The sequence below is a fragment of the Mycobacterium hippophais genome (assembly GCF_027529605.1).
GTDB lineage: Bacteria > Actinomycetota > Actinomycetes > Mycobacteriales > Mycobacteriaceae > Mycobacterium > Mycobacterium arseniciresistens.
In genome coordinates, this window is record NZ_JAPZPY010000003.1 from 1 (window position 1) to 57,671 (window position 57,671).

At 68.8% G+C, this 57,671-nt stretch carries 57 protein-coding genes (1 of these 57 running past the window's edge); 46 read left to right on the forward strand and 11 right to left on the reverse strand.

Going from position 1 to position 57,671, the window contains the following annotated elements; genetic code table 11:
- Positions 1–691 precede the first annotated feature (691 nt).
- From rpoB to O6P37_RS08585, 11 genes are all read left to right on the forward strand, one after another.
- Positions 692–4,201, forward strand: a complete 3,510-nt coding sequence (gene rpoB / locus O6P37_RS08535; protein WP_408633135.1) for a DNA-directed RNA polymerase subunit beta — start codon at positions 692–694, stop codon at positions 4,199–4,201.
- A gap of 43 nt (positions 4,202–4,244) precedes the next feature.
- Positions 4,245–8,195, forward strand: a complete 3,951-nt coding sequence (locus tag O6P37_RS08540; RefSeq protein ID WP_264011662.1) for a DNA-directed RNA polymerase subunit beta' — start codon at positions 4,245–4,247, stop codon at positions 8,193–8,195.
- 105 nt (positions 8,196–8,300) lie between these two features.
- Positions 8,301–9,059 (forward strand): alpha/beta fold hydrolase, encoded by a 759-nt coding sequence (locus O6P37_RS08545; protein WP_269893671.1) that lies wholly within the window; start codon positions 8,301–8,303, stop codon positions 9,057–9,059.
- Between the two features lie 80 nt (positions 9,060–9,139).
- The gene (locus O6P37_RS08550; protein WP_269893672.1) at positions 9,140–10,819 is read left to right on the forward strand and encodes an outer membrane protein assembly factor BamB family protein; all 1,680 of its coding nucleotides are present in this window, start codon (positions 9,140–9,142) and stop codon (positions 10,817–10,819) included.
- Between the two features lie 58 nt (positions 10,820–10,877).
- On the forward strand, positions 10,878–11,630 hold the full coding sequence (locus tag O6P37_RS08555) for a deoxyribonuclease IV (protein WP_269893673.1): 753 nt from the start codon (positions 10,878–10,880) through the stop codon (positions 11,628–11,630).
- Between the two features lie 331 nt (positions 11,631–11,961).
- The gene (locus O6P37_RS08560; protein ID WP_269893674.1) at positions 11,962–12,258 is read left to right on the forward strand and encodes a hypothetical protein; all 297 of its coding nucleotides are present in this window, start codon (positions 11,962–11,964) and stop codon (positions 12,256–12,258) included.
- A gap of 102 nt (positions 12,259–12,360) precedes the next feature.
- Positions 12,361–13,551 (forward strand): phosphatase PAP2 family protein, encoded by a 1,191-nt coding sequence (locus O6P37_RS08565; protein WP_269893675.1) that lies wholly within the window; start codon positions 12,361–12,363, stop codon positions 13,549–13,551.
- A gap of 64 nt (positions 13,552–13,615) precedes the next feature.
- Positions 13,616–15,244, forward strand: coding sequence for an acyl-CoA dehydrogenase family protein (locus tag O6P37_RS08570; RefSeq protein ID WP_269893676.1), 1,629 nt, complete (start codon positions 13,616–13,618; stop codon positions 15,242–15,244).
- On the forward strand, positions 15,241–16,179 hold the full coding sequence (locus tag O6P37_RS08575) for a crotonase/enoyl-CoA hydratase family protein (protein ID WP_269893677.1): 939 nt from the start codon (positions 15,241–15,243) through the stop codon (positions 16,177–16,179). Before O6P37_RS08570 ends, O6P37_RS08575 begins: the two co-directional genes overlap by 4 nt.
- A gap of 23 nt (positions 16,180–16,202) precedes the next feature.
- On the forward strand, positions 16,203–16,913 hold the full coding sequence (locus tag O6P37_RS08580; RefSeq protein ID WP_269893678.1) for a PaaX family transcriptional regulator C-terminal domain-containing protein: 711 nt from the start codon (positions 16,203–16,205) through the stop codon (positions 16,911–16,913).
- Positions 16,914–16,942: 29 nt separating this feature from the next.
- The gene (locus O6P37_RS08585; protein WP_269893679.1) at positions 16,943–17,707 is read left to right on the forward strand and encodes a crotonase/enoyl-CoA hydratase family protein; all 765 of its coding nucleotides are present in this window, start codon (positions 16,943–16,945) and stop codon (positions 17,705–17,707) included.
- Between the two features lie 15 nt (positions 17,708–17,722).
- Here O6P37_RS08585 and O6P37_RS08590 read toward each other — a convergent pair whose 3' ends face one another.
- Both O6P37_RS08590 and O6P37_RS08595 read right to left on the reverse strand, forming a co-directional pair.
- Positions 17,723–18,133 (reverse strand): DUF3060 domain-containing protein, encoded by a 411-nt coding sequence (locus O6P37_RS08590; RefSeq protein WP_264011651.1) that lies wholly within the window; start codon positions 18,131–18,133, stop codon positions 17,723–17,725.
- Between the two features lie 38 nt (positions 18,134–18,171).
- Positions 18,172–18,549 (reverse strand): DUF3060 domain-containing protein, encoded by a 378-nt coding sequence (locus O6P37_RS08595; RefSeq protein ID WP_269893680.1) that lies wholly within the window; start codon positions 18,547–18,549, stop codon positions 18,172–18,174.
- A 168-nt stretch (positions 18,550–18,717) separates the two neighbouring features.
- Here O6P37_RS08595 and O6P37_RS08600 point away from each other — a divergent pair, with 168 nt between their 5' ends.
- The 11 genes from O6P37_RS08600 to O6P37_RS08650 all read left to right on the forward strand — a co-directional run bounded on the left by O6P37_RS08600 (position 18,718) and on the right by O6P37_RS08650 (position 29,082).
- Complete coding sequence (locus tag O6P37_RS08600) at positions 18,718–19,260, forward strand: DUF3558 domain-containing protein (RefSeq protein ID WP_269893681.1); 543 nt, start codon at positions 18,718–18,720, stop codon at positions 19,258–19,260.
- A 10-nt stretch (positions 19,261–19,270) separates the two neighbouring features.
- Positions 19,271–19,810 carry a DUF3558 domain-containing protein gene (locus O6P37_RS08605; protein WP_269893682.1) on the forward strand — a complete coding sequence of 180 codons (540 nt, stop codon included), beginning with the start codon at positions 19,271–19,273 and terminating at the stop codon, positions 19,808–19,810.
- 77 nt (positions 19,811–19,887) lie between these two features.
- Positions 19,888–20,523, forward strand: a complete 636-nt coding sequence (locus O6P37_RS08610; protein WP_264011647.1) for a TetR/AcrR family transcriptional regulator — start codon at positions 19,888–19,890, stop codon at positions 20,521–20,523.
- A 293-nt stretch (positions 20,524–20,816) separates the two neighbouring features.
- Entirely contained in the window at positions 20,817–21,191 is a 375-nt protein-coding gene (rpsL, locus tag O6P37_RS08615) for a 30S ribosomal protein S12 (protein ID WP_135126427.1), read from the forward strand.
- Positions 21,191–21,661, forward strand: coding sequence for a 30S ribosomal protein S7 (gene rpsG / locus O6P37_RS08620; RefSeq protein ID WP_077077601.1), 471 nt, complete (start codon positions 21,191–21,193; stop codon positions 21,659–21,661). The genes rpsL and rpsG overlap by 1 nt, the downstream gene beginning before the upstream one ends.
- A gap of 101 nt (positions 21,662–21,762) precedes the next feature.
- Positions 21,763–23,868, forward strand: a complete 2,106-nt coding sequence (fusA, locus tag O6P37_RS08625; RefSeq protein ID WP_269893683.1) for an elongation factor G — start codon at positions 21,763–21,765, stop codon at positions 23,866–23,868.
- 85 nt (positions 23,869–23,953) lie between these two features.
- A complete protein-coding gene (gene tuf, locus O6P37_RS08630) occupies positions 23,954–25,144 on the forward strand; it encodes an elongation factor Tu (protein WP_264011645.1) in 1,191 nt (396 codons plus the stop codon).
- 202 nt (positions 25,145–25,346) lie between these two features.
- Positions 25,347–26,285, forward strand: coding sequence for a hypothetical protein (locus O6P37_RS08635; protein ID WP_269893684.1), 939 nt, complete (start codon positions 25,347–25,349; stop codon positions 26,283–26,285).
- Positions 26,286–26,443: 158 nt separating this feature from the next.
- Entirely contained in the window at positions 26,444–27,214 is a 771-nt protein-coding gene (locus tag O6P37_RS08640; RefSeq protein WP_269893685.1) for a cutinase family protein, read from the forward strand.
- A gap of 80 nt (positions 27,215–27,294) precedes the next feature.
- Complete coding sequence (locus tag O6P37_RS08645; RefSeq protein WP_269893686.1) at positions 27,295–28,158, forward strand: SHOCT domain-containing protein; 864 nt, start codon at positions 27,295–27,297, stop codon at positions 28,156–28,158.
- Positions 28,159–28,227: 69 nt separating this feature from the next.
- Positions 28,228–29,082 carry a mycofactocin-coupled SDR family oxidoreductase gene (locus O6P37_RS08650; RefSeq protein ID WP_269893687.1) on the forward strand — a complete coding sequence of 285 codons (855 nt, stop codon included), beginning with the start codon at positions 28,228–28,230 and terminating at the stop codon, positions 29,080–29,082.
- A gap of 8 nt (positions 29,083–29,090) precedes the next feature.
- Here O6P37_RS08650 and rocD read toward each other — a convergent pair whose 3' ends face one another.
- Together rocD and ddaH are read right to left on the reverse strand one after the other, a co-directional pair.
- Positions 29,091–30,335 (reverse strand): ornithine--oxo-acid transaminase, encoded by a 1,245-nt coding sequence (gene rocD / locus O6P37_RS08655; protein ID WP_269893688.1) that lies wholly within the window; start codon positions 30,333–30,335, stop codon positions 29,091–29,093.
- Entirely contained in the window at positions 30,308–31,156 is an 849-nt protein-coding gene (gene ddaH, locus O6P37_RS08660) for a dimethylargininase (protein ID WP_269893689.1), read from the reverse strand. Before ddaH ends, rocD begins: the two co-directional genes overlap by 28 nt.
- 113 nt (positions 31,157–31,269) lie before the next feature.
- On the opposite strand from ddaH, the gene O6P37_RS08665 reads away from it, so the two are divergent.
- Entirely contained in the window at positions 31,270–31,737 is a 468-nt protein-coding gene (locus O6P37_RS08665; RefSeq protein ID WP_269893690.1) for an Lrp/AsnC family transcriptional regulator, read from the forward strand.
- Positions 31,738–31,774: 37 nt separating this feature from the next.
- Entirely contained in the window at positions 31,775–32,956 is a 1,182-nt protein-coding gene (locus O6P37_RS08670) for an NAD(P)/FAD-dependent oxidoreductase (protein ID WP_269893691.1), read from the forward strand.
- Positions 32,957–33,008: 52 nt separating this feature from the next.
- On the opposite strand, the gene O6P37_RS08675 is transcribed toward O6P37_RS08670, so the two are convergent.
- The 3 genes from O6P37_RS08675 to mftR are packed head-to-tail and all read right to left on the reverse strand — an operon-like array spanning position 33,009 to position 35,539.
- Complete coding sequence (locus O6P37_RS08675) at positions 33,009–34,301, reverse strand: VOC family protein (protein ID WP_269894144.1); 1,293 nt, start codon at positions 34,299–34,301, stop codon at positions 33,009–33,011.
- 5 nt (positions 34,302–34,306) lie between these two features.
- Entirely contained in the window at positions 34,307–34,837 is a 531-nt protein-coding gene (locus tag O6P37_RS08680; protein ID WP_269893692.1) for an RNA polymerase sigma factor, read from the reverse strand.
- Between the two features lie 42 nt (positions 34,838–34,879).
- Positions 34,880–35,539, reverse strand: coding sequence for a mycofactocin system transcriptional regulator (gene mftR / locus O6P37_RS08685; protein ID WP_269893693.1), 660 nt, complete (start codon positions 35,537–35,539; stop codon positions 34,880–34,882).
- 92 nt (positions 35,540–35,631) lie between these two features.
- Here mftR and mftA point away from each other — a divergent pair, with 92 nt between their 5' ends.
- The 7 genes from mftA to mftG all read left to right on the forward strand — a co-directional run bounded on the left by mftA (position 35,632) and on the right by mftG (position 42,188).
- Positions 35,632–35,727 (forward strand): mycofactocin precursor MftA, encoded by a 96-nt coding sequence (gene mftA, locus O6P37_RS08690; RefSeq protein WP_264011047.1) that lies wholly within the window; start codon positions 35,632–35,634, stop codon positions 35,725–35,727.
- A gap of 2 nt (positions 35,728–35,729) precedes the next feature.
- Positions 35,730–36,065, forward strand: coding sequence for a mycofactocin biosynthesis chaperone MftB (gene mftB, locus O6P37_RS08695; protein ID WP_269893694.1), 336 nt, complete (start codon positions 35,730–35,732; stop codon positions 36,063–36,065).
- On the forward strand, positions 36,062–37,264 hold the full coding sequence (gene mftC, locus O6P37_RS08700) for a mycofactocin radical SAM maturase (protein ID WP_269893695.1): 1,203 nt from the start codon (positions 36,062–36,064) through the stop codon (positions 37,262–37,264). The genes mftB and mftC overlap by 4 nt, the downstream gene beginning before the upstream one ends.
- 3 nt (positions 37,265–37,267) lie before the next feature.
- On the forward strand, positions 37,268–38,461 hold the full coding sequence (gene mftD, locus O6P37_RS08705) for a pre-mycofactocin synthase MftD (RefSeq protein ID WP_269893696.1): 1,194 nt from the start codon (positions 37,268–37,270) through the stop codon (positions 38,459–38,461).
- A gap of 120 nt (positions 38,462–38,581) precedes the next feature.
- Positions 38,582–39,340, forward strand: coding sequence for a mycofactocin biosynthesis peptidyl-dipeptidase MftE (gene mftE, locus O6P37_RS08710; protein WP_269894145.1), 759 nt, complete (start codon positions 38,582–38,584; stop codon positions 39,338–39,340).
- Entirely contained in the window at positions 39,337–40,749 is a 1,413-nt protein-coding gene (gene mftF, locus O6P37_RS08715; RefSeq protein ID WP_269893697.1) for a mycofactocin biosynthesis glycosyltransferase MftF, read from the forward strand. Before mftE ends, mftF begins: the two co-directional genes overlap by 4 nt.
- Before the next feature lie 8 nt (positions 40,750–40,757).
- Complete coding sequence (gene mftG, locus O6P37_RS08720) at positions 40,758–42,188, forward strand: mycofactocin dehydrogenase MftG (protein ID WP_269893698.1); 1,431 nt, start codon at positions 40,758–40,760, stop codon at positions 42,186–42,188.
- Here the strand turns inward: mftG and O6P37_RS08725 are convergent.
- Positions 42,178–42,843: an aspartate/glutamate racemase family protein gene (locus tag O6P37_RS08725; protein WP_269893699.1), complete on the reverse strand. Its 666-nt coding sequence runs from the start codon at positions 42,841–42,843 to the stop codon at positions 42,178–42,180. The genes mftG and O6P37_RS08725 overlap by 11 nt on opposite strands.
- Positions 42,844–42,852: 9 nt before the next feature.
- Complete coding sequence (locus O6P37_RS08730; RefSeq protein WP_269893700.1) at positions 42,853–44,481, reverse strand: MFS transporter; 1,629 nt, start codon at positions 44,479–44,481, stop codon at positions 42,853–42,855.
- 91 nt (positions 44,482–44,572) lie between these two features.
- Here O6P37_RS08730 and O6P37_RS08735 point away from each other — a divergent pair, with 91 nt between their 5' ends.
- Positions 44,573–45,244 carry a TetR/AcrR family transcriptional regulator gene (locus O6P37_RS08735; RefSeq protein WP_264011056.1) on the forward strand — a complete coding sequence of 224 codons (672 nt, stop codon included), beginning with the start codon at positions 44,573–44,575 and terminating at the stop codon, positions 45,242–45,244.
- Here the strand turns inward: O6P37_RS08735 and O6P37_RS08740 are convergent.
- A complete protein-coding gene (locus tag O6P37_RS08740; RefSeq protein ID WP_269893701.1) occupies positions 45,210–46,460 on the reverse strand; it encodes a cytochrome P450 in 1,251 nt (416 codons plus the stop codon). The genes O6P37_RS08735 and O6P37_RS08740 overlap by 35 nt on opposite strands.
- A 127-nt stretch (positions 46,461–46,587) precedes the next feature.
- On the opposite strand from O6P37_RS08740, the gene O6P37_RS08745 reads away from it, so the two are divergent.
- Complete coding sequence (locus O6P37_RS08745; protein WP_269893702.1) at positions 46,588–48,213, forward strand: carboxylesterase/lipase family protein; 1,626 nt, start codon at positions 46,588–46,590, stop codon at positions 48,211–48,213.
- Between the two features lie 12 nt (positions 48,214–48,225).
- Here O6P37_RS08745 and O6P37_RS08750 read toward each other — a convergent pair whose 3' ends face one another.
- Positions 48,226–48,699, reverse strand: a complete 474-nt coding sequence (locus O6P37_RS08750; protein WP_269893703.1) for a hotdog fold domain-containing protein — start codon at positions 48,697–48,699, stop codon at positions 48,226–48,228.
- A 423-nt stretch (positions 48,700–49,122) separates the two neighbouring features.
- Between O6P37_RS08750 and rpsJ the strand changes: the two genes are divergently transcribed.
- The 13 genes from rpsJ to O6P37_RS08815 all read left to right on the forward strand — a co-directional run.
- Entirely contained in the window at positions 49,123–49,428 is a 306-nt protein-coding gene (gene rpsJ, locus O6P37_RS08755) for a 30S ribosomal protein S10 (protein ID WP_003883485.1), read from the forward strand.
- A gap of 14 nt (positions 49,429–49,442) precedes the next feature.
- Positions 49,443–50,096 carry a 50S ribosomal protein L3 gene (gene rplC, locus O6P37_RS08760; protein ID WP_264011060.1) on the forward strand — a complete coding sequence of 218 codons (654 nt, stop codon included), beginning with the start codon at positions 49,443–49,445 and terminating at the stop codon, positions 50,094–50,096.
- Entirely contained in the window at positions 50,096–50,776 is a 681-nt protein-coding gene (gene rplD / locus O6P37_RS08765) for a 50S ribosomal protein L4 (RefSeq protein WP_269893704.1), read from the forward strand. Before rplC ends, rplD begins: the two co-directional genes overlap by 1 nt.
- Positions 50,776–51,078, forward strand: coding sequence for a 50S ribosomal protein L23 (gene rplW / locus O6P37_RS08770; protein WP_264011062.1), 303 nt, complete (start codon positions 50,776–50,778; stop codon positions 51,076–51,078). Before rplD ends, rplW begins: the two co-directional genes overlap by 1 nt.
- Before the next feature lie 40 nt (positions 51,079–51,118).
- Positions 51,119–51,955: a 50S ribosomal protein L2 gene (rplB, locus tag O6P37_RS08775; protein WP_264011063.1), complete on the forward strand. Its 837-nt coding sequence runs from the start codon at positions 51,119–51,121 to the stop codon at positions 51,953–51,955.
- An 18-nt stretch (positions 51,956–51,973) separates the two neighbouring features.
- Positions 51,974–52,255 carry a 30S ribosomal protein S19 gene (gene rpsS, locus O6P37_RS08780; RefSeq protein WP_260992268.1) on the forward strand — a complete coding sequence of 94 codons (282 nt, stop codon included), beginning with the start codon at positions 51,974–51,976 and terminating at the stop codon, positions 52,253–52,255.
- Positions 52,255–52,800 (forward strand): 50S ribosomal protein L22, encoded by a 546-nt coding sequence (gene rplV / locus O6P37_RS08785; protein WP_269893705.1) that lies wholly within the window; start codon positions 52,255–52,257, stop codon positions 52,798–52,800. The genes rpsS and rplV overlap by 1 nt, the downstream gene beginning before the upstream one ends.
- Positions 52,800–53,657, forward strand: a complete 858-nt coding sequence (gene rpsC / locus O6P37_RS08790; RefSeq protein ID WP_269893706.1) for a 30S ribosomal protein S3 — start codon at positions 52,800–52,802, stop codon at positions 53,655–53,657. The genes rplV and rpsC overlap by 1 nt, the downstream gene beginning before the upstream one ends.
- Before the next feature lies 1 nt (position 53,658).
- Positions 53,659–54,075: a 50S ribosomal protein L16 gene (gene rplP, locus O6P37_RS08795; RefSeq protein ID WP_269893707.1), complete on the forward strand. Its 417-nt coding sequence runs from the start codon at positions 53,659–53,661 to the stop codon at positions 54,073–54,075.
- Complete coding sequence (rpmC, locus tag O6P37_RS08800) at positions 54,075–54,308, forward strand: 50S ribosomal protein L29 (protein WP_264011067.1); 234 nt, start codon at positions 54,075–54,077, stop codon at positions 54,306–54,308. The genes rplP and rpmC overlap by 1 nt, the downstream gene beginning before the upstream one ends.
- A complete protein-coding gene (gene rpsQ / locus O6P37_RS08805; protein ID WP_264011068.1) occupies positions 54,308–54,622 on the forward strand; it encodes a 30S ribosomal protein S17 in 315 nt (104 codons plus the stop codon). The genes rpmC and rpsQ overlap by 1 nt, the downstream gene beginning before the upstream one ends.
- A gap of 223 nt (positions 54,623–54,845) precedes the next feature.
- Positions 54,846–56,744 carry a hypothetical protein gene (locus O6P37_RS08810; RefSeq protein ID WP_269893708.1) on the forward strand — a complete coding sequence of 633 codons (1,899 nt, stop codon included), beginning with the start codon at positions 54,846–54,848 and terminating at the stop codon, positions 56,742–56,744.
- On the forward strand, positions 56,741–57,671 hold the 5' portion of the coding sequence (locus tag O6P37_RS08815; protein ID WP_269893709.1) for a hypothetical protein. 608 nt of this gene lie beyond the right edge of the window; 931 of the gene's 1,539 nt are visible here — the first part of the coding sequence; the start codon lies at positions 56,741–56,743; its stop codon lies off the right edge, out of view. The genes O6P37_RS08810 and O6P37_RS08815 overlap by 4 nt, the downstream gene beginning before the upstream one ends.

A 57,671-nucleotide genomic window follows, 5' to 3' on the forward strand; every position in this document is an offset into this window, starting at 1 on the left:
GGTGCGCGAGATCATGGGGTCGCTGCCCGAGGCCGCCCAGGAGGCCATCCGCGAGGACCTCGAGGGCACGAACCAGGGCCGCAGCGAATTCGGCGACGAACCGACGTCGCGTCATCACCGGAGCCACGAGGACGACGCCCCGACCGCCTCCATCCCGGTCGCCCGGGAGCGCTAGACCTGTTTCACGCAGTCGCCGCGCGGTCCGTCGGACCGCGCGGCGATTGCATGTGTGGACCCCTCGCCACCCCGCTGCGCCACCGCCGCCCGCCGGTAGGTGCTCACCACCGGATTCGACGCGAGAAACGGCGTGTGAACCCTTGACGGAACGGCCCCGACGGGCCAATGTGTTGGGCAGCATGTTGTACGGGTCGAGGACGCCAGCCAGCGCCCAGCCAGCCCCAGCGTGCGACGGATACGGGCTTGTTGAGGAATGCTGATTGCCGGAATAGGCGGACGTGCGCTATTGTTGGACGTTGCGCTGGCTGCATCCTGCCCACCTCACCTGCACCTGACACCCGCCTGGCCTGAGCCCCGTTTCGCTCAGTGATCTAGTCGCGTGCCGTGCGTCGGAGAGTCCCCTTCAGGGGCACGGACAGGCTGAAGTCAGCCGAACCGACGCAGATATCGCGGCCAAACGGAACCGGCACACCGGCTCTCGGGCAGTCGCATGAGGTGCTGGAAGGAATGCATCTTGGCAGTCTCTAGCCAGAGCAAGTCAGCAGAAGCTATCACCAATAACTCCGTTCCCGGAGCCCCAAACCGCATTTCCTTCGCCAAGCTCCGCGAGCCTCTCGAGGTTCCGGGGCTGCTCGACGTGCAGACGGACTCCTTCGAATGGCTCATCGGGTCCGACCGGTGGCGCGAGACCGCGAAAGCACGCGGCGACGTCAACCCCAGCGGCGGCCTCGAAGAGGTGCTGACCGAACTCTCACCGATCGAGGACTTCTCCGGCTCCATGTCGCTGTCGTTCTCCGACCCGCGTTTCGACGAGGTCAAGGCGCCGGTCGACGAGTGCAAAGACAAGGACATGACGTACGCGGCCCCGCTGTTCGTCACGGCCGAGTTCATCAACAACAACACCGGCGAGATCAAGAGCCAGACGGTGTTCATGGGTGACTTCCCGATGATGACGGAGAAGGGCACCTTCATCATCAACGGCACCGAGCGTGTCGTGGTCAGCCAGCTGGTCCGCTCGCCGGGCGTGTACTTCGACTCGACGATCGACAAGTCCACCGAGAAGACGCTGCACAGCGTCAAGGTGATCCCCGGCCGCGGCGCGTGGCTGGAGTTCGACGTCGACAAGCGCGACACCGTCGGCGTCCGCATCGACCGCAAGCGCCGTCAGCCCGTCACCGTGCTGCTCAAGGCGCTGGGCTGGACCAACGAGCAGATCACCGAGCGGTTCGGCTTCAGCGAGATCATGATGAGCACGCTGGAGAAGGACAACACCGCAGGCACCGACGAGGCGCTGCTCGACATCTACCGGAAGCTGCGCCCGGGCGAGCCGCCCACCAAGGAGTCCGCGCAGACCCTGCTGGAGAACCTGTTCTTCAAGGAGAAGCGCTACGACCTGGCCCGCGTCGGCCGCTACAAGGTCAACAAGAAGCTCGGCATCACGGCCAATCCGAGTGCGCCGTCCTCGACGACGCTGACCGAGGAAGACGTCGTCGCCACCATCGAGTACCTGGTCCGGCTGCACGAAGGCCAGACCACGATGACGGTGCCCGGTGGCGTCGAGGTGCCCGTCGAGGTCGACGACATCGACCACTTCGGCAACCGCCGGCTGCGCACCGTGGGTGAGCTGATCCAGAACCAGATCCGGGTCGGCCTGTCCCGCATGGAGCGTGTCGTCCGCGAGCGGATGACCACGCAGGACGTCGAGGCGATCACGCCGCAGACCCTGATCAACATCCGCCCGGTCGTGGCGGCGATCAAGGAGTTCTTCGGCACGTCGCAGCTGTCGCAGTTCATGGACCAGAACAACCCGCTGTCGGGTCTGACCCACAAGCGTCGCCTGTCGGCGCTGGGCCCGGGTGGTCTGTCCCGTGAGCGCGCCGGCCTCGAGGTCCGCGACGTGCACTCCAGCCACTACGGCCGGATGTGCCCGATCGAGACGCCTGAAGGTCCGAACATCGGCCTGATCGGTTCGCTGTCGGTGTACGCGCGCGTCAACCCGTTCGGCTTCATCGAGACGCCGTACCGCAAGGTCTCCGACGGTGTGGTCACCGACCAGATCGACTACCTCACCGCTGACGAGGAGGATCGCCACGTCGTGGCGCAGGCCAACTCGCCGACCGACGACAGCGGCCGCTTCTCCGAGGAGCGCGTCCTGGTCCGCCGGAAGGGCGGCGAGGTCGAGTTCGTCTCGGCGACCGAGGTCGACTACATGGACGTCTCGCCGCGCCAGATGGTGTCGGTGGCCACGGCCATGATCCCGTTCCTCGAGCACGACGACGCCAACCGTGCCCTGATGGGTGCCAACATGCAGCGCCAGGCGGTTCCGCTGGTGCGCAGCGAGGCACCGCTGGTGGGTACCGGTATGGAGTTGCGTGCCGCCATCGATGCCGGCGACGTCGTCGTCAGCGAGAAGGCGGGCGTGGTCGAGGAGGTATCGGCCGACTACATCACCGTGATGGCCGACGACGGCAGCCGCAAGACCTACCGGATGCGCAAGTTCGCGCGGTCCAACCACGGCACGTGCGCCAACCAGCGCCCGATCGTGGACGCCGGGCAACGGGTCGAGTCCGGCCAGGTGGTCGCCGACGGTCCGTGCACCCAGAACGGTGAGATGGCGCTGGGCAAGAACCTGCTCGTCGCGATCATGCCGTGGGAGGGTCACAACTACGAGGACGCGATCATCCTCAGCAACCGTCTGGTCGAAGAGGACGTGCTCACCTCGATTCACATCGAAGAGCACGAGATCGATGCCCGCGACACCAAGCTGGGCGCCGAGGAGATCACCCGGGACATCCCGAACGTCTCCGACGAGGTGCTGGCCGATCTCGACGAGCGCGGCATCGTCCGCATCGGCGCCGAGGTCCGCGACGGCGACATCCTGGTCGGCAAGGTCACGCCCAAGGGTGAGACCGAGCTGACCCCGGAGGAGCGGCTGCTCCGCGCGATCTTCGGTGAGAAGGCGCGCGAGGTCCGCGACACGTCGCTCAAGGTGCCGCACGGCGAGTCCGGCAAGGTCATCGGTATCCGCGTGTTCTCGCGCGAGGACGATGACGAGCTGCCCGCCGGCGTCAACGAGCTGGTCCGCGTCTACGTGGCCCAGAAGCGCAAGATCTCCGACGGCGACAAGCTCGCCGGACGCCACGGCAACAAGGGCGTCATCGGCAAGATCCTGCCGATCGAGGACATGCCGTTCCTCCCGGACGGCACGCCGGTCGACATCATCCTGAACACGCACGGTGTGCCGCGACGGATGAACATCGGCCAGATCCTCGAGACGCACCTGGGCTGGGTCGCCAAGGCGGGCTGGAACATCCAGGTCGCCGACGGCTCCGGCGCCGCCGTGCCGGACTGGGCGGACAAGCTGCCCGAGGAGCTGCACTCGGCTCCCGCGGACAGCATCGTCGCCACTCCGGTGTTCGACGGTGCCCGCGAGAACGAGCTCGAGGGTCTGCTGGCCTCGACGCTGCCCAACCGGGACGGCGACGTGATGGTCGACGGACAGGGCAAGGCCGTGCTGTACGACGGCCGCAGCGGCGAGCCGTTCCCGTATCCGGTCACGGTCGGCTACATGTACATCCTGAAGCTGCACCACCTCGTGGACGACAAGATCCACGCCCGTTCCACCGGTCCGTACTCGATGATCACCCAGCAGCCGCTGGGCGGTAAGGCGCAGTTCGGTGGGCAGCGGTTCGGCGAGATGGAGTGCTGGGCCATGCAGGCCTACGGCGCGGCGTACACGCTGCAGGAGCTCTTGACCATCAAGTCCGACGACACCGTCGGCCGGGTCAAGGTCTACGAGGCGATCGTCAAGGGCGAGAACATCCCCGAGCCGGGCATTCCGGAGTCGTTCAAGGTGCTTCTCAAGGAACTGCAGTCGCTGTGCCTCAACGTCGAGGTGCTCTCCAGTGAGGGCACTGCGATCGAGATGCGCGACAGCGACGACGAGGATCTGGAGCGCGCTGCGGCGAATCTGGGAATCAACCTGTCGCGCAACGAATCCGCATCCGTCGAGGATCTCGCTTAACAGCTGGTCATTTTTCTAGTCCCGAAAGGGGAAAGGGAGTTACGTGCTAGACGTCAACTTCTTCGATGAGCTCCGCATCGGCCTTGCCACCGCCGACGACATCCGTCAGTGGTCCTACGGCGAGGTCAAGAAGCCGGAGACCATCAACTACCGCACGCTGAAGCCTGAGAAGGACGGCCTGTTCTGCGAGAAGATCTTCGGACCTACTCGCGACTGGGAGTGCTACTGCGGTAAGTACAAGCGCGTCCGCTTCAAGGGCATCATCTGTGAGCGGTGCGGTGTCGAGGTGACCCGTGCCAAGGTGCGCCGCGAGCGGATGGGCCACATCGAGCTGGCCGCACCGGTCACGCACATCTGGTACTTCAAGGGCGTTCCGTCGCGCTTGGGTTACCTGCTGGACCTGGCGCCGAAGGATCTCGAAAAGATCATCTACTTCGCCGCCTACGTCATCACCGCGGTGGACACCGAGATGCGCCACAACGAGCTCTCGACGCTCGAGGCCGAGATGGTCGTCGAGAAGAAGTCCGTCGAGGATCAGCGTGACGCGGACCTGGAGGCCCGGGCCCAGAAGCTCGAGGCCGACCTGGCCGAGCTGGAGAAGGAAGGTGCCAAGTCCGACGTGCGCCGCAAGGTGCGCGACGGCGGCGAGCGCGAGATGCGCCAGCTGCGTGACCGGGCCCAGCGTGAGCTGGACCGGCTCGACGAGATCTGGACCACCTTCACCAAGCTGGCGCCCAAGCAGCTGATCGTCGACGAGAACCTCTACCGCGAGATCGTCGACCGCTACGGCGAGTACTTCCAGGGCGCCATGGGTGCGGAGTCGATCAAGAAGCTCATCGAGAACTTCGACATCGACGCCGAGGCCGACTCGCTGCGCGACACCATCAAGAACGGCAAGGGGCAGAAGAAGCTTCGCGCCCTGAAGCGGCTCAAGGTGGTCGCGGCGTTCCAGTCCAACCGGAACTCGCCGCTGGGCATGGTGCTCGACGCCGTTCCGGTGATCCCGCCGGAGCTGCGCCCGATGGTGCAGCTCGACGGTGGCCGCTTCGCCACCTCGGACCTCAACGACCTGTACCGCCGCGTGATCAACCGCAACAACCGGTTGAAGCGACTGATCGACCTCGGCGCGCCCGAGATCATCGTCAACAACGAGAAGCGGATGCTCCAGGAGTCGGTGGACGCGCTGTTCGACAACGGCCGGCGCGGCCGTCCGGTCACCGGACCGGGCAACCGTCCGCTCAAGTCGCTGTCCGATCTGCTCAAGGGCAAGCAGGGCCGGTTCCGTCAGAACCTGCTCGGCAAGCGCGTCGACTACTCGGGCCGTTCGGTCATCGTGGTCGGCCCGCAGCTCAAGCTGCACCAGTGCGGTCTGCCGAAGCTGATGGCGCTCGAGCTGTTCAAGCCGTTCGTGATGAAGCGTCTGGTCGACCTGAACCACGCGCAGAACATCAAGAGCGCCAAGCGCATGGTCGAGCGTCAGCGTCCCCAGGTGTGGGATGTCCTCGAAGAGGTCATCGGCGAGCACCCGGTGCTCCTGAACCGCGCACCGACGCTGCACCGCCTCGGTATCCAGGCCTTCGAGCCGCAGCTGGTGGAGGGCAAGGCCATCCAGCTGCACCCGCTGGTCTGTGAGGCGTTCAACGCCGACTTCGACGGTGACCAGATGGCCGTGCACCTTCCGCTGTCGGCGGAGGCGCAGGCCGAGGCGCGCATCCTGATGCTGTCCTCGAACAACATCCTGTCGCCTGCGTCGGGACGGCCGCTGGCCATGCCGCGTCTGGACATGGTGACCGGTCTGTACTTCCTGACCACGGAGATCCCCGGCGACACCGGCGAATACGTCGCGGCCGCCAAGGATCGGCCGGAGTTCGGTGTGTACAGCTCGCCGGCCGAGGCCATCATGGCGCTCGACCGGGGTGCGCTGAGCGTGCGGGCCAAGATCCGCGTCCGGCTGACGCAGCAGCGTCCGTCGGCCGAGGCCGAGGCCGAGCTGTTCGGTGACGCCGGGTGGAAGCCCGGTGACGCCTGGACGGCCGAGACCACGCTGGGCCGGGTGCTGTTCAACGAGCTGCTGCCGCTGGGCTATCCGTTCGTCAACGAGCAGATGCACAAGAAGGTCCAGGCCCGCATCGTCAACGATCTGGCCGAGCGCTACCCGATGATCGTGGTCGCGCAGACCGTCGACAAGCTCAAGGACGCCGGCTTCTACTGGGCCACCCGCTCGGGTGTCACCGTGTCGATGGCCGACGTGCTCGTTCCGCCGCAGAAGGCCGAGATCCTCGACCGGTATGAGCGGGAAGCCGACGGCATCGAGAAGAAGTACCAGCGTGGCGCGCTGAACCCCGAGGAACGCCGCGAGTCGCTGGTGCGCATCTGGCAGGAGGCCACCGACGAGGTGGGTAAGGCGCTGGAGGAGCACTATCCAGACGACAACCCCATCACGCTGCTGCCCAAGTCGGGTGCGACCGGCAACATGACGCAGGTGCGCAACCTGGCCGGCATGAAGGGTCTGGTGACCAACCCGAAGGGTGAGTTCATCCCGCGGCCGATCAAGTCCTCGTTCCGCGAGGGCCTGACGGTGCTGGAGTACTTCATCAACACCCACGGCGCCCGTAAGGGTCTGGCGGACACCGCTCTTCGTACCGCCGACTCGGGTTACCTGACCCGTCGTCTGGTGGACGTCAGCCAGGACGTCATCGTGCGTGAGGAGGACTGCGGCACGGAGCGTGGCATCAACGTCACGATCGCCGAGCGGCTGGCCGACGGATCGCTGGTGCGTGACGCGCACGTCGAGACCAGTGCGTTCGCACGGACCCTGGCCACCGACGCGGTCGACGAGAACGGCAACGTGGTCGTCGAGCGTGGGCACGATCTGGGCGATCCGGCGATCGACGCGCTGCTCGCAGCGGGCATCACCGACGTCAAGGTCCGCTCCGTGCTGACCTGTGGCACCGGCACCGGCGTGTGTGCGACCTGCTACGGCCGCTCCATGGCCACCGGCAAGCTGGTGGACATCGGCGAGGCCGTTGGCATCGTGGCCGCGCAGTCCATCGGTGAGCCCGGCACGCAGCTGACGATGCGCACGTTCCACCAGGGTGGTGTCGGTGGCGACATCACCGGTGGTCTGCCGCGTGTCCAGGAGCTGTTCGAGGCCCGCGTGCCGCGCAACAAGGCGCCGATCGCGGACGTCACCGGCCGGGTGCAGCTCGAGGAGACCGACAAGTTCTACAAGATCACAGTCGTGCCGGATGACGGCAGCGAGGAAGTGGTCTACGAGAAGTTGCCGCGTCGCCAGCGCCTGCGGGTGTTCAAGCACGAGGACGGCTCCGAGCGTCCGCTGTCCGACGGCGACCACGTCGAGGTCGGCCAGCAGCTGATGGAGGGTTCGGCCGATCCGCACGAGGTGCTTCGTGTCGAAGGCCCGCGTGCGGTGCAGGTCCACCTCGTCAACGAGGTGCAGGAGGTGTACCGCGCACAGGGTGTGTCGATCCACGACAAGCACATCGAGGTGATCGTCCGCCAGATGCTGCGTCGCGTGACCATCATCGACTCGGGAGCCACGGAGTTCCTGCCAGGTTCGCTCACCGAGCGTGCCGAGTTCGAGTCGGCGAACCGTCGGGTGGTGGCCGAGGGTGCTGAGCCCGCGGCCGGCCGTCCGGTGCTGATGGGTATCACGAAGGCATCGCTGGCCACGGATTCGTGGCTGTCGGCGGCGTCGTTCCAGGAGACCACCCGCGTGCTGACCGATGCGGCGATCAACTGCCGCAGCGACAAGCTGCAGGGTCTGAAGGAGAACGTGATCATCGGCAAGCTGATCCCGGCAGGTACCGGCATCAACCGGTACCGCAACATCCAGGTTCAGCCGACCGAGGAGGCGCGGGCTGCCGCGTACACGATCCCGTCCTACGAGGATCAGTACTACAGCCCGGACTTCGGCCAGGCCACCGGTGCCGCGGTGCCGCTGGACGATTACGGATACAGCGACTACCGGTAGGACTACCGGTAGTTCCACAACGGAGAAGCCCCCGCTCATCAGCGGGGGCTTTTTCGTGTGCGTGTCCGGCTTCGGATCGGGTGCGACGCGGCGACACTCGATGCCATGCGGACGACGTCGCGCGGATTCGGGATCCACTACACCGTGACCGGCGACGGCCCGCCGTTGATGCTCGTGGCGGGGACGATGATGGCGGCCCGGCACTGGGCGGACGCCGGCTACGTCGACGCCCTGGCCGACAGCCGGCGGGTGATCAACGTCGACCCGCTCGGTCACGGTAGAAGCGACCGGCCCCACGATCCCGACGACTATCGAGCGGACGGCGTGGCCGCCGACCTGGTCGCGGTGCTCGACGCCGAAGGCGTCGACCGGGCGACGGTCTGGGGATACTCGAGAGGCGGGTGGCTGGCCTGCAGCATGGCGAGCCGCCACCCCGGGCGGGTGGAGGGGCTGGTGGTCGGCGGCTTTGCCATGCATGCCTACCGCGACGAAGTCACCCGCACGCTGACGCCGCTGGCGGAGCATCTGCGCGCGGGTGACTGGGCCGCGGCGTGGCGGGCTTTCGGGGTGACCGACGCCGCGTTCATGGCGATGATGGAGGCCGACAACGACGCGCAGGCGGTCGCGGCGGCCGTCGCCGGATCGATGACCCCCACCCGCTACGTCGACCCCGCGTCGGTCACCTGTCCGGCGATCTACTACGTCGGCTCGCGGGACTGGATCGTGCCGCACGTGCGCGCCGACGTCGCCGCGGCGGGTGCGACGCTCGACGAGATCCCCGGGCAGACGCACCTCGGCACGTTCTACGGCGCGGCGGAGCAGGTGCTGGCGGCGGTGACGGCCCGACTGTCTGAGCGCGGGTAGCGCGTCGGCGTGATCTGCGAAGGTCAACCGCGCGATCTGCCGCACCGGAGGGGGTGCGAACCCGCTTAAGGTCATTGTTCGTGGAACCGGTTGCGCGCAGGATTCGTCTCGGGTGCGCGGCCGTCGCGACCGGTGTCGCGGTGGTCGCGTTGGTGGGTGCGGTGCTGTTCTGTGTCTGGGCGCTGCTGGCTCCGAAGGCGCCGGGCCCGTCGCTCCTGTTGATCCCCGTCTTCACTGTCTTGGTCGTCGCGGTGGGGCTTGTCGTGGCCGTCTACGACGATCTGGTCAGAACCGCTGACGAGCCGTCGAGCGGGGGCCTGACCACGTTCCTCACCGCGATGGCGATCATCTCGCTGATCGTGGTGGGCTTGGTGTCGCTTTTCGGCGAGGTCGACGACATCCGCTCGACATGGCGCGCGACGTTGCAAGCGCCGGTGGTGCTGTCGGCCTGGGGGCTCGCGGTGGCGGGCTGCGTAGCGGCGTTGCTCGCGTCGCTGCTCACTCCGGGTGGTGTCCGGCCGCGGCGTCCGCTGCTGGGCTCGGGTGCGGTGATCGGTCTGGTGGCGGTGCTGGTGTGCGGCGTGGCGGCGGTGCGCTCGGGCGATGACGGCCGCAACATCGACGCGACCGTCGCCGGCGACGCGGCCGTCCCTGCGGTGCCCGCGACACTCGGTGAGCGACGGTTCACCGTGGAGACGTCCGCGACTCTGGAACTCGACTTCGACGACCCGCCTGAAGCGCTCGCCGCCGGCGGCACCGGCTTCGTCATCCTTGAGGCCCGCGGTGTGCGTGCCTATGACAGCGAGGCGAACGAACGCTGGCACTACCTACGGACCGGTTCGCCCGAGATCACGTCGTCGGCGATGCGGGTGTACGACGGCGGCCGGACCGTGATGGTGCGGTTCGTGGGACGGTCGCCCGAGGACGTCAACTACGTCGTGGCCTTTGACGCCGTCAGTGGAGAGGTGCTCTGGCAGGCCGACGACGCTCGCGGGAAGTACTCGTTCGACGGCATCTTCGAGTTCCGCGAACGCATCCCGTTCCTGCTGGCCGAAGACGGTGAGGACCGGTGGACGCGCATCGACACCCGAACCGGCGAATCGATGTGGTCCATCGATCTGCCCCGGGACTGCCAGCGTCCGGCGGCGGTCGCGGGTGAACGGCTGGTCTACGTCGCGACCTGCCTCGACGGCGCGGACGCGGTGTACACGCTTGTCTCGATCGACGCCGCTACCGGGAAGCCGGCGCTGACCAAGGAGATCGACCGGTTCCCTTTCCGGTCTGACGAGACTGAGCGGGTCTACGCGCTGGACCCGCAACTGTTTCCAGCCAGCGACGAGGTCGTCGTGCTGACGTCAGGGGCCCGGGGCGTGCCGATTCGCTACCACAAGGTGGACGTCCGCACCGGCGCGGTGGCGAACACGCCGCTGCCCCAGTCCTTCGACGGCGATCCGCGCGGCGACGTCCTGACGTACGAACCACAACGGAAAGTCTTCAACCTGCGAAGTGGCGCTGATCTGGCGGTGCGGTGCGAGGTCCCCGCCGACTTCCCCATCGGCGCAGTGGCATGGCTGGGCGAGACGTTCGTCGTGCAGGACGACGGAGGGCTCGCCGCCTTCGCGCGGACAGACTGCGCGCGGCGTGCGGAGCGTCCGGAGGAAGACGGCGAGTTCATCTACGTCGTTCCTGCGCCAGGTGTCACCCTGGCTGTGCGCAGACTCGGCGACGACCGGATGGTTGTCGAGGGATACGGGTCCTAGCACCGGACGCGATCCCGCCGCCGCGGCGGCGTCGGACCCCGCGCCTAGACTGGCCTCCGTGCTTATCGGTTCCCATGTTCACGGTGATGATCCGCTCGCAGACGCCCAGGCCGACGGCGCCGACGCGGTGCAGTTCTTCCTCGGCAACCCGCAGAGCTGGAAGAAACCGAAGCCGCGCGAGGACGCCGACGTGCTCAAGGCGTCGACCATCCCGCTGTACGTGCACGCGCCGTACCTGATCAATGTGGCATCGGCGAACAACCGGGTGCGGATCCCGTCGCGAAAGATCCTGCAGGACACCTGCGACGCGGCTGCGGAGATCAACGCGACCGCGGTCATCGTGCACGGCGGCCACGCCGACGACAACGACATGGAGGCGGGCTTCGAGCGCTGGGCCAAGGCGCTGGACTACCTCGAGATCGACGTCGCGGTCTACCTGGAGAACACCGCCGGCGGCGACCACGCGATGGCCCGCCACTTCGACACCATCGCCCGGCTGTGGGACCGGATCGGCGACAAGGGCATCGGCTTCTGCCTCGACACCTGCCACGCGTGGGCCGCGGGTGAGGCGCTGATCGACGCCGTCGACCGGATCAAGGCCATCACCGGCCACATCGACCTGGTGCACTGCAACGACTCACGGGACGCCGCGGGCTCGGGCGCCGACCGGCACGCCAACTTCGGCGCCGGCCAGATCGACCCGCAGCTGCTCGCCGCGGTCGTCAAGGCCGCCGACGCGCCGGTGATCTGCGAGACCGCCGACGAGGGCCGCAAGGACGACATCGCGTTCCTGCGCGAACACGTCGGCTGAAGCACCCGGGTCTGGCGTAGTCGGCTACGCAGGCGTGACCGCTCCGAGAGGTCGATCGTTGTCATGACGGCGCGACGACCTGCTGGAGGCAGCCATGACGAGTCCGGGCACAACACGGTCCATCGCAGTCGCTGCGGCGGTGACGGCCCTCTTCTCCGGGTGCGCACGTGCGGAATCGGTGCCGCCGGTCGCGGGGGCTGCGCCACGGGCGACGGCCCACGTGCAATCCCTGGATCTGCCGCTCTGGCCGCCGATCCCTCGCCCGCCCAAGCCGCCGTGGCCGCCCAAGCCGGTTCCATGGCCTGAACCGCCTCAAGTGCCCCGTCCGCCTTTGCCGCCGCAGCCATCGATGTGGGAGAAGTCTCTTGACGCGGCGATCACCAAACTCGCCAACGGAACCACCGAGGAGAAGCTGGTCAAGAAGGCCGCGTGCAGTGCGCTGCAGACTCCGCCGCCGTACAACGAGAATCAATCGGAATGGGAGCAGCGGATCCGCAGCTACATTCCCGACGCCGACGAGTCGGGCGTTTCGGGCTATGCCATCGACTACGCGCTGGACCGGGTCACGTCGCCTCTGGCGGGCATGGACACCTACGGCGGGGTGTACTTCCGCGTGTGCGCAATCTAGTTCTGAATCACACTTCGGTAAGCGAACCCGCCTCGAACGCCGGGTGGCGCGAAGGTTAACTAGGCTGTCGCCGGGAATCCGACCGGCGTCAGAAAGGCCTATGTGACCGCAACCGACCAGTCGTCGATTGCGCTGACGCACGTCGACGACGACACTCCCGATCTGCGTGCGCGGAGACTCCGGATCATGCGCTGGGTGGCGGTCGGCGTCTGGGCGGCCGTCGTGGTGTACCGGACGGTGACCGACGGCTTCGCCTTCAACCGGGAACTGCTGCTGCTCTACATCGCCACCGGCCTGCTGGCGGCGAGCATCGGCCGGGGCAGGCGGATGCTCTACGTCCTGCGCGACTGGTTGCCGTTCGCGGTGGTGCTGCTGGCCTACGACCTGAGCAGGGGAGCGGCCACGCTGGTCGGCCGGCCCACCCTGTGGCACTGGCCGGCCGACGCGGACCGGTGGATGTTCTTCGGAACCATGCCGACCGTGTGGCTACAGGAACAGCTCAAGCAGCCGACGCCGCCGTGGTGGGAAGTGATCCTCAGCTCGGTCTACATGTCGTTCTTCATCCTTCCCTACGTCGTGGCGGCAGTGCTGTGGCTGCGCAACCGGGACGAATGGAAGGCGTTCGTGCGGATGTTCGTCGGCCTGAACTTCGCCGCGCTGATCGTCTACGTCCTCGTCCCCGCTGCGCCGCCATGGGCCGCGGCGCGCTGCACGCCCGCCGACGTCTCCGGCGGGCCGTCCGACCCGAGGTGCATGTTCCGGTCGGCGCGGGGTGTGCCCGACGGCGGCGTGCTCGGAGCGATGCAGTCCAGCCAGGACGGCGCCCACCCCTGGGTGGAACGAATCGTCGGACGCGGGTGGGGCGCGCTGGACCTGCACTCGGCCACCGCCCTGCTTGACGCCGGCCAAGCCAGCGTGAACCTGGTTGCGGCCATCCCGTCGCTGCACGCCGGCATGACGGCCGCCATCGCGGCGTTCCTATGGCACCGGGTGCACCGCGGCTGGCGGCCACTGCTGGTCGCCTACGTGCTGGTCATGGCATTCACCCTCGTCTACACCGCTGAGCATTACGTCGTCGACATCCTGCTCGGCTGGGCGTTCGCCGCGCTGGTGATCTTCGCCCTCAACCGCTTTGACACATGGCGACGACGCCGCGCCTGCAGGAGCACCCGACCGGAGGCCGGGGAGCACATCCGTGACGATCCGGCCCATCCCGACGTCAGCGCTGTGGAAACCGCGGTTCGGTCCGTGCCTGAGCACCGGACCGCCGTGGCCGAACTCGACTCGCGCTGAGTATCTCGAATTGCCAACTATTACACATGCTTGTGCGACTGTCGTGAAACTGTAATATCGGGGCATGGCAGATACGCACGTCGTCACCAATCAGGTGCCACCACTGCTCGACCACAATCCCGCGGGCGCGCCGGTGCTCCAGGAGGCCTTGATCCGCGAGGGCGGGGAGTGGGGCGTCGACGAGGTGAACGAACTCGGCGCGCTCTCGGGCACCGCCCGGGCGCAGCGCTGGGGCGAACTGGCCGACCGGAACCGTCCGGTGCTGCACACCCACGACCGGTACGGCCACCGTGTCGACGAGGTCGAGTACGACCCGGCGTACCACGAGTTGATGACCGTCGCGGTGGGCCACGGCCTGCACGCCGCGCCCTGGGCCGACGACCGCCCCGGCGCGCACGTCGTGCGTGCGGCGAAGACCTCGGTGTGGACGCCCGAACCCGGCCACATCTGCCCGATCTCGATGACCTACGCGGTGGTGCCCGCACTGCGGTTCAACCCCGAACTGGCCGCTATCTACGAGCCGCTGCTGACCAGCAGGGTCTACGACCCCGAGCTGACACTGCCGACCGCCAAGGCCGGCATCACCGCCGGCATGTCGATGACCGAGAAGCAGGGCGGCTCCGACGTGCGTGCCGGCACCACCGAGGCGACGCCCAACGGTGACGGCACCTACTCGCTGCGCGGCCACAAGTGGTTCACCTCGGCGCCGATGTGCGACGTGTTTCTGGTGCTCGCGCAGGCTCCCAACGGATTGTCGTGCTTCTTCCTGCCGCGGATCCTGCCCGACGGCACGCGCAACCGGATGTTCCTGCAGCGGCTCAAGGACAAGCTCGGCAACCACGCCAATGCGTCGAGCGAGGTCGAATACGACGGTGCGACCGCCTGGCTGGTCGGCGAGGAAGGCCGCGGCGTGCCGACCATCATCGAGATGGTCAACCTGACGCGGCTGGACTGCACCCTGGGCAGCGCCACCAGCATGCGCACCGGCCTGACCCGCGCCATCCACCACGCCCAGCACCGGAAGGCGTTCGGCGCGTACCTGATCGACCAGCCGCTGATGCGCAACGTGCTCGCCGACCTGGCCGTCGAGGCCGAGGCCGCCACCATGCTGGCCATGCGCATGGCCGGTGCCACCGATCACGCGGTGCGCGGTGACCAACGCGAGACGCTGCTGCGGCGCATCGGTCTGGCCGCCGCCAAGTACTGGGTGTGCAAGCGCGCGACGCCGCACGCCGCGGAGGCGATGGAGTGCCTCGGCGGCAACGGCTACGTCGAGGAATCCGGTATGCCGCGGCTCTACCGTGAGGCTCCCCTGATGGGCATCTGGGAGGGCTCGGGCAACGTCAGCGCGCTGGACACGTTGCGCGCCATGGCAACCCGGCCCGAAAGCGTCGAGGTGCTGCTCGACGAGCTCGCCCGCACCGCCGGCCACGACCCACGCCTGGACCGGCACGTCGCCGCGCTGCAGCGTGACCTGGGCGATCTCGAGAGCATCCAGTACCGCGGCCGCAAGGTCACCGAGGACATCGCGCTGGCGCTGCAGGGCGCACTGCTGGTGCGTCACGGCCATCCGGCCGTGGCGGAGGCGTTCCTGGCCAGCAGGCTCGGCGGGCAGTGGGGTGGCGCCTTCGGCACGTTGCCCACCGGACTGGATCTCGCGCCGATCCTCGAGCGTGCGATGGTCAAGGCATGACGCACGCGATCAGGCCCGTCGACTTCGACGACCTCAAGACCATGACCTACGAGGTGACCGGACGCGTCGCACGCATCACCTTCAACCGGCCGGAGAAGGGCAACGCGATCGTCGCGGACACCCCGCTCGAACTCTCCGCCCTCGTCGAGCGAGCTGACCTCGACCCCGCGGTGCACGTGATCCTGGTGTCCGGTCGCGGCGAAGGGTTCTGCGCCGGTTTCGATCTCAGCGCCTACGCCGAGGGCTCGTCGTCGGCCGGCGGCGGCAGCCCGTACCGCGACACGGTGCTCTCGGGCAGGACGCAGGCCGTCAACCACCTGCCGGACCAGCCGTGGGACCCGATGGTCGACTACCAGATGATGAGCCGCTTCGTCCGTGGCTTCGCCAGCCTGCTGCACTGCGACAAGCCGACCGTGGTGAAGATCCACGGCTACTGCGTGGCGGGCGGCACCGACATCGCGCTGCACGCCGATCAGGTGATCGCCGCATCCGACGCGAAGATCGGCTACCCGCCCACCCGGGTGTGGGGTGTACCCGCCGCCGGGATGTGGGCCCATCGCCTCGGCGACCAGCGCGCCAAACGCCTTCTGCTGACCGGGGACTGCATCACCGGCGCGCAGGCGGCCGAGTGGGGCCTCGCCGTGGAGGCGCCCGACCCGCAGGATCTCGACGAGCGCACCGAACGGCTCGTCGAGCGGATCGCCGCGGTGCCGGTCAACCAGCTCATCATGGTCAAGCTCGCGATGAACAGCGCCCTGCTGCAGCAGGGGATCGCCACCAGCAGGATGGTCAGCACGGTGTTCGACGGGATCGCCCGGCACACTCCCGAGGGGCACGCGTTCGTCGCCGACGCCCGCGACAACGGATTCCGCGAGGCGGTCCGGCACCGCGACGAACCGTTCGGCGATCACGGCCGCAAGGCCTCCGGGGTGTGACCGTGCCGGACGGCCTGTCACGGATGACTGCCCGGTCCGTGGTGCTCAGCGTGCTGCTGGGCGCCCACCCGGCCTGGGCGACCGCGGCCGAACTCGTCTGGCTGACCGGCGATTTCGACATCCGCGAGCCCACCGTGCGGGTCGCGCTCACCCGGATGGTCACCGCGGGCGACCTGGTGCGATCCGAGGACGGCTACCGGCTGTCGGACCGGCTGCTGGCCCGCCAGCGCCGCCAGGACGCCGCGATCGATCCGCGGTTGCGACCCTGGGACGGCGCGTGGACCACCTTGGTGGTGACGAGCGTCGGCACCGACGCGCGGACCCGCGCCGCGCTGCGCAGCACCCTGCACGACAACCGGTTCGGCGAACTACGCGAAGGCGTGTGGCTGCGTCCCGACAACCTCGACGTGGACCTGCCCGCCGAGGTCGGGGAACGCACCCGCGTGCTGCGTGCCCACGACGACGACCCCGGCGCCCTGGCCGCGCTGCTGTGGGACCTGCCCGCCTGGTCGGCGACCGGGCGCCGGCTGGTCGACGAGATCGGCGCGGCCGCAGATGTTCCCGCGCGCTTCCTGGCGGCCGCCGCGATCGTGCGGCATCTGCTCACCGATCCGGTGCTGCCCGCGGAACTGCTGCCCGCCGGATGGCCGGGGGCCGCGCTGCGGGTGGCCTACCGAGAATTCGCCGCCGAACTCGCCGCGCGCCGTGACGACGCCGGGGTGACGTCGCAGTGACCGAAGCAACGCCGAACTGAGGAGAAGCCATGACAGCACCGGTACGGGTGGAGCGCGACGGCCCGGTCACCACCGTCATCATCGACCGGCCCGCGGCGCGCAACGCGGTCAACAGGCCCACCGCCGAGGCGCTGTTCACGGCCTTCGACGAATTCGACCGCGACGAGTCGGCCTCTGTGGCAGTGCTGTGTGGCGACAACGGAACGTTCTGCGCGGGAGCGGATCTCAAGGCCTTCGGCACCCCGGACGCCAACCCCGTGCACCGCACCGGACCAGGGCCGATGGGGCCGACGCGGATGGAGTTGAGCAAGCCGGTGATCGCGGCGATCAGCGGTCACGCCGTCGCGGGTGGGCTCGAACTCGCGCTGTGGTGCGACCTGCGGGTGGTGGAGCAGGACGCCGTGATGGGCGTCTTCTGCCGACGCTGGGGAGTGCCCCTGATCGACGGCGGCACCGTCCGGTTGCCCCGGCTTATCGGCCACAGCCGGGCGATGGACCTCATCCTGACGGGGCGTGCCGTGACCGCCGACGAGGCGTACGCGATCGGCCTCGCCAACCGGGTGGTGCCGAAGGGCGAGGGGCGCAGGCGGGCTGAGGAACTGGCCGCCGAACTGGCCGCGCTGCCACAGCAGTGCATGCGCTCGGACCGGCTTTCGGCGCTGCACCAGTGGGGCGAATCAGAAACCGCCGCAATGGATTACGAATTCGCCAGCATCTCCCGGGTGAAGCACGAGGCGCTCGAGGGCGCGGGCCGGTTCGCCGCCGGCGCCGGCCGCCACGGCGCAGGCGCCTGAGCGACCGCCGCGAGGTCAGCCCTTGTCGATCTTGTTGTTCGACCCGGTGTCGTTGATCTTCGGCTCGCCGTCCTTGTAGGTGATCGTGTTGTTCAGCCCGACGACGCTGATCTCCTTATCGACCCGCTCGAAGTTGATCGTGTTGTCGGTGCCGCCGATGTTGACGTTCGAGCAGGTGCCCTTCACCGTCAGCGTGTTGTTCGAGCCGCCGACGTTGAGTGACTTCCCGTCAGCGCAGTCGACGTCGGCGGTGTTGCCGATCGAGCCGTAGTTGATGGTGTTGCCGATCTCGACCTGTGCGCCCGAACTGCCTGCCGTCGCCGTCGGTGTGGTGGTGTCCGAGCTCTCCGAACCGCAGCCGGCCAGTCCGAGTGCTGCCGCCACGGCGACGGTGGCCACCGCGGGCCCGGTGAAATACGCGCGCATGATTCCTCGCTTCTCCCGTCGAGAGGTGATGAGAATTATCAGGCCGGCACGCGGCTGAGGCGGTTGGTCATCCCCAGCTCGCGCCCGCGGTCCCACAGCACGGGCTCGCCATTCTTGAAGAAGACGGTCTGGTCCCAGCCGTAGACGGTGATGTCGTTGACGACGTTGTCGGCGACGACGATGTTGCCCGAACCCTGCACGGTCACCGCCCAGCAGCTGCCCAGCGCGGTGATCTTGTGGCCGCTGCCCATCACGTGCAGCGTCGAGTCGTTGCAGTCCAGTGTCCGTTCGACGCCTATCCCGTTGATATGGGTGTCGCCGTTCTTGGCCTGTGCGACGCCGCCACCGGCCGCGACCGCGAGCGGGATCACGACGAGGCATGACGCCAGAACCCGGCCCACCGCGACTGCTCCCACGCCCGTCCCCTTCGCTTCACCCACCGCTGTCCGAACCCCGATGGGGGAAGCGTACGTCGCCCGCTGTGGTTCGCGGCAGTGCTTCGCCGCTTCGGGGCGGCGCCGCGGAGTGCAGCGCCGCTCGCCCGGGTCGCGTACGGCGACCACGCTGGGTAGCGTGTTGGTGCGATGCGACGGCGTGTCAATCCTGTTGTGGCGGCGACGGCTGCGGCGGTCACCGCGATGACCGTTGCCGCCGGCTGCGCGCAGACCGTGACCGGCAGCGCCGAGCGGGCCATGCCCGGCGTCCCGGACCCCGACCGCAGCTACGGCTACGTCGAGGACCGCTGTGGGCTGCTGTTGGACACCTCGATCCAGGAGACGCTCGGCGCCGAGAACGTGACGCGGCCCTACAGCGGCGCGGTGTGCCAGTACGTACTGTCCCGCGGCTCGGCGATGCTCGACGTCACGTACTCGTGGTTCGAGACCGGCACGCTGGACCGCGAGCGCCAGGTGGCCGAACAGCGCGATGCCGACATCACCGACGTACTGGTGGAGCGGCACCAGGCCTTCCTCGCGCGACGCGACACCACCGGCGCGGCCTGTTCGGCGACCGCGGCCGCGGGCACCGGTGTGCTGAGCTGGTGGGTGCAGCTTCGAGACCAGGCCGACGGCGATCCCTGCGCGGACGCCCAGAAACTCCTCACCGCCACGCTGTCGTCGGACATGTGAGACGCCGATCATGAACACGATCTTTAAGGTGTGGGCCGCGCCGGCCGCGGTCGCGGTGCTGGCCGCCGCGGTACTGACCGGCTGCGGTGACGCCGAGCAGGCCGACCCGCCCGCCGCGTCGCCGACCTCCACCGACGGCGGCTTCCGCGGCGGTGCGTGCAACGGCATCACCGACGCCGACGTCACCGAGGCGACCGGGGCGTCGCTGTTCACCAAGGTGGTCGAGGGCGATGCCGGCTGCTTCTGGCAGGAGAACTCGGTGATCGGCACCTTCGGCGTCGGGATGGGCATCTCCACCTGGTGGTACCGGGGCAGCGACATGGACACCGAGCGCACCCTCGAACAGCGCGCCGGCCGCACCCTGACCGAGTTGACGCTCGACGGCAACAAGGGCTTCCGGGCCGCCGACGACAACGCCTGCAGCATCTACGTGGCCAAGGGCAGGGACGTCATCACCTGGTCGATCCAGACCATGAACCCGGCCACGCTGCCCGACCTGTGCGAGATCACCGAGCGACTCGCCGAGCTCAGCCAGCAGCGAGTCAACTGACCAGTCGAACTAGAGGTGTTAGTTTCGCGCTGCCCCCTTTTGCGGGGCCGCATGCGAGTCGGAGGGGATTGAAACAGATGGCAGGTCGGCCGGAACCGCAATCGGCGGGCGGCCGATCGCGCCCGCCGGCCCGCGCCGCGCGGCTGAGCCGCGACGCCATCGTCAACGCGGCGCTGACATTCCTGGACCGCGACGGCTGGGACTCACTGACCATCAACGCCCTCGCTAACCAGCTCGGCACCAAGGGGCCGTCGCTGTACAACCACGTGCACAGCCTCGACGACCTGCGGCGCACGGTCCGGATGCGGGTGGTCGGCGACATCATCGACATGCTCAACACCGTCGGTCAGGGCCGCACCCGCGACGACGCCGTGATGGCGATGGCGAGCGCCTACCGCAGCTACGCCCACCACCACCCCGGTCGGTACTCCGCCTTCACCCGGATGCCGCTCGGCGGCGACGACCCGGAGTTCACCGAGGCGACCAGGGCGGCCGCCGCCCCGGTGATCGAGGTGCTGGCGTCCTACGGCCTCGAAGGCGAGGACGCGTTCTACGCCGCACTGGAGTTCTGGTCGGCGATGCACGGCTTCGTACTGTTGGAGATGACGGGCGTCATGCGCGGCATCGACACCGACACCGTGTTCACCGACATGGTGCTGCGGCTGGCCTCCGGAATGGAGCTCCGCTCCGGGGTGGGCGCTGACCTGCGGTAAGGCCGCGGCGTTCGCGGAGATCCGCCTGATGCGGGGGCTCCGGACACGTTTTGGTTCGGCGCGGGCCACCCTGGTATCGTGGGAGACCGTGCCTGGCCCATAGAGGCGCATGCGGTGTTCGCATGCCCGCACGCCGGGCCAATTCGCATGTCTAACACGCATCGGAATCCCTCCGGTGCGAGCGCGTGCGACACGCCCGGTCGCGGGGTAGGCGAACGTGGCGAAACTGCAGTACAGAGACTTGAAAACGAAGCACTGAGATCGAACCGAGAACGAACACAGGAAGCCGGTACATGCCAACCATCAACCAGCTGGTCCGCAAGGGTCGCCGCGACAAGATCGCCAAGGTCAAGACCGCGGCCCTCAAAGGCAGCCCGCAGCGCCGCGGCGTGTGCACCCGCGTGTACACGACCACCCCGAAGAAGCCGAACTCGGCGCTTCGGAAGGTCGCGCGCGTCAAGCTGACCAGCGCGGTCGAGGTCACCGCCTACATCCCCGGCGAGGGCCACAACCTGCAGGAGCACTCGATGGTGCTGGTGCGCGGCGGTCGTGTGAAGGACCTTCCGGGTGTGCGTTACAAGATCATCCGCGGCTCGCTCGACACCCAGGGCGTGAAGAACCGCAAGCAGGCCCGCAGCCGTTACGGCGCCAAGAAGGAGAAGAGCTGATGCCACGCAAGGGACCCGCGCCCAAGCGTCCGTTGGTCAACGACCCGGTCTACGGGTCGCAGCTGGTCACCCAGTTGGTCAACAAGGTGCTGCTGGACGGGAAGAAATCGCTGGCAGAACGCATTGTTTATGGTGCGCTCGAACAGGCCCGCGACAAGACCGGCACCGATCCAGTGGTCACCCTCAAGCGGGCGATGGACAACGTCAAGCCCGCACTCGAGGTCCGCAGCCGTCGCGTCGGTGGCGCCACCTACCAGGTGCCCGTCGAGGTCCGGCCGGAGCGGTCGGTCACGCTGGCGCTGCGCTGGCTGGTCAGCTTCTCCAAGCAGCGTCGTGAGAAGACGATGGTCGAGCGCCTGGCGAACGAGATCCTCGACGCCAGCAACGGCCTGGGTGCCGCCGTCAAGCGACGGGAAGACACCCACAAGATGGCCGAGGCGAACCGGGCCTTCGCGCACTACCGCTGGTGACCTAACGCGCCGGCGGCACTCCGGAGCCGCCCCCGGGCGGCAGCGATGCGGTCCGGCGCACTGAACAGACACCCACCACGCAAGCGAAAGAGAAGACTTCTGTGGCACAGAAGGACGTGTTGACCGACCTGACCAAGGTCCGCAACATCGGCATCATGGCGCACATCGACGCCGGTAAGACGACGACGACCGAGCGCATCCTCTACTACACCGGTATCAGCTACAAGATCGGTGAGGTGCACGACGGCGCCGCCACCATGGACTGGATGGAGCAGGAGCAGGAGCGGGGGATCACCATCACCTCCGCGGCCACCACCTGCTTCTGGAAAGACAACCAGATCAACATCATCGACACCCCCGGGCACGTCGACTTCACCGTCGAGGTGGAGCGCAGCCTGCGTGTGCTCGACGGTGCCGTGGCCGTGTTCGACGGCAAGGAGGGCGTGGAGCCCCAGTCCGAGCAGGTCTGGCGCCAGGCCGACAAGTACGACGTTCCCCGCATCTGCTTCGTCAACAAGATGGACAAGATCGGCGCGGACTTCTACTTCTCCGTCAAGACCATGGAGGACCGCCTCGGCGCCAACGTGATCCCGATCCAGATCCCGATCGGCTCCGAGGGTGACTTCGAGGGCGTCGTCGACCTGGTCGAGATGAACGCCAAGGTGTGGCGGGGCGAGACCAAGCTCGGTGAGACCTACGAGACCATCGACATCCCGGCCGAACTCCAGGAGCGGGCCGACGAGTACCGCACCAAGCTGCTCGAGGCCGTCGCCGAGACCGACGAGGCGCTGCTCGAGAAGTACTTCGGTGGCGAGGAACTGTCCATCGACGAGGTCAAGGGTGCACTGCGCAAGCTGACCATCAGCTCGCAGGCCTACCTGGTGCTGTGCGGCAGCGCGTTCAAGAACAAGGGTGTGCAGCCCATGCTCGACGCGGTGATCGATTACCTGCCGTCGCCGCTGGACGTCCCGCCTGCCGTCGGCCACGCGCCCGGCAAGGAGGACGAGGAGATCGTCCGCAAGCCGTCCACCGAGGAGCCGTTCTCCGGGCTGGCCTTCAAGGTCGCCACGCACCCGTTCTTCGGCAAGCTGACCTACGTCCGGGTGTACTCGGGCAAGGTCGACTCCGGTTCGCAGGTCATCAACGCGACCAAGGGCAAAAAGGAGCGGCTGGGCAAGCTGTTCCAGATGCACTCCAACAAGGAGAACCCGGTCGAGACGGCGTCTGCCGGTCACATCTACGCCGTGATCGGACTCAAGGACACCACCACCGGTGACACCCTGAGCGATGCGAATCACCAGGTCGTGCTCGAGTCGATGACCTTCCCCGATCCGGTGATCGAGGTGGCCATCGAGCCCAAGACCAAGAGCGACCAGGAGAAGCTGGGCACCGCGATCCAGAAGCTGGCCGAGGAGGATCCGACCTTCAAGGTGCACCTGGATCAGGAGACCGGCCAGACCGTCATCGGCGGCATGGGCGAGCTGCACCTCGACATCCTGGTCGACCGCATGAAGCGCGAGTTCAAGGTCGAGGCGAACGTCGGCAAGCCGCAGGTCGCCTACAAGGAGACCATCAAGCGCGCGGTCGACAAGGTCGAGTTCACCCACAAGAAGCAGACGGGTGGCTCCGGCCAGTTCGCGAAGGTGCTCATCTCCATCGAACCGTTCACCGGCGAGGACGGTGCCACCTACGAGTTCGAGAACAAGGTCACCGGCGGCCGCATCCCCCGCGAGTACATCCCGTCGGTGGACGCGGGCGCCCAGGACGCCATGCAGTACGGCGTGCTGGCCGGCTACCCGCTGGTCAACCTGAAGGTGACGCTGCTCGACGGCGCCTACCACGAGGTCGACTCGTCGGAAATGGCCTTCAAGGTCGCCGGCTCGCAGGTGCTCAAGAAGGCGGCCCAGGCTGCACAGCCGACGATTCTCGAGCCGATCATGGCGGTCGAGGTGACCACACCCGAGGACTACATGGGTGAGGTGATCGGCGACCTGAACTCCCGCCGTGGTCAGATCCAGGCCATGGAGGAGCGCTCCGGTGCGCGCGTCGTGAAGGCGCAAGTACCGCTGTCGGAGATGTTCGGCTATGTCGGCGACCTGCGGTCGAAGACCCAGGGCCGGGCGAACTACTCCATGGTGTTCGACTCGTACGCCGAGGTTCCGGCGAACGTGTCGAAGGAGATCATCGCGAAGGCGACGGGTCAGTAGTCTGACCTGTCGGTCTTCGCGGATCACAACTGAAGAAACCAACCTGCTTTAACCAAAGCACCAACAAGTCCAGGAGGACACAGAAGTGGCGAAGGCGAAGTTCGAGCGGACGAAGCCGCACGTCAACATCGGGACCATCGGTCACGTTGACCACGGCAAGACGACGCTTACTGCAGCAATCACCAAGGTTCTGCACGACAAGTATCCCGATTTGAACGAGTCGCGCGCATTCGACCAGATCGACAATGCGCCTGAAGAGCGGCAGCGCGGTATCACGATCAACATCTCCCACGTGGAGTACCAGACCGAGAAGCGCCACTACGCGCACGTGGACGCTCCCGGCCACGCGGACTACATCAAGAACATGATCACCGGTGCCGCCCAGATGGACGGCGCGATCCTCGTGGTCGCCGCGACCGACGGTCCGATGCCGCAGACGCGTGAGCACGTGCTGCTGGCCCGCCAGGTCGGCGTGCCCTACATCCTGGTCGCCCTGAACAAGGCCGACGCCGTCGACGACGAGGAGCTCATCGAGCTCGTCGAGATGGAGGTCCGCGAGCTGCTGGCCGCACAGGACTTCGACGAGGACGCCCCGGTCGTGCGCGTCTCGGCGCTCAAGGCGCTCGAGGGCGACGAGAAGTGGGTCGAGTCGATCGTCGAGCTGATGGCGGCCGTCGACGAGTCCATCCCGGACCCGGTCCGCGAGACCGAGAAGCCGTTCCTGATGCCCGTCGAGGACGTCTTCACGATCACCGGCCGCGGCACCGTGGTCACCGGTCGTGTGGAGCGCGGCGTGGTCAACGTGAACGAGGAAGTGGAGATCGTCGGCATCAAGACGACCACCACCAAGACCACGGTCACCGGTGTGGAGATGTTCCGCAAGCTGCTCGACCAGGGTCAGGCCGGTGACAACGTCGGCCTGCTGCTGCGTGGCATCAAGCGCGAGGACGTCGAGCGCGGCCAGGTCGTCGTGAAGCCCGGCACCACCACGCCGCACACCGACTTCGAGGGCCAGGTCTACATCCTGTCCAAGGACGAGGGCGGCCGGCACACGCCGTTCTTCAACAACTACCGTCCGCAGTTCTACTTCCGGACCACGGACGTGACCGGTGTGGTGACCCTGCCCGAGGGCACTGAGATGGTGATGCCCGGTGACAACACCGACATCAGCGTCAAGCTGATCCAGCCGGTCGCCATGGACGACGGCCTGCGCTTCGCGATCCGTGAGGGTGGCCGCACCGTCGGCGCCGGCCGGGTCACCAAGATCATCAAGTAGTTCGCCTACTGACGATCGGAAGCCGCTTTGCTTTTGCTGTATTCGCCGGTGCGGGTCAAGTGAGGTGCGGACGCGCCGAGGAATTTGCAGATTCAAGGAAATGGAGGTGTCCACCCGGACCTCGGCGGTGATACGTTGCCGAGTGCGGTGTCGTCCCACGCGACCCCAGGGCACGACCGATCGCAACGAGTCGAGGTAGCAGATGGACGACGAGGCAACCGAGCCGATCCGGCAGGCGACGCCGCTCACCGGCCGGGTCCGGCAGCAGTTGACCCCGTCGCGGATCGTCGCGGGCGTCTCGACGGCGATCGCCGTCGCGGCGGTCGGCGCGCTGATCTGGGTGGTCGACCAGCAGCCTGCCGACAGCGCGGCGGCGAAGGATCCGGGTCCCGCTTCGGTCGCGTCGGCACCCCGGGTGACCGCTCAACCGGTGGCCGCGCGTCCGGTTGCCGCCACTCCCGCCCCAGCCGCGCCTCAGGCGGTTCCGGCTCCCGAACCCTCGAGCGCCCTCGCACCGGCCGCGAATTCCACTGCCGCTGCGCGCAACCCGATGTTCTCGCCCATCCGGCCCGCGACGAAGCCCACCTCGGCCGCCCCGCGCCCCGCCGCCGCCCCGCGTCCCGAGCCGGCCCCGCGTCCGAATTTCGACTTCACGCCCGTCCGGCCGGAGAACTTCTGGTCGCCGGCGCAGGTACCGGCGGGAGTCGACGCGCAGCGCACGGTCGACACCGTCGTCGGCGCGGTCACCGGCACTGCGGGCTGGGTCGGCAACGGCGTGGTCGACATCCTGAGCGCCATGATCATCGCCAACGGCAACGGCAATTGGCCCGGCGGTCCCCAGACGCCGGAGGCCGCCCTCGGCGCACTCCTGCTCCCGGCCCTCACCACGGGGCCTGGCATGCCGAATTCCCTGCCAGCCCTCGACCTCTCCACGCTGCCGCCGCCGAATCTGGACTTCATGCGCAACGTCCCGCCGCCCAACCTCGACTTCCTGCGGAACATCCCGCCGCCGAACCTCGACGTGACGAAGATCCCCCCGCCGAACCTGGACTTCCTGCAGAGCATTCCGCCGCCGCAGATGCCGCCGCCGCCGAACCTCGACTTCCTGCGCAGCATCCCGCCGCCACGCTTCCCGTTCTGACACTCCGAGTGGTGCCGTCCCACCTGTAACACGTCCGGCCGTCCGGCGATATATCTCGCAGTGGCCGCGCGACGGCCGGAAAGGGTCGGGGTCTCGTGTTTCGTCGTTTAGCTTCGCTGGTCGGTGCCACCGCTCTCGGGGGCGCCGCCGTGATCGGCATGGCCGGTGCGGCCCAGGCGCAACCCGCATGCCCGGATGTGCACTGGATGGGTGCCGCCGGCTCCGGTGAGCGCGGTGCCGAGGTCACCATGAACGAGGGCATGGGACGTGTGGTCTACCGGTCCATGCTCGACCTGGATCGCCAGCTACAGCAGGACGGCCGCACCATGACGGCCGAGGCCGTCGTGTACCCGGCGACGGAGGTCCCCGAGGACGGCGGGATCCTGGACTGGTCCGGCTTCATCGACAGTGTCGACGAGGGCTCCGCGGCGCTGGGCAGCCAATACGCGGCGTTCGTGCAGCAGTGCCCGACCACCAAGGTGGTGCTCGCCGGCTACTCGCAGGGCGCGATGGTGGTGCACCGCAACCTGCACGCGCTGGCCGCCAGCCCGAACCTCGCCGCGTCGCTGCTGATCGCCGACGGCGACCGGCTGCCCGCCGACCCGACGCGCAACCTCGGCTCGGTATCGTCCGTGCCCGGCGCCGGCAAGGGCGTCGCGCAGGACTGGCCGATCCTGGCGCATGCGCCCGCACCGCTGTCTCCCGCTGTCGGCAGCCGGACGATCAGCGTGTGCGACCTCGGCGACGCGGTGTGCGACTACGACCCCGAGGCCGAGGACACCATGAACCCGCTCGCGGTGGCTGTTCACACCAGCTACGCCACGTCGACGGCCGGCGACTACGTCTGGACCTCGCCGCTGTACCAGCTGGTGTCGTCGACGCTTCCGTCCCCGCAGAACCCCGTGCAGGACGTCTCGCTGCCGTCCTGAGGCACCCTGGAAGACACCACTCGAAAAGCGCCGGTGAGCGTTAGTCTGACACGCGACGTGTCAGACGAGGGGTGTGGCAGATGTTGTGGCGGTACATCAAAGCTCAGGTGATGGTCCTGCTGTGCGGCGGCCTGGTCGGGCCGATCTTTCTCGTTGTCTACTTCGCGATGGGCCGAAGTGAGTACGTCGCCTGGATGTTCTGGGCCGGCCTGCTGATCACTGTCGTCGACGTCCTGGTCGCGCTGGCGCTGGCGTCGTGGAACGCGCAACGCGCGGCGAAGACGCAGGCGCTCGAGGCGGGCGGCGTGCTCGCCCTGGCCCAGATCACCGGTATCCACGACACCAGCACGCGGATCAACGACCAGCCGCTGGTCAAGCTGGACCTGAACATCTCGGGTCCGGGACTGGCGCCGTTCGCCAGCCAGGACCGGGTGGTCGCGTCGATCGGCCGGTTGCCGATGATCACCAACCGGAGGCTGGCCGTGCTGGTCGATCCGGCCACCAACGAGTACCAGATCGACTGGGACAGAAGCAGTCTGATCGGCGGGCTGATGCCGGCGACGTTCACGGTGGCCGAGGACAACCGCACCTACGACCTCACCGGTCAGGCGGAACCGCTGATGGAGATCCTGCAGATCCTCAAGGCCCACAACATCGGCATGAACAACATGATCGACCTGCGCTCCAATCCGGCCGCCCGGCAACAGGTGCAGGACATCGTCCGGCGGGCGGCGGCCCGGCAGGCGCCGGCCGCACCGCCCGCAGCGGCCACCATGCCCGCCGCAGTCCCGCCGTCGGCATCACCGTCGCCGGCCGCGGCGGTCGCCCCGCCGCAACAGTCGACCGCGGCCCGGTTGCAGGAACTCGAGACGCTGCGGGCCATGGGCTCGGTCTCCGAGGAGGAGTACGCCGCCAAGCGCCAGGCCATCATCGCCGACCTCTGACTCGGCGGTATCTAGAACACGTTCCAGTTCGGCTGTTAGCCTGATCGCGTAATCGCGAAAGGAGCAGCGGTGACTGCATCGGGTGGACCCCTGGACGGGCGAGTGGCATTCATCACCGGGGCCGCCCGGGGACAGGGCCGGGCGCACGCGGTCCGGCTGGCCGCCGACGGCGCCGACATCATCGCGATCGACATCTGCGCCCCGGTCTCCGACACGATCACCTACCCGCCTGCCACCTCCGAGGAACTGGCCGAGACGGTGCGTGCGGTCGAGTCGACCGGCCGCAAGGTGCTCGCCCGGGAGGTCGACATCCGCGATCTGTCCGCGCTGCAGCAGGTGGTGGCCGACGGTGTCGAGCAGTTCGGCCGGCTCGACATCCTGGTGGCCAACGCCGGTGTGCTCAGCTGGGGCCGGCTCTGGGAGATGTCGGAAGAGCAGTGGCACACCGTCATCGACGTCAACCTCAACGGGACGTGGAAGACGATCCGGGCAGCGCTGCCTGCGATGATCGAGGCCGGTAACGGCGGCTCGGTCATCATCGTCAGCTCGTCGGCCGGTCTGAAGGCCACGCCCGGCAACGGCCACTACTCCGCGTCAAAGCACGGACTCACCGCGCTGACCAACGGCCTCGCGCTCGAGGCGGGCGAATTCGGCATCCGGGTCAACTCGATCCACCCCTACTCGATCGACACGCCCATGGTCGAGCGCGACGCCATGATGGAGGTGTTCGGCAAGCACCCGAGCTTCCTGCACAGCTTCGCCCCGATGCCGCTGCACCCCGTCAACCACGATGGCAAGAAGGGTCTGCAGGAGTTCATGTCACCCGACGAGGTGGCCGACGTGGTGGCCTGGCTCGCAGGCGACGGATCGGCGACGCTGTCGGGCAGCCAGATCGCCGTCGACCGCGGTGTGATGAAGTACTGACCTGCCGCTCAGCCCGTCAGCACGGCGCTGAACTGATCCACCGCCCAGGCGATCTCGTCTTCGGTGATCACCAGTGGGGGAGCGAATCGCAGCGTCGAGCCGTGCGTGTCCTTGACCAGGACGCCGCGCTCGGCGAGCCGCAGGCTGATCTGCTTCCCGCTGCCGAGCGCCGGATCGATGTCGACGCCGGCCCACAGGCCCAGCCCGCGCACCTCGACCACGCCGTGGCCGATGAGCCCGCGCAGCCGCTCGTGCAGGACGCGGCCCAGCTGCGCCGAACGTTGCTGGTACTCGCCGCGCTCGAGCATCGCCACGACCGTGCTGCCGATGGCGGCAGCCAGTGGATTGCCGCCGAACGTGGAACCGTGCTCGCCGGGGTGCAGCACCCCGAGCACGTCGCGGTCGGCGACCACCGCCGACAGCGGCACCACCCCGCCCCCGAGCGCCTTGCCGAGCAGGTAGACGTCGGGCCGCACATCCCAGTGGTCACAGGCGAACGTGCGGCCAGTGCGGGCCAGTCCGGACTGGATCTCGTCGGCGATCATCAGCACGCCGCGGTCGGTGCACAGGCGCCGGACCCGCGGCAGGTAGTCCGCGGGCGGGACGATGATGCCGGCTTCGCCCTGGATCGGCTCGAGCAGCACCGCGACGGTGTGCTCGTCGATCACGGCGGCCAGTGCGTCGGCGTCACCGAACGGCACCGAGCGGAATCCCGGTGTGTACGGGCCGAATCCGCGGCGGGCGGTCTCGTCGTCGGAGAAGCTGATGATCGTCGTGGTGCGGCCGTGGAAGTTGTTGGCGGCCACCACGATGTTGCCGAGGCCGGCGGGGACGCCCTTGACGTCGGTGCCCCACTTGCGGGCCACCTTGAGCGCACTCTCGACGGCCTCGGCGCCGCTGTTCATCGGCAGCACCATGTCCTTCCCGCACATCGCGGCCAGCGCGGCGCAGAACGGGCCGAGCCGGTCGGAGTGGAACGCGCGGCTGACCAGGGTCACCGCGTCGAGCTGCGCGTGCGCGGTGGCGATCACCTCGGGATGGCGATGCCCGAAGTTCACCGCCGAGTAGGCCGCCAGGCAGTCGAGGTGGCGACGGCCTTCGACGTCGGTGATCCACACCCCCTCCGCGTGCGCGGCGACCACCGGCAGCGGTGAGTAGTTGTGGGTGACATGGCGGTCGTCGAGGGCGATGGCGCGCTCGGTCTCCGTCTCGAAGTCCACGATCGTCACGGGTGTACCTCCAATGTGCAGCATTTGACGGAGCCGCCGCCCTTGAGCAGCTCGGAGAGGTCGACGCCGACGGGACGGAAGCCGGCGTCGCGGAGTTGCCCGGCGAAGCCGGTGGCGGCGGCGGGCAGCACCACGTTGAGCCCGTCGGACACCGCGTTGAGGCCGAGGGCGAAGGCGTCGGCGCTGGCCACCTCGATCGCATCGGGGAAGACCTCGAGCAGGTGGGTCCGCGAGGCTTCGGCGAATGCCGGCGGGTAGAACGCCACCGTGGTGTCGTCGAGCACCGCGAGTGCGGTGTCGAGGTGGTAGAACCGCGGGTCGATGAGTTCGAGGCTCAGCACCGGCACGTCGAGGATGTCCGCGATCTCGTCGTGGGCGCGACGGTCGGTGCGAAAGCCGTACCCGGCCAACATCATCGGGCCGATCATCAACAGATCGCCCTGGCCCTCGTTGAGGTGGCGGGTGTGCACCGGCGCGAAGCCGCACCGCTGGAGCCAGGCGGCGTAGGCGGCGGACTCGGCGGCCCGCTGCGGGTAGGCGAACCGGGCCAGGATCGCGTTGTCCCCGACCACCACCGCGCCGTTGGCGGCGTACACCATGTCGGGCAGACCGGCGCGGGCGTCGACGAGTTCGACCGTGTGCCCGAGACTTTCGTAGGTGCGGCGCAGGACGTCCCACTGGGCGACGGCGAGGGCGGTGTCGACCGGAACGGTCGTGTCCATCCAGGGGTTGATCGCGTACTCGACGGCGAAGTGGGTGGGCGCCGTCATGGCGTAGCGGCGGGTTCGGGCGACTCGTGCGTCGGGCAGGGCGCCGACTGGGGCGTCGGCAGCGGACAACGTCATGGATCGACGATAGAAGGGCGCGGTTGTGCAATCAATCGCTGCCTATTGCTTGTATACCGACGATCTATTGCGCTGCGGCTACTATGTCAGCAATCTATTGCGCGGAGGTGATCATGGACCGTCTGGACAGCACCGACGAGCGGATCCTGGCCGAATTGGCCGAGCACGCCAGGGCGACGTTCGCCGAGATCGGCCAGCGGGTCAGCCTGTCGGCGCCCGCGGTGAAGCGGCGGGTCGACCGGATGATCGACGACGGGGTGATCCGCGGGTTCACCACCGTCGTGGACCGCAGCGCGCTCGGCTGGAACACCGAGGCCTTCGTACAGGTGTTCTGCCACGGCACAATTGCGCCCGACGAACTGCGGGCGGCGTGGGTCGACATCCCCGAGGTGGTCAGCGCGGCCACCGTCACCGGCACCGCCGACGCCATCCTGCACGTGCTCGCGCGCGACATGCGGCACCTCGAACAGGCACTGGAACGCATCCGGGCGAGTGCGGACATCGAGCGCAGCGAGAGCATCGTGGTGCTGTCGAACCTCATCGACCGCGCCGCTCCGGAGGTGTCCGAAGGCACAGGGTGACGTGCATGTGGCGGGCGTCATCGTGTAGAACTCCCACGTGAGCACTTCAGGGGGCATCGTCATCGTCGGCGGCGGCCTGGCGGCCGCTCGCACCGCCGAGCAGCTGCGGCGTTCGCAGTTCAGCGGGGCGGTGACCATCGTCAGCGACGAGGACCATCTGCCGTACGACCGGCCGCCGCTGTCGAAGGAAGTACTGCGCAGCGAGACCGACGACGTCACGCTCAAGCCGGCCGAGTTCTACGACGAGAACGACATCACCATGCTGCTCGGCGCCGGGGCGAAGTCCGTCGACACCGCCGCCAGGACGCTGACGCTGTCCGACGGCCGCGAGATCGGCTACGACGAGCTGGTGATCGCCACCGGTCTGGTGCCCAAACGCATCCCGTCGTTCCCCGATCTCGCGGGCATCCACGTGCTGCGGAACTTCAACGAGAGCCTCGCCCTGCGCCGGGAGGCCGGATCGGCACGGCGCGCGGTGGTGGTCGGCGCCGGCTTCATCGGCTGCGAGGTCGCGGCCAGCCTGCGCAGCATGGGGGTGGAGGTGACGCTGGTCGAGCCGCAGCCCGCGCCGCTGGCCAACGTGCTGGGTCAGCAGATCGGCGAGCTGGTCGCCCGCGTGCACCGCGCCGAGGGCGTCGACGTGCGGTGCGGGGTCGGGGTGTCGGAAGTGGTCGGCACCGACAAGGTCGAGAAGGTCGTGCTCGCAGACGGCGCCGAGGTCGAGGCGGACCTGGTGGTCGTCGGCATCGGGTCCACCCCCGCGGTCGGCTGGCTCGAGGGCAGCGGCATCGCACTGGACAACGGCGTGGTCTGCGATGCGCAGGGCCGCAGCAGCGCCCCGAACGTGTGGGCCATCGGTGACGTGGCGTCCTGGCGCGATACCGTGGGTCAGCAAGTGCGCGTTGAACATTGGAGCAACGTGGCCGACCAGGCCCGGGTTCTCGTGCCGGCGATGCTCGGGCAGGACGTGCCCCAGGTGGTCAGCGTGCCGTACTTCTGGAGCGACCAGTACGACGTGAAGATCCAGTGCCTCGGCGAGCCGGAGGCCGACGACATCGTGCACGTCGTCGAGGACGACGGCCGCAAGTTCCTGGCGTTCTACGAGCGCGACGGTGTGGTCGCGGGTGTGGTCGGCGGCGGCATGCCGGGCAAGGTCATGAAGACCAGGGCCAAGATCGCCAACGGCGCCCCGATCGCCGACGTCCTGCCCAAGCCCTGAGCGAGTTCGGCGCGGAAACCGTCGCTCAGCGAACGTTTCCGCGCCGAAATCCCTAGAACTCGCCGAGGTAGAAGCGGCCGCCCTGGTCGTCGGTGCACTGGGCGGTGACGCCGTAGGGCTGCCGTGCCGGCTGCTCGATCACGGTGCCGCCGGCCTCGACGACCCGCCGCACGGCCGCGTCGATGTCCGCGACCGTCCACATCGGCACGGTGGTGGGGGTGGCGCTACCGCCGGCCATCCCCGACATCGGGTGCGGGCCCGTGACGCCCCAGCCGTCGTCGACACGGCCCCGTTCGAACGTCCAGAACAGCACCCGGCTGTAGAACGACTTGAACGCCGCCGAGTCCTCGACCTCGTAGGTGATGTACGAGAGTTCGCCCGGTCCACCGCCATTGAGCTCGGGCCGCGGCTCACCGGGCGCGGGCTGGTACACCGCGAACTCCATACCCGAGGCGTCGGTGGCGCCGAGCACCGCGCCGAAGTCGAACTGCTGCACCTCGTCGACGCTTCCGCCGCCGTCGAGGATCGACTGCCGCGCGCCCGCGAGGTCGGTGACGGCGTAGCAGCAGAACAGCGTGCTGCGGTCGCCGACGGAGAAGATGCCGATGCGCTGGCCGGTGTTGGTGACCCGGTGTGTCGCCGGGTCGTAGGCCCAGCCCAGCACGTGGCCGTAGAAGGCGGCCGCGCGATCGGCGTCGGGCGTCCACAACGAGACGTAGCCGACGTCACCGTGTTGGATCGGGGTGGCGGCGCCGGTGAGCGGCCCGGACAGCATCCACCGATGGCCGAACGGGTCGGTGATCGATGCGCCCCGCGAGCCGTGCTGCTCATAGGCCTCGCTCTGCACCCGGGCGCCGCGGTCGCGGGCCCGGCGCAGGGCGGCGTCGGTATCGGGTACGGCGATCATCAGACTGACCGAAACCGCTTGCGGATCCGGCGCTCTCAGTCCGAGTTCCGGATACTCGTCGGCCAGGTAGAACACCCCGCCGGACAAAGCCAACTCGGCGTGGCCGACGCGGCCGTCGTCCATCACGATCGGTTCACCGACCAACGTCGCGCCCAGGGCGTCGACGTACCAGTCGATGGCGGCCCGGCCGTCGGCGACCGCGAGGTAGGGCAGTGCGGCGGAGCGGGGGACGGTCGACGCGGCCGCCGGTGCGGCGGTGGTCTCGTTCAGTTCGGCGATTGCGGTGTCGGTGCCACTCATGACAACTCCTGAGGTTTGACGGGGAAGGGTGAGCGCCGATTCCAGGCGCGACCGCAGCCGTGCCGCGAACGCCGGATCGGGTTGTACCGGAAGGTCGTCGCCCTGCAGTGCGTCCAACGGATCGTGGTTGTTGTTCACACCCTTCATGACGGGGTCCCTCCTTCCGGGTAGTGCGTGCGGAATGCGCGGCGGGCCCGCACCAGCAGCGCCTCGGTGGCGTGCACCGTGCGGCCGATCAGTTCGGCGCACTCGGGTACCGAGCAGTCGTCCATGTAGCGCAGCGCCAGTACGGTCCGATGGTGTTCGGGCAGCCTGGCGAGCACGCTCTCGGCGACGATGCGGTCCAATTCGGCATCCCAGTGGTCGATCGGGTCCACGGGTTCGGGCAGCTCGGCGACCGGAACGCTGAACCGGTCATGCCGGCGGCGATAGTGATCGGCGAGCTTGTGCCGCGCCACCCCGATCAACCACGGCACCGAGATCGCCGGTGGAACGTCCTTGCGGGCCGCGTCCATGGCGGCCAGAAAGGTCTCCGACGTCAGGTCCTCGGCGGTGCCGCGGTCGCCGCAGCGCCGGACGAAGTAGCCGTACACGGACGGCAACGCCTCGTCGTACAGCGCTATCAGACGCTGCGGCGCTTGAGCGGGATCGGCCCGCCCGGATGGGACGCTCACACCCTCAACGTCGCCACCGGAACCCGGACTCCGACGCCCCGATCACGTTTTTCTTCTCTCCGGCCTCAAAGGATCCCGGTCGAGCGCCCGCAGGCCGTCGCTGACCGTGTCGAATGCGGCGTCGAGGGCGTCGGCGAGTGACACCGACTCGTCGGCCAGCCAGTGCTCGTACGCCGAAAGTGCGGTGCCGAGCATCGTCCACGCCACGGTCTGCGGAACCAGGTCGGCGGGCTTGGTCCCCAGCCTGCGGGACACGAACTCCGCCACCACCGCACGCCAACCGCCGTACATCGTCATCGAATGTGCCTGCAGCGCATCGGTCTGCAGGATGACGCGCATGCGCTGCCGGTGTCGTGGCGTCTCGGCCTCGTCGAACCGGTTGAACGCCAGCAGCGCCGCGCGCAGCGAGTCGCCGATCGGCACCTGCGGGTCGGCGGCGTCCAGCAGGGCCCGCATCCGGTCCAGGTGGGCGTCGAAGTCGCCCCACGGGATGGCGTTCTTGGACGGGTAGTAGCGGAACAGGGTGCGCCGGGCGATGCCCGCCGCGGCGGCGACGTCGTCGACGCTGACCTCGTCGAACCCCCGGGCGGTGAACAGATCGAGAGCGACGTCGGTGATGTGCTCACCCGTGGTGGAGCGGCGCCGGCCCACGCCACGCTTGACATCGCCGGCCTGTGGACGGGGTGCCGCATCGTCCCGCATCCGACCCACCCTTCCATTTCGGCACCCGATGCCATATTCTTGCGATCTCGGTCACACCTGTCGAGAACCAGTCCACACGAAAGGCGGCGGTTATGGAACCGAATCAGAACGTCGAAGCCGACACCGAGCTCGTCACCGAGACCCTCGTCGAAGAGGTCTCGATCGACGGGATGTGCGGGGTCTACTGACCATGACGACGGCTGCGGGTGCCCGGCCGGGCCCGCGTTCCGATCCGAGGCCCGACGCGGGGTTCGATCCGGACGTGGCGTGGCGGCTGCACCACCAGGTGGCGGTGCGGCCGGAATCGTTCGGCGCGCTGCTCTATCACTTCGGCACCCGCAAGCTGTCGTTCCTGAAGAACCGGACCATCGTCGAGGTGGTCACTTCGCTCGACGACCACCCCGATATCCGATCCGCCTGCCGCGCAGCCGGAATCGACGATGCGCAGCAGGCGCCTTACCTGCACGCACTGGGCGTGCTGGCCCAGTCCAAGATGCTCGTGACCCGGGAGGGCCAGACACCGTGACATCCACAGTCCCCGTTCCGCGCCTCATCGAGCAGTTCGAGCACGGCCTGGACGCGCCGATCTGCCTGACATGGGAACTCACCTACGCCTGCAACCTCGCGTGCGTGCACTGCCTGTCCTCGTCGGGCAAGCGCGATCCGCGCGAGTTGTCGACCCGGCAGTGCATGGACATCATCGACGAGCTCGAACGCATGCAGGTGTTCTACGTCAACATCGGTGGCGGCGAACCCACTGTGCGCCCGGACTTCTGGGAACTGGTCGACTATGCGACCGCCCACCACGTCGGGGTGAAGTTCTCCACCAACGGGGTGCGCATCACCCCGGAGGTGGCCGCGAAGCTGGCCGCCAGCGACTACGTCGACGTGCAGATCTCCCTCGACGGCGCCACCGCGGAGGTCAACGACGCGGTGCGCGGCAAGGGATCCTTCGCGATGGCGGTGCGCGCGCTGGAGAACCTCGAGGCCGCCGGTTTCTCCGACGCCAAGATCTCGGTGGTGGTGACCCGCCACAACGTCGACCAGCTCGACGACTTCAAGGCGCTGGCCGACCGCTACGGCGCCACCCTGCGCATCACCCGGCTGCGTCCGTCCGGCCGCGGGGCCGACGTCTGGGACGAGCTCCACCCCACCGCCGAACAGCAGGTGCAGCTCTACGACTGGCTGGTCGCCAAGGGTGAGCGGGTGCTCACCGGTGACTCCTTCTTCCACCTGTCCGGTCTCGGTGAGCCGGGCGCACTCGCGGGGCTCAACCTGTGCGGCGCCGGCCGGGTGGTGTGCCTGATCGATCCCGTCGGCGACGTCTACGCGTGCCCGTTCGCGATCCACGACAAGTTCCTGGCCGGAAACATCCTGGAGGACCGCGGATTCGGCACAGGCTTCTCCGCTGTATGGAAGAACGCGCCGCTGTTCCGCGAACTGCGCGAGCCGCAATCGGCGGGCGCCTGCTCGGGCTGTGCGCACTACGACGGCTGCCGAGGCGGCTGCATGGCCGCCAAGTTCTTCACCGGCCTGCCGCTCGACGGCCCCGACCCGGAGTGCGTCCAGGGCTTCGGTGCGCCCGCGCTCGCCCAGGGTAGGGCCAAGCCGCGGCCCAGCGGCGACCACTCCCGGGGCACCCGTCAGGTGTCCGGTCCGGGCCCGATACCGCTCAAACTGCTGACCAAGCCGCCCGCCCGGCTGTGTAACGAAAGTCCGGTGTAACCCATGGCCCGCGACACCTGGTTCGAGACCGTCGCCATCGCCCAGCAGCGCGCGAAGAAGCGCCTGCCGAAGTCCGCGTATTCGTCGCTGATCTCGGCGAGCGAGAAGGGCGTTTCGGTATCCGACAACGTCGAGGCCTTCTCCGAACTCGGCTTCGCACCGCACGTGATCGGCGCCACCGAGAAGCGCGACATGGCGACAACGGTGATGGGACAAGACATCTCGATGCCCGTCGTCATCTCGCCGACCGGTGTCCAGGCCATCGACCCCGACGGCGAGGTCGCCGTCGCACGCGCCGCAGCGGCGCGGGGCACGGCGATGGGGCTGTCCTCCTTCGCCAGCAAGCCGATGGAGGAGGTCGTCGCCGTCAACGACAAGATCTTCTTCCAGATCTACTGGCTGGGCAGCCGCGACGAGATCGCCGAGCGGGTACAGCGCGCCAAGGACGCCGGCGCGGTCGGCATGATCGCCACCACCGACTGGAGCTTCAGCCACGGCCGCGACTGGGGCAGCCCCAAGATCCCGGAGCGGATGGACCTGCGCACCATGCTGCGGATGTCGCCCGAGGTGATCACCAAGCCGCGCTGGTTCTACAGCTTCGCCAAGACGCTGCGGCCGCCGGACCTGCGGGTACCCAATCAGGGCAGGCGCGGCGAGCCGGGGCCCACGTTCTTCGAGGCCTACGGGCAGTGGATGGGCACACCCCCGCCCACCTGGGACGACATCGCCTGGCTGCGCGAGCAGTGGGGCGGCCCGTTCCTGCTCAAGGGCATGGTGCGGGTCGACGACGCCAAACGCGCGGTGGACGCGGGTGTTTCGGCGATCACCGTGTCCAACCACGGCGGCAACAACCTGGACGGCACCCCGGCGGCGATCCGGTGCCTGCCCGCCATCGCCGACGCCGTCGGCGACCAGGTCGAGGTTTTGCTGGACGGCGGGATCCGGCGCGGCAGCGACGTCGTGAAGGCCGTCGCCCTCGGGGCCAGGGCGGTCATGATCGGCCGGGCCTATCTGTGGGGTCTGGCGGCCAACGGCCAGGCGGGTGTGGAGAACGTGCTCGACATTCTTCGCGGGGGCATCGACTCGGCGCTGATGGCACTGGGCAAATCCTCGATTCACGATCTGACGCCCGAGGACATCCTGATACCCGACGGCTTCACCCGTGCTCTCGGCGTCTCCGCTGGTACCGACACCTGAGGCCGGCCCGTCCCGCACCTGCCCGCCGCTGTGACAGGGGTGGCCTGAGAGGCTCACGGGGTGGGACCTTCGGCGCTGGGCAATCTAGTTGTGAAATCAATTGCTGCGCATACGCCAACAATCGGCGCACACCAGGTTAATTCGGCCTACCATCGGCGGGTGGCTTCCCCCAGCGAGCTTGGGAACTCAACGTCGAGGCGGCTGCAGTACACGTCCTCGGCGTTGATCGTCCCGATCGGTTCGATCGAGCAGCACGGACCCCATTTGCCGCTGGACACCGACACCCGGATCGCCACCGCGGTGGCCGCAGGCGTTGCCGAGCAACTCCGGGTGGCCCCGGGCGGTGAGTGGCTGCTGGGTCCGGCGTTGAGCTACGGCGCGAGCGGGGAGCACGAGGGGTTTGCCGGCACGGTGTCGATCGGCACTTCTGCCCTGCGTCTGCTGCTGGTGGAGTTCGGCCGGTCGGCGGCGAGATGGGCATCGCAACTGGTCTTCGTCAACGGGCACGGCGGAAACACCGAGGCGCTTTCGGCCGCGGTCGCTTTGCTCCGCTACGAGGGGCGCGACGTCGCCTGGTGCCCGTGCAGCGCCGAGAATGCCGATGCACACGCCGGTCACACCGAAACGTCGATACTGCTCCATCTTTCGCCGAGCGACGTGCGCATCGACGATCTGGTTCCCGGCAACACCGCACCGCTCGCCGAACTGATGCCAGCAATGCGCACCGGTGGCGTCGCGGCCGTCAGCGAGGTCGGGGTGCTCGGCGACCCGACGACGGCCACCGCCGCCGAGGGCGCCAGGATCTTCGCCGAGATGGTCGCGGGCTGCGCCGGGCGGGTCGCGCGGTGGCAACCCGACCGGGACGGACGGCTGAGGTGACCGGTCCCCGGCTTCCCGACGGCTTCGCGGTCCAGGTGGATCGGCGCGTCAAGGTGCTCGGCGAGGGCTCGGCGCTGCTCGGCGGCTCGCCGACCAGGCTGCTCCGGCTGGCCCCGACGGCGCAGACGATGCTCACCGGCGGCCGCCTCGAGGTGCACGACGCGATCAGCGCGCAGCTGGCCCGCACCCTCCTCGACGCGACCGTCGCCCATCCGAGACCGGCCAGCGGACCGTCGCATCGCGACGTCACCGTCGTCGTCCCGGTGCGTGACAACCCATCTGGGGTGCACCGACTGGTCGCTGCGCTGCGTGGCCTGCGGGTGGTCGTCGTCGACGACGGGTCGGCCGTGCCGGTACAGCAGTCCGACTTCGCCGGCATGCACTGCGACGTGCAGGTGATCCGGCATCCCGAATGCCGGGGGCCGTCGGCCGCACGGAACACCGGACTGGTGGCCAGCAACACCGACTACGTGGCGTTCCTGGACTCCGACGTGGTGCCGCGCCGCGGTTGGCTTGAGGCGTTGCTCGGCCACTTCTGCGATCCGGCGGTGGCCCTGGTCGCCCCGCGCATCGTCGGCCTCCGCCAGCCCGACAACGTGGTCGCCCGGTACGAGGCGGTGCGTTCGTCGCTCGACCTCGGGCTGCGCGAGGCGCCGGTGGTGCCGTTCGGAGCGGTGTCCTACGTTCCCAGTGCCGCGATCATCTGCCGCAGGGCGGTGCTGACCGAGCTCGGTGGCTTCGACGAGACGATGCGCTCGGGCGAGGACGTCGATCTGTGCTGGCGGCTGGTCGAGGCCGGCGCCCGGCTGCGCTACGAGCCGATCGCGCTGGTGGGCCACGACCATCGGACACACATCCGGGACTGGTTCTCGCGCAAGGCATTCTACGGCGAGTCGGCGGCGCCGCTGTCAGTGCGCCATCCCGGTAAGACCGCTCCGCTGGTGATCTCCGGATGGAGTCTGGCGGCCTGGCTGCTGCTGGCGATGGGCTCGTACGCGGGTTTCCTGGCGTCGCTGCTGGTCGCCGGTGTCACCGGCCGCCGGATCGCGAACTCGCTGCGCCCCGTCCACACCGAGCCGGGCGAAGTCGCCGCGGTGGCGGCGCACGGGCTGTGGGCCGCCGCCCTGCAGCTCGCGTCGGCGATCTGCCGGCACTACTGGCCGGTGGCGCTGGTCGCGGCGCTGCTGTCGCAGCGATGCAGGCAGGCGGTGCTCGTGGCGGCGATAGTCGACGGGGTGGCGGACTGGCTGGCCCGCAAGGGCAACGCCGATGACGACACCAGACCGGTGGGATTGCTGACGTACCTGCTGCTCAAGCGGCTCGACGACATCGCCTACGGACTGGGGTTGTGGACCGGGGTGGTCCGCGAGCGGCATGCAGGCGCACTGAAGCCGCAGATCCGGACCTGACCGCCGCCTTGCACAGCGACGTCTTGATCGTCGGCGCCGGCAGCGCCGGATCCGTTCTTGCCGAGCGCCTTTCCTCCGACCGCGGGCGCCTGGTCACGGTGGTGGAGGCCGGCCCGGGACCCACCGACCCGCGGGTGCGCGCGCAGATCAGCGACGGACTGCGGCTGCCGATCGGCGCGGCGAGCTCGGTGGTCCGGCACTTTCCGACCACCCTCACCGACCGGCCGGCGCGACCGGCGTCGATCATGCGCGGCGCGGTGGTCGGCGGGTCCGGCGCGGTGAACGGCGGCTACTTCTGCCGGGGGCTGCCGGGCGATTTCGCCGATTGGGCGCAGCCGGGGTGGAGCTGGCAGGACGTGCTCCCACACTTCGTGGCGATCGAGAACGACATCGACGTCACCGGCCCGCTGCACGGATCGTCGGGCCCCATCGTGGTGCGCAGGGTCCGCGAATTCGACGGCTGCACAGCATCCTTCGTCGAGGCGGCCCTCGACGCCGGCTACCGCTGGGTGCACGACCTGAACGGCGCGACACCGGAGGCGCCGTCGCCGCTGGGGGTGGGAGCCGTTCCGCTGAACATCCATGGCGGAACCCGGGTGGGCCCGGGCGGCGCCTTCCTGCAACCCGCACTCGACCGGGCCAACCTCACGCTGATGGCGGACACGCGGGTACTGCGTCTCGATCTCGCGGCGGGGCGGGTGGTCGGCGTGCAGTGCCGAGGACCTGCCGGTGACGACCTACTCACCGCCGACCGGGTGGTGCTGTGCACGGGCGCCATCGGCACGGCGCAGCTGCTGATGCTCTCCGGAGTTGGTCCGCCGGAGGTGCTCGAGCCACTGGGCATTGCGGTGGTCGCCGACCTCCCGGTCGGCGTCGCGACGGCGGACCACCCGGAGTGGGTGCTCCCGGTGGACTGGACTCCGACCCACGATCTTCCCCCGCTGGAGGCCGTGCTGACCACGGACGAAGTCGAGATTCGGCCCTACACAGCCGGTTTCGCCGCGATGGTGCACGGCCCGGGTCACGACCCGTCGGACCGGCCGCACCTGGGGATCGCGCTGATGAAGCCGCGGTCGCGCGGGCGGATCAGGTTGGCCTCCGACGACCCGTCGGCGGCCCCGGTGATCGAGCACCGCTACGACAGCGAGCCGGCCGACGTCGCCGCGCTCGCGGCCGGAGCCGAGCTCGCCGCCGACATCATCGGCGGCCCGTCGGGCCTGGCGGCTGCCGCGTGGTCGACCTCGCAGCACCTGTGCGGATCGGCCCGGATGGGCTCCGAAGACGACGACGCCGCGGTCGTCGACCCGCGCTGCCGCGTGCACGGCGTCGACAATCTGTGGGTGGCTGACGGCTCGATCATGCCGGTGATCACCGGCCGGGGTCCGCACGCCACGATCGCGATGATCGGGCACCGGGCGGCGGAGTTCGTCAGCGGGTGACGAGGGGCACGATCGCCTCGGCCAGCAGGGTCGCCGCGGCGACGCCGTCGACAACCGGGACACCGAGACGGCGCCGCAACGGTTCGGCGAAGCGGGCCATCGCCGCGCAGCCCAGCACGATCGACCGGCTGCCGTCACCGGTCAGCGCTGCGGCGCACAGATCACCGATGGGTTCGATCGTCGAAGGATCGGAATCGATGCGCAGCACCGGGATGTCGCACGCGTGGACGCCGACGCACGCCGAAGGGGTGTAGCTCTTCGCGAGTTGCCAGGCCCTCGGCACGGTCGCCGACATCGACGTCACCACCGAGAAGCTGCCCGCCGCAAGGGCGGCCGCGTGCATGGCGGCCTGGGCGATTCCCAGCACGGGAACGTCGAGTGTCCGGCGGGCCTCGTCCAGTCCGGGATCGCCGAAGCAGGCGACCACGTACGCGTCCGGGCGGTATTCGGCGGGGCGGCGGGCGGCCTCGGCGAGCAACTCGAGAAGGCCGGGGACGCAACGGCGTTCGTCGTCGTCGTTCTCGATGCTGGCGGGGCCGGCCTGCGGGTTCACCGCCTCGACGACGGTGTCCGCTCGCGCGACCGCCGCGGCGCCCGCGGCGATGGCCCGGGTCATCGACGCGGTCGTGTTCGGATTGGCCAGCAGCAGGCGCACGCCGCCAGGTTAGCCGCGCCGGGCCGGCGGCACAGCCCGGAGGCCGGCGATGCGGCGGGCGCGCGGAACCGCGGCGAGCCGGCGAAGGTGGCGCGACTGCCTGCCGTCGCGCCCCGGCGACCACACCGCCACGAACACCGCCGCGACGGTCACCGCCACCGCCAGCACGAGCAGTGAGCCGTCCATCGCCTGCAGGAAGGCGTGGTTGGCGTCGGCGGCCAACTTGGCGCCCTGCGGGCCGAGGCGTTCGGCGACCTCCAGCGCCTGGGCCAGCGAGTCCAGCGCCGGCCCGCGAACGGGTTCCGGCAGCGCGGCGACGGCGGGGGAGAGCAGGTTGCCGTACTGGGCGGCGAGCACCGAGCCGGCAGCGGCGATGCCGAGGGCCGCGCCGACCTCGCGCGTGGTGTCGTTGACCGCTGAGGCCACCCCCTGTTTCTCGTCGGGCGCCGCGCCCATGATCGCCGACGTCGTCGGCGCCGTGCACAGCCCGATGCCGGCGCTGACGATCATCAACGGCCAGGCCAGATCCCAGTAGGACGACTCGACGTCGAGTATGCGCATGCACGCAAGTCCCGCCGCGAGGAGGAGCAGGCCCACGGTGACCGAGAGCCGCAAGCCGATGCGGGGCAGGTACAGCGGTGTCAGCGCGCTGAGGATCAGCACCGGGACCGCCAGCGGCGTGAGCGCGAAGGCGGTCTGCAACGGGTTGTACCCGAGTACCAGTTGCATGTACTGCATCACGAGGAAGAAGAAGCCGAAGTTCGCGAAGAACAGGAAGGTGACCCCGAGTGAGCCGGTCGCGAAGTCCGGCCGCCGGAACAGCCGCACGTCGAGGAGCGGATGCGTCAGCCGGAGCTGAAGTGCGGCGAATGCCGCGGTGAGCGCCAGGCCGGCGCCCACACATCCCCACACCACCGGACTGGACCAGCCACGGGCGGGCGCCTCGATCACACCGAAGACGAAGACCGCCACTGCCGCGGCGACGAGGACTCCGCCGGCCCAGTCGACGGGAGCGCCCGACTCGTCACGGGAGGATGTGATGGTCATCGTCAGCCCGAAGAGTACGACGGCGACGATCGCGAACGCCCAGAAGATGGACTGCCACGAGAAGAAGTGCAGCAGCACACCGGTGCCGAGGAAACCGATGATGGCGCCGGACCCGCAGACACCGGCCCAGATGCCGACGGCCTTGTTGCGCTCGGCTTTCGGGAAGCCCGCGGTGAGCAGCGAGAGGGTCGCGGGCATGATCAGAGCGGCGCCCGCTCCCGCGACCGCACGCGCGATGATGATCTGCAGTGGGGCGTCGAAGAACACCGGAGCGACCGAGGCGGCGGCGAACACCGCCAGCCCGGCCAGCAGGGCGCCGCGGCGGCCGTAGCGGTCACCGACAGCACCGGCGGGCAGCAACAGGCAGGCCAGCACCAGCGTGTAGCCGTCGACCACCCAGGTGAGCTCGGTCTGGGTCGCGGCGGTGTTGACGGCGATGTCGGGCATGGCCGCGTTCAGCGCCACCATCGACGAGATCACCAGCAGCACGTCCAGGCATGCCACCGCGAGCAGCCAGGTCCTGGTGCGCGCCGACACGTCGCCGAGCCGGGAATCGGTAGGCTGACCGGGCCGGGCGAGAGTGTCGACCATGGACCTCTCCTTCCGGAGGAGTGATTTTTGAGACTAACCGTCTCGTAGCGAGACCGATAGTCTTGTTCCCCCGCGGAAGGTGGTGTAAACAATGGCCGGCGGTAGTACCGATCCGCGACCGGCGCGCTCCCGTGCCGCATTGCTGGAAGCCGCGACCACGCTGCTGCGTTCGGGCGGCCCGAGTGCGGTGACGATCGACGCGGTCACCCGCACCGCCAACGTCGCGCGCGCCACCCTCTACCGCCACTTCTCCAGTGCCAACGACCTTCTCGCCGCGGCCTTCGTGAGCCTGCTGCAGCCTGCGCCGATGCCGCCCCCTGAGGGCGAGCTGCGCGACAAGCTGATGGCCGTGGTCGTCGGCTGGGCCGACTCGATTGCCGAGGTGCCCACGACGCTGGCCGCGATGACGTGGCTGGCGTCGGGTCCCGACCTCGGGCCGTGGGCCGAGGTCCGCGAATCGGGTGCGGTCGACAGCGACGGGACGGCCGTCGCCACCCTGCGCGAGCGCATCATGGCGCTCTACACGGTGCCGTTCGACGCGATCTTCGACAGCCCGCAGGCGCGCGAAGAACTCGTGGAGGTCGACCGGATCGGGGCGATCGCCCTGCTCATCGGACCGCTCATCCTCGGCCGGCTGAGCACGCTGGCCGACTTCGACTTCCGCGGCTGCGCGGAGGCGGCCGTCGACGGCTTCCTGGCCACCCACGCCAGGAAGGCCGACGGGGGAGTCAGCGCAACGCGTACCGGATCGGCAGGTGCTTGAGGCCGCCGACGAACGTCGTCGCCGTCAGTTCCGCAGGACCGGCCGGCTCGATCGACTCGAGCCGCGGGATCAGTTCGGTGAACAGACTGTTCATCTCCATCCGGGCCAGCGCGGCGCCGAGACAGAAGTGCACACCGTAACCGAACGCCAGGTGCTTGTTGGGGTCGCGGCCGACGTCGAACCGGAACGGCTCGTCGAAGATCTCCTCGTCGCGGTTGCCGGAAACGTATGCGAGATAGACTGATTCACCCTTGGCGATCGGCACGCCGCGCACCTCGGTGTCCTCCGCGGCGGTGCGCATGAACTCCTTGACCGGCGTCGACCAGCGGATCATCTCCTCGACCGCCGTCGGCATCAGCTCAGGGTGCCGGCGCAACCGGTCCAGTTCGCCCGGATTCTCGATCAGCGCGTGCAGCCCGCCAGAGATGGCGTCCTTGGTGGTGTCGTGTCCCGCACTGGCGACGATGACGTAGTAGGAGGCGGTGTCCATGTCATTGAGCGGCTCACCGTCGATGCGGCCGTTGGCGATCGCCGATGCGAGATCGTCTGTCGGCTGCTCCCGGCGTGATGCGGTCAGCGTCGAGAAGTAGTTGAAGAAGTCGAGCAGCACCGCCATCTGCTCTTCGGGTGTGGTGCCGCGCTTGTATTCGTCGTCGTCGCCGCCGAACATCTCCTGCGTCAGCGTGTGCATGCGGCCGAAGTCCTCCTCGGGCAGGCCGAGCAGCGACATGATCACGTAGAGCGGGAACTGCACGGCGATGTCGGTGACGAAGTCGCACTCAGGCCCGATGTCGCGCATCTGGTCGACGTAGCGCCTGGCCAGTTCGTCGACGCGGATCTTCAGCGCGCGCATCGCCTTGGGACGGAACCAGTCGGCGCCGATCGACCGGACCTTGCGGTGGTGCGGATCGTCCATGTGGATCAGGGTGCGGAGCCCCATCCCCGCCTCGAGCTGCGCCTTGGCGTAGTCGTCGGCGGCCGCGGTGGACAGCAGCGGACGTGGTTCGGACAGGAACAGGTCGTTGGCGCGCTCCACGTCCATGATGTCGGCGTGCTTCGTGATTGCCCAGAACGGCCGGTACGGGGCGTTGTCGACCCATGCGACCGGGTTGTCCGCCCGCAGGTGTGTCAGCGCCGCGTGCAGCCGAGCATCGTCGGCGTATGCGGTCGGATCGGCCAGCACCTTCGCGGCGTCGTCCATCGTCGGCGTGCTCATCCGGGCTCCTCTACTTCTTGACGGGTGTCCATAACCGAGCTTATGTGACGCGGGCCACGCTGGGAAGGAATGCGGCACGGGTCGATGCGCGGGGGTCTTCGCGTGCTTCTCGGTAGGCTCCGCAACCGTGCCCCCATCGCTACGCCTGTCGCGGCGGGCGCTGGTGCGGGCCGCCTGCCTGTTGCTGGTGCCGGCGCTGACGCTCGCGGGCTGCGGCCGTCAGGACGACACTGCTGCGCCCTCGGCCTCCGCCGGTGCCGCCCCGGCGGGCGAGCCCGCCGAGGTGGAGACCGTCACCGGACGGGTCCGCGGCGAGGTGTCGGCCGGTCACCGGGAGTTCTCGGGGATCCCTTACGCGGCACCGCCGACCGGCCCGCTGCGCTTCCGCCCGCCGGCGCCGGCGCAGCCGTGGGCCGAGGTGCGCGACGCCACCCACCCGGGTCCCCGCTGCATCCAGGACCCCACTGCCGACCTGGAATTCGGCAGGCAGACCGACGAGGACTGCCTGACGCTGAACGTGTGGACGCCGCCGGTGTCGGCCGAGCCCAAGCCGGTGATGGTGTGGATACACGGCGGCGCGTTCGTCAACGGCAGCGGCGGTGTCTACAACGGCAGCTGGCTGGCGTCGCGGGGCGACATCGTCGTGGTGACGGTGAACTACCGGCTCGGCACCCTGGGCTTCCTGGCCCACCCGGCGCTGGGGCCGGCCGGCGACGTGGGCAACTACGGGCTCGCCGACCAGCAGGCCGCGCTGCGCTGGGTGCGCGACAACATCAGCCGGTTCGGCGGCGATCCCGGCAGGGTCACTGTGGCCGGCGAGTCGGCCGGCGGGATGTCGGTCTGTGACCACCTGGTCGCGCCCGGCTCCGCGGACCTGTTCCGGGCGGCGGTCGTGATGAGCGCCCCGTGCCAGGTGCAGGCCGACCTGCCAACCGCCGAACGCGCCAGCGTGGACTACGCCGCCGGTGCCGGTTGCACCGATCCAGGGACGGCGGCCGAGTGTCTGCGCGACCTGCCCGTCGACAAGCTCCGCGAGCCGGTCTGGTACACCGGCATCGGCGAGGACCGCCTGACCGGTCCGGTGACCGGGACACGGACTCTGCCGGTCGACCCGGTGCGGACCATGGCCGACGGCCGGGCGCTCGAGGTGCCCGTGCTGATCGGCACCACCCGCGACGAGTTCACCCTGTTCGTCGCGCTGCAGTATCTGCGCGGCGTGCGCTATCCCGACACCGAATACCCTGCGCTGCTGCGCGACACGTTCGGTGACGACGCTGCGGCGGTGGCCGCGCGCTATCCGCTCGCCGACTATCCCGACGCGGCACTGGCCTACTCGGCGGCCGTCACCGACGGGGCGTTCGCCTGCGTCACCGACCGGATGGCCGACGGCCTGACCCGCAGCGGACCGGTGTACGCCTACGAGTTCAACGACCGCGACGCGCCCGCGCCCGAGCCGTTGCGGACGCTGCCGTTCAAGGTGGGCGCCAGCCACTCACTCGAGCTGCGCTACCTGTTCGACGTGGGCGGCGCGCCTGCGCTGTCGGAGGACCAGCACCGGCTCTCCGACCAGATGATCGACTACTGGAGCCGCTTCGTGACCACCGGGAAGCCGGACGCGGTGGGCCAGCCCGACTGGCCCGCGCTCGACGGCATCGCCGACCCGGCGCGGATGTCGTTGCAGCCGGGCGGCAGCCGCATCGTCGACACCTTCGACGCCGAACACCGCTGCCCGTTCTGGGCCGGGCTCGAGTAGCCCGCGGGCGGATCAGGCCGGCGTTACCCAGGTGGTGATCTCGGCGTGCACCACCTCCGCGCCGCCACGGTCGGTGACCGTGACGGGCACCACGAGATCGGCGCCCTCGGCGATGGACGCGAAGTCCGGCGGGTCGAGCCGGGCCGTCGCCCGCAGCGACGTCGTCGCCTTCTGCAGGTACTGCACCGTCATCGCCTTGGGGATCCACCGGTGCGTGGTCGGCACCGTGGCCTCCATCAACATGCCCATCGCCATCTCGGCGGCGTTGCACGACGCGATCGCGTGCACCGTGTGCAGGTGGTTGTGGACGAAGAACCACTTCGGCACCGCGACCTCCGCCAGGCCCGGCTCCATGCGCACCACGTGCGGCGCGATCGAGGCGAAGTACGGCACCCGCGCGATCGCCGCGGCCGAGAACAGGCGGCTGCCCGCAGGCACGCCGGCCAGTCGCTGCCAGGCCCGGTATGTGCTGGTCGTCTCACTCATCCGCGCTACCTTACTCGCGAGTAAGTTGACCGGTCGCCGACGGCGGTGTTCAGCTGGGTGACGACGCCGTTTCCCGTGCAAACGACCCGTGCCCGGTGCGCTGTCGGGCGGCCGGCCAGCAATTTGGATGACGCCCGCTCTTGAGGCATACTGTTCGGGTTGCCTTGAGCCGGGTTCACACCTGGCCGGGCATGCGACTGGCACCCGAAGGGGTGCATCCGGTCCCAACTCTCGATCGTGGCGGTTTTCCGGCGCGGGCGAGTGTGCGCGAGGGCGACACACCCGAGCGCGGGGGTCGGTGAACCAGAGACAGATACACAGCGGCGGCAACAGCCAGCGCGACGCCTTCGGGCGGAGCGCAGCAACACCAGGTCCGATTGGGTCCCCCAGTCGGAACACAAGCAGGAGTGAGGTAGGAAAAGCGTGGCGGGACAAAAGATCCGCATCAGGCTCAAGGCCTACGACCACGAGGCGATCGACGCCTCGGCGCGCAAGATCGTGGAGACGGTCACCCGTACCGGTGCCAGCGTGGTGGGCCCAGTGCCGCTGCCGACCGAGAAGAACGTGTACTGCGTCATCCGGTCCCCGCACAAGTACAAAGACTCGCGGGAGCACTTCGAGATGCGTACACACAAGCGGCTGATCGACATCCTCGACCCGACGCCGAAGACCGTTGACGCCCTCATGCGCATCGATCTGCCGGCCAGCGTCGACGTCAACATCCAGTAGGAGACCCAAGAGAAATGGCTAGAAAGAGCATTCTGGGCACCAAGCTGGGCATGACGCAGGTGTTCGACGAGAACAACAAGGTCGTGCCGGTGACGGTCGTCAAGGCCGGCCCGAACGTCGTGACGATGATCCGTACTCCGGAGCGCGACGGCTACAGCGCGGTGCAGCTCGCCTACGGCGAGATCAGCCCCCGCAAGGTGAACAAGCCGGTGTCCGGCCAGTACGCCGCGGCGGGCGTGAACCCGCGCCGTCACATCGCCGAGTTCCGGCTCGACGACGAGACCGCTGCCGCCGAGTACGAGGTCGGCCAGGAGCTGACGGCGGAGATCTTCGCCGACGGCGCCTTCGTCGACGTGACGGGCACCAGCAAGGGCAAGGGCTTCGCAGGCACCATGAAGCGGCACGGCTTCAAGGGCCAGGGCGCAGCGCACGGCGCCCAGGCGGTGCACCGTCGTCCCGGTTCCATCGGTGGCTGCGCCACCCCCGGCCGGGTGTTCAAGGGCACGCGCATGTCGGGCCGGATGGGCCACGACCGCATCACCACCCAGAACCTGAAGGTGCACAAAGTCGACGCCGAGAACGGCGTCCTGCTGATCAAGGGCGCCATCCCGGGCCGCAACGGTGGCCTCGTGATGGTCCGCAGCGCAATCAAGCGAGGCGAGAAGTAATGGCCGACAAGACGCAGACACTGACGATCGACGTCCTCACCCCGGGCGGCTCGAAGGACGGCTCCGTGGAGCTGCCCGCCGAGCTGTTCGACGTGGAGCCCAACATCGCGCTGATGCATCAGGTGGTGAACGCGCAGCTGGCCGCGAAGCGGCAGGGCACGCACTCCACCAAGACGCGCGGCGAGGTGCGCGGCGGCGGCAAGAAGCCGTACCGGCAGAAGGGCACCGGTCGTGCCCGCCAGGGTTCGACACGCGCGCCGCAGTTCACCGGCGGTGGCGTCGTGCACGGCCCGCAGCCGCGTGACTACAGCCAGCGCACCCCGAAGAAGATGATCGCCGCCGCACTGCGCGGGGCGCTCTCGGACCGGGCCCGCAACGGCCGTATCCACGCCGTCACCGAGTTCGTCGAGGGCCAGGCCCCGTCGACGAAGAGCGCCAAGACGTTCCTGGCTACGCTGACCGATCGCCCGCAGGTGCTGCTGGTCGTCGGTCGGACCGACGTGACCGGCACGCTCAGCGTGCGGAACCTGCCTGGCGTGCACGTGATCTCGCCGGACCAGCTCAACACCTACGACGTGTTGAAGGCCGACGACGTGATCTTCAGCGTCGAGGCGCTGAACACCTACATCACAACGGCCACCCGCAGCGCGGCGGCCAAGGACGAGGAGGTGTCGGCCTGATGGCGACCGTGACTGACCCCCGCGACATCATCCTGGCCCCGGTCATCTCCGAGAAGAGCTACGGGCTGATCGAGGACAACGTGTACACGTTCGTGGTGCACCCGGACTCGAACAAGACCCAGATCAAGATCGCGATCGAGAAGATCTTCAAGGTCAAGGTCGACTCGGTGAACACCGCCAATCGTCAGGGCAAGCGCAAGCGCACCCGTGCGGGCTATGGCCAGCGCAAGAGCACCAAGCGCGCCATCGTCACGCTGGCTGCGGGCAGCAAGCCGATCGATCTGTTCGGAGCGCCGGCCTAGCCGGGGCAGGGACTGAGAGACTAGAGAGAGCTTTGTAGACATGGCTATTCGCAAGTACAAGCCGACGACCCCCGGTCGTCGCGGTGCCAGCGTCTCCGATTTCGCCGAGATCACCCGCTCGACTCCGGAGAAGTCGCTGATCCGCCCGCTGCACGGCAAGGGTGGTCGTAACGCCCACGGCCGCATCACCACCCGGCACAAGGGTGGCGGCCACAAGCGGGCCTACCGCCTCATCGACTTCCGTCGCCACGACAAGGACGGCGTCGACGCCAAGGTCGCGCACATCGAGTACGACCCGAACCGCACCGCGAACATCGCACTGCTGCACTACCTGGACGGCGAGAAGCGCTACATCATCGCGCCGCAGGGACTCAAGCAGGGTGCGATCGTCGAGGCCGGCGCCAACGCCGACATCAAGCCCGGCAACAACCTGCCGCTGCGCAACATCCCGTCCGGCACCGTGATCCACGCCGTCGAGCTGCGTCCGGGCGGCGGCGCCAAGCTGGGCCGCTCGGCCGGTGTGAGCATCCAGCTGCTGGGCAAGGAGGGTCCCTACGCGACCCTGCGTATGCCGTCCGGTGAGATCCGCCGCGTCGACGTGCGCTGCCGCGCAACGGTCGGCGAGGTCGGCAACGCCGAGCAGGCCAACATCAACTGGGGCAAGGCCGGCCGGATGCGCTGGAAGGGCAAGCGCCCGACCGTCCGTGGTGTCGTGATGAACCCGGTCGACCACCCGCACGGTGGTGGCGAGGGCAAGACCTCCGGTGGTCGGCACCCGGTGAGCCCGTGGGGCAAGCCGGAAGGCCGCACCCGCAAGAACAAGCCGAGCGACAAGCTCATCGTCCGACGCCGGCGCACCGGCAAGAACAAGCGCTAGGCCGGGAAGGATCCAACGATGCCACGCAGCCTGAAGAAGGGCCCGTTCGTCGACGACCATCTTTTGAAGAAGGTCGACGTCCAGAACGACAAGAACACCAAGCAGGTCATCAAGACCTGGTCGCGCCGGTCCACCATCATCCCGGACTTCATCGGCCACACGTTCGCGGTGCACGACGGCCGCAAGCATGTCCCGGTGTTCGTCACCGAGTCGATGGTCGGGCACAAGCTGGGCGAGTTCGCCCCCACCCGCACGTTCAAGGGTCACATCAAGGATGACCGGAAGGCGAAGCGCCGGTAATGACTACGACGATTGAATATCCGTCCGCCGTCGCGAAGGCGCGCTTTGTGCGCGTCTCGGCGAGCAAGGCGCGCCGGGTCATCGACCTGGTGCGCGGCAAGTCCGTCGCCGAGGCGCTCGACATCCTGCGGTGGGCACCGCAGGACGCCAGCGAGCCGGTCGCCAAGGTGATCGCCAGTGCGGCGGCCAACGCGCAGAACAACGACGGCCTCGACCCGTCCACGCTCGTGGTTGCGACGATCCACGCCGACGAGGGCCCGACCGCCAAGCGCATCCGTCCGCGCGCCCAGGGGCGTGCGTTCCGGATCCGCAAGCGCACCAGCCACATCACGGTGATCGTCGAGAGCCGGCCGCGTCGCGACAGCGGCCGTGGCAAGGCCGCAGGCGAGGCGTCGGCGAGCACCCGCTCGCGACGCGCGCAGGGCAGCAAGGCCGCCGCCGCCAAGACGGTTCCCGCCAAGGCGACTGCTGAGAAGGCGCCGGCCAAGAAGGCTGCCGCGAAGAAGACAGAAGCTTCTGACGAAGCGAAGGAGGGCTCAGAGTAGTGGGCCAGAAGATCAATCCCCACGGCTTCCGGCTCGGTATCACCACCGACTGGAAGTCCCGGTGGTATGCCGACAAGCAGTACAAGGACTACGTGAAGGAAGACGTCGCGATCCGGCGACTTCTTGCCACTGGCCTCGAGCGTGCCGGCATCGCCGACGTGGAGATCGAACGCACCCGCGACCGGGTCCGCGTCGACATCCACACCGCGCGTCCCGGCATCGTGATCGGGCGTCGCGGCACGGAGGCCGACCGCATCCGCACCGACCTGGAGAAGCTGACCAAGAAGCAGGTCCAGCTCAACATCCTCGAGGTCAAGAACCCGGAGTCGGTGGCTCAGCTGGTGGCACAGGGTGTCGCCGAGCAGCTGTCCAACCGCGTGGCGTTCCGCCGGGCGATGCGCAAGGCCATCCAGTCGGCCATGCGTCAGCCCAACGTCAAGGGCATCCGCGTGCAGTGCTCCGGCCGCCTCGGCGGTGCGGAGATGAGCCGCTCGGAGTTCTACCGCGAGGGCCGGGTGCCGCTGCACACGCTGCGCGCCGACATCGACTACGGCCTCTACGAGGCCAAGACCACCTTCGGCCGGATCGGCGTGAAGGTGTGGATCTACAAGGGCGACATCGTCGGTGGCAAGCGTGAGCTGGCCGCCGCCGCACCGGCCGCAGACCGGCCGCGCCGCGAGCGTCCGTCGGGCACCCGTCCGCGCCGCAGCGGTGCGTCGGGCACCACCGCCACGAGCACCGACGCGGGTCGTGCGGCGACGGGCACCGAAGAGGCTCCGGCTGCGGCCGAGGCTACAGTGGGCACCGAGGCCGCTGCCGGCGCCGCCGCCGAGACGACCCAGAATACGGAGAGCTGACATGCTTATCCCGCGCAAGGTCAAGCACCGCAAGCAGCACCACCCGCGCCAGCGTGGCGTCGCCAGTGGCGGCACCACGGTGAGCTTCGGCGACTACGGCATCCAGGCACTCGAGCACGCCTACATCACCAACCGGCAGATCGAGTCCGCCCGTATCGCCATCAACCGGCACATCAAGCGTGGCGGCAAGGTGTGGATCAACATCTTCCCCGACCGCCCGCTGACCAAGAAGCCCGCCGAGACCCGCATGGGTTCCGGTAAGGGTTCGCCGGAGTGGTGGATCGCCAACGTCAAGCCGGGCCGCGTGCTGTTCGAGCTGAGCTACCCGGACGAGAAGATCGCGCGCGACGCGCTGACCCGCGCGATCCACAAGTTGCCGATCAAGGCGCGCATCGTGACCAGAGAGGAGAACTTCTGATGGCCGTTGGAGTTTCCACTGGTGAACTGCGTGAACTGACCGATGACGAGCTGACCGACCGGCTGCGTGAATCCAAGGAAGAGCTGTTCAATCTGCGCTTCCAGATGGCCACCGGCCAGCTCGCCAACAACCGCCGGCTTCGTGTCGTGCGGCAGGAGATCGCGCGCGTGTACACCGTGCTGCGCGAACGTGAACTGGGCTTGGCTTCCGGGCCCGCAGGTGAGGAATCGTAATGGCAGACGCAAAATCTGACGCCACCGAAAAGGGTGCGGCGCGCACCCCGCGCACCGAGAAGCCGCGCGGACGTCGCAAGACGGCCATCGGCTACGTGGTGAGCGACAAGATGCAGAAGACCATCGTGGTCGAGCTGGAATCGCGTAAGAGTCACCCGCTCTACGGCAAGATCATCCGGACCACCACCAAGGTCAAGGCGCATGACGAGAACGGCGATGCCGGCGTCGGCGACCGCGTCTCCCTGATGGAGACCCGTCCGCTGTCGGCCACCAAGCGGTGGCGTCTCGTCGACGTGCTCGAGAAGGCCAAGTAGGCCGACCGGCAAGTACAACGGCGAAAAAGCCCCGCACGCCCAGCGTGCGGGGCTTTTCCATGCTCGACGCGCGAGTGCCATTGGCTACCGGGGTCTTTCACGGAATCAACGATTACGGGTTTGCCGGACGCTCCGATTGTCTACGATCGGCCTTGTGAGGGTTGGTATCTGGCCTGCATTTCGGGCGAAGATGGCCGTCGGCGCAAGTCTTGTCTTGTTAACCATGCCGACGGCCTTCGCATTTCCAGCGACGGCAGCGCCGGGAGACGGGGGCCAGGTCGCCACTGCGCCGACCCTGCGCCTTGCCGACGTCGGCGCCGATCCGGTGGTCGCGTTCTACGGCACCCAGGGCATCTCGTCGCTCACCATCCCGGTGCCGCCCGGCCTGGTGCCCGCGTCGATGGACGTGACGGTGGAGATCCCGGTCAACGTCGCCGCCGGAACGCTCACGGCCACCCAGGAGAACCGGACGCTGTCACGGGTCGGGCTGCCGATGGTCGACCGGGCGCCGATCTCGATCCCGCTCGCCGGCGCCGCCGTCGTCGACAACGCGGTGACGGTCACCCTGCGCAGCTACCTGACCCCCACCGGCGACTACTGCCTCGACCCGTCCAATCCGCTGCGCCTGGTCGATGCGGCCGTCCGGTACGAGGGCACCGAGGCGCCGCCGCGCACGGTGGCCGACTTCCTGCCGCCGATCCTGCGCCGCCTCGACCTGTTCATTCCGGAGACGCCGTCGCGTGTCGAGTCCGACGCCGCCATCCGCATCGCGACCGCAGTGGTCGCCCGGTACGGGAAGCAGGACACCGAGGTGTCGGTCACCGCGCTGGCCGACGGCCAGGATGCGCCGCCGGGGCCGTCGCAGCCGCTGCAGCGCCAGGTCGTCATCCGCGAGGGCGCCGACGCGGGGGTTTCGCTGCTCGGCACCGTCGGCGTGCCGTCGCTGCTGATCAGCGGACAGGCCGGGGAGCTGACCAACCAGGCCCGGCTGCTGTCCAGCGACGTCAACCGGCTGGCGCTGAGCTCCAAAGCCGTTGTCGGACCGGTGCAGTCGAGCCCCGTACTGGCGTCGGACAGCACGACGCTGCGCCGCCTCGGGCAGCCGGGCGTCAACGCCACCGGACTGTCGCCGCAGGTGTCGCTCGGCCTCGACCAGACCAGGCTCGGCCGCTCCGCACGCAACGTGCGCGTCCACCTGCAGGGGTCCTACACCCCACTGCCGTCGCAGATCGGCGGCCAGCTCGTCGTCGCGATCGGTGCGGAGACGCTGGACAGCTGGCCCGCCGACAGCACGGGCCGCATCGACCGGTGGATCGACGTGCCCGACCAGCTTCTCGAGCGCTACACGAACCTGGGTGTGGCGCTGGACATCAGCGGGAACGTGGGCCGCTGCGGCGAGTTCCAGCCGATCACGCTGACCATCGACGGCGACAGCGAGATCCGCAGTGAGCGCGCCGCGCCACCGCTGCCCGGCGGTTTCCAGGCGCTGCCGCAGGCGCTGATGCCGCGCGTCGAGGTCGGCATCGGTGAGGACTTCGCCGACACCCGGCGCGCGGTCGCGATCCTCGTCGGCTTGCAGCGGCTGAGCGGCTTGCCGGTCGACACCGCGGTGTCCTCGGTGGCCGAGGCCGCCGCCTCGCCGAATCCCGCGGTGCTGATCGACGCAGGCGGATGGACCGACGACCGGATCGCACTGCCGGTCGCAGCCGATGCCGACGGCGAGCTGAACATCCAAAATCCCGGCGGCGCCGGGGAATCCGGCACCCTGACCATGACCCCGGCACCGGCCTACGGTTCACTGCAGACCACCTACGCCGGCAACCGCACCGTGCTGGTGGCGACGTCGGACAACGCGCCCGGCGAGCTCGACCGGCTGCTGGACTGGCTGTCGGCCGACGTGGACCGCTGGTCGCGGCTGACCGGCAGCGCGCTGATCGCGGTGCCCGGGGAGCCACCGGTGACGGTGGCGGCCGGCGACGGCGCACAAGACGTCGCGGCCGCACCGGCCGACGAGGGCGGGCCGGGCTCACGCTGGGTGATCGGCGCCGCGGTCGTCGCGGTAGCCGTGCTCGGGGTCGGGCTGATCTGGCTGCTGCGCAAGCGGTCCCGCCGACAACCATGACCGCGACGGCACCTGTCGAGACCGAATCCGGCCCGCGCGGGCCGGCGGCGCTGCTCGCCAGGTACGAGAACATCCACCCGGTCTACCGGCTGATCATCAGGTGGACGTTCATCGCGGCGCTCACCGTTGTGGCGTTCTGGGACAGCCTGGCGAGCCTCGCGGAGACCAGCCGGGCCGGCGGCATCGGCGCCTACGTGTGGACCGTGCCCGCGGCGGCGATCCTGGTGGCGATCGGAGTGGCCCGCCGCAACCGCACCGAACTGCCCATCCACGACCGGCAGACCGACATCATCGTCGGGACGATGGGACTGGTGCTCGCACTGCTGCTGCAGGGGGTGCTGCTGCAGCGGTATGCACTGTTCTTCCACCTGCTGCGGCTGGACTTCGTGGCGATGTGGTTGTTCATCGTCAGCTGCTGCATCGTGCTGTTCGGACTGCGCCCGGTGATCCGGTTCGCCTGGGTGTGGTTCATGTTGCTGCTCGCATTCTCGCTGCCCTACTACCTCGCGGTGATCCTGTTCGGCGGGGGGAAGTTCGCGGCGGGCGCGGTGACGCTGCTGATCGCGGGCCTCGGCACCGGCATCGCCACCGGACGCACCCAACGGCGCGGCGCGATCGGGTCGGCCGCGGCATGGATCGTCGGGTTCGGTGTGCTGCTCGTGGTCGGCGTCTTCTTCCCGAACGCGCCCATCCAGGTCTACCAGCAGGTGCCTGCGCTGACGGCGATCTGTGTGGTCGGCACGGTGATGTACCTGCGGTCCCGCCGCGGCGCCCCCAAACGGATCCTGGAACGCTCCGTCGAACCGCTGGCCGCCAAGCAGGTGTGGTCCGGTGTGCCACTGGTGATCGTCGTCGCGCTGGTGCTGTCGTTCTTCCCGCTGCCCGCCGTGACCACCACCGCCCCGATCAGCAGGTCCACTCCCGGCT

Coding starts and splice junctions, on each gene's coding strand:
- rpsQ (WP_264011068.1), top strand. CDS start 54,308: ATGGCAGACGCAAAATCTGACGCCACCGAAAAGGGTGCGGCGCGCACC.
- O6P37_RS08665 (WP_269893690.1), top strand. CDS start 31,270: ATGGACCGTCTGGACAGCACCGACGAGCGGATCCTGGCCGAATTGGCC.
- O6P37_RS08635 (WP_269893684.1), top strand. CDS start 25,347: ATGGACGACGAGGCAACCGAGCCGATCCGGCAGGCGACGCCGCTCACC.
- mftR (WP_269893693.1), bottom strand. CDS start 35,539: ATGCGGGACGATGCGGCACCCCGTCCACAGGCCGGCGATGTCAAGCGT.
- O6P37_RS08585 (WP_269893679.1), top strand. CDS start 16,943: ATGACAGCACCGGTACGGGTGGAGCGCGACGGCCCGGTCACCACCGTC.
- O6P37_RS08580 (WP_269893678.1), top strand. CDS start 16,203: ATGACTGCCCGGTCCGTGGTGCTCAGCGTGCTGCTGGGCGCCCACCCG.
- O6P37_RS08810 (WP_269893708.1), top strand. CDS start 54,846: ATGCCGACGGCCTTCGCATTTCCAGCGACGGCAGCGCCGGGAGACGGG.
- O6P37_RS08640 (WP_269893685.1), top strand. CDS start 26,444: ATGGCCGGTGCGGCCCAGGCGCAACCCGCATGCCCGGATGTGCACTGG.
- O6P37_RS08600 (WP_269893681.1), top strand. CDS start 18,718: ATGCGACGGCGTGTCAATCCTGTTGTGGCGGCGACGGCTGCGGCGGTC.
- rplW (WP_264011062.1), top strand. CDS start 50,776: ATGGCGACCGTGACTGACCCCCGCGACATCATCCTGGCCCCGGTCATC.
- O6P37_RS08570 (WP_269893676.1), top strand. CDS start 13,616: ATGGCAGATACGCACGTCGTCACCAATCAGGTGCCACCACTGCTCGAC.
- O6P37_RS08750 (WP_269893703.1), bottom strand. CDS start 48,699: ATGAGTGAGACGACCAGCACATACCGGGCCTGGCAGCGACTGGCCGGC.
- rplV (WP_269893705.1), top strand. CDS start 52,255: ATGACTACGACGATTGAATATCCGTCCGCCGTCGCGAAGGCGCGCTTT.
- O6P37_RS08605 (WP_269893682.1), top strand. CDS start 19,271: ATGAACACGATCTTTAAGGTGTGGGCCGCGCCGGCCGCGGTCGCGGTG.
- rplC (WP_264011060.1), top strand. CDS start 49,443: ATGGCTAGAAAGAGCATTCTGGGCACCAAGCTGGGCATGACGCAGGTG.
- O6P37_RS08590 (WP_264011651.1), bottom strand. CDS start 18,133: ATGCGCGCGTATTTCACCGGGCCCGCGGTGGCCACCGTCGCCGTGGCG.
- O6P37_RS08610 (WP_264011647.1), top strand. CDS start 19,888: ATGGCAGGTCGGCCGGAACCGCAATCGGCGGGCGGCCGATCGCGCCCG.
- rplB (WP_264011063.1), top strand. CDS start 51,119: ATGGCTATTCGCAAGTACAAGCCGACGACCCCCGGTCGTCGCGGTGCC.
- O6P37_RS08545 (WP_269893671.1), top strand. CDS start 8,301: ATGCGGACGACGTCGCGCGGATTCGGGATCCACTACACCGTGACCGGC.
- ddaH (WP_269893689.1), bottom strand. CDS start 31,156: ATGACGTTGTCCGCTGCCGACGCCCCAGTCGGCGCCCTGCCCGACGCA.
- rocD (WP_269893688.1), bottom strand. CDS start 30,335: ATGCTGCACATTGGAGGTACACCCGTGACGATCGTGGACTTCGAGACG.
- rpmC (WP_264011067.1), top strand. CDS start 54,075: ATGGCCGTTGGAGTTTCCACTGGTGAACTGCGTGAACTGACCGATGAC.
- O6P37_RS08730 (WP_269893700.1), bottom strand. CDS start 44,481: ATGGTCGACACTCTCGCCCGGCCCGGTCAGCCTACCGATTCCCGGCTC.
- mftB (WP_269893694.1), top strand. CDS start 35,730: ATGACGACGGCTGCGGGTGCCCGGCCGGGCCCGCGTTCCGATCCGAGG.
- rpsG (WP_077077601.1), top strand. CDS start 21,191: ATGCCACGCAAGGGACCCGCGCCCAAGCGTCCGTTGGTCAACGACCCG.
- rplD (WP_269893704.1), top strand. CDS start 50,096: ATGGCCGACAAGACGCAGACACTGACGATCGACGTCCTCACCCCGGGC.
- mftD (WP_269893696.1), top strand. CDS start 37,268: ATGGCCCGCGACACCTGGTTCGAGACCGTCGCCATCGCCCAGCAGCGC.
- O6P37_RS08645 (WP_269893686.1), top strand. CDS start 27,295: ATGTTGTGGCGGTACATCAAAGCTCAGGTGATGGTCCTGCTGTGCGGC.
- rpsS (WP_260992268.1), top strand. CDS start 51,974: ATGCCACGCAGCCTGAAGAAGGGCCCGTTCGTCGACGACCATCTTTTG.
- rplP (WP_269893707.1), top strand. CDS start 53,659: ATGCTTATCCCGCGCAAGGTCAAGCACCGCAAGCAGCACCACCCGCGC.
- rpsL (WP_135126427.1), top strand. CDS start 20,817: ATGCCAACCATCAACCAGCTGGTCCGCAAGGGTCGCCGCGACAAGATC.
- O6P37_RS08735 (WP_264011056.1), top strand. CDS start 44,573: ATGGCCGGCGGTAGTACCGATCCGCGACCGGCGCGCTCCCGTGCCGCA.
- O6P37_RS08740 (WP_269893701.1), bottom strand. CDS start 46,460: ATGAGCACGCCGACGATGGACGACGCCGCGAAGGTGCTGGCCGATCCG.
- mftA (WP_264011047.1), top strand. CDS start 35,632: ATGGAACCGAATCAGAACGTCGAAGCCGACACCGAGCTCGTCACCGAG.
- O6P37_RS08575 (WP_269893677.1), top strand. CDS start 15,241: ATGACGCACGCGATCAGGCCCGTCGACTTCGACGACCTCAAGACCATG.